The organism is Ruegeria sp. D3 (genome assembly GCF_056534465.1).
Genome location: NZ_JBQFPK010000007.1, coordinates 1 through 57,114, shown reverse-complemented (window position 1 = coordinate 57,114; position 57,114 = coordinate 1). Strand labels below are relative to the sequence as shown.

The 57,114-nt window shown below is 55.4% G+C and carries 54 protein-coding genes and 3 tRNA genes (1 of these 57 only partly in view); 26 read left to right on the top strand and 31 right to left on the bottom strand.

What is annotated here, in order from left to right:
* The 6 genes from ACR0DX_RS11600 to purC form a co-directional block, all read right to left on the bottom strand.
* Positions 1-341 carry the 5' end (the start) of a sigma-54-dependent transcriptional regulator gene (locus tag ACR0DX_RS11600; protein ID WP_170354101.1) on the bottom strand. It extends 994 nt beyond the left edge of the window, so only the first 341 of its 1,335 coding nucleotides appear in the window; the start codon lies at positions 339-341; the stop codon falls past the left edge of the window.
* Positions 342-353: 12 nt separating this feature from the next.
* Entirely contained in the window at positions 354-2,132 is a 1,779-nt protein-coding gene (locus ACR0DX_RS11595; protein WP_170354100.1) for a sensor histidine kinase, read from the bottom strand.
* 36 nt (positions 2,133-2,168) lie between these two features.
* Positions 2,169-2,837 (bottom strand): phosphoribosylformylglycinamidine synthase subunit PurQ, encoded by a 669-nt coding sequence (purQ, locus tag ACR0DX_RS11590; protein WP_170354099.1) that lies wholly within the window; start codon positions 2,835-2,837, stop codon positions 2,169-2,171.
* Positions 2,838-2,860: 23 nt separating this feature from the next.
* The gene (gene purS / locus ACR0DX_RS11585) at positions 2,861-3,091 is read right to left on the bottom strand and encodes a phosphoribosylformylglycinamidine synthase subunit PurS (RefSeq protein WP_170354098.1); all 231 of its coding nucleotides are present in this window, start codon (positions 3,089-3,091) and stop codon (positions 2,861-2,863) included.
* A 113-nt stretch (positions 3,092-3,204) separates the two neighbouring features.
* Positions 3,205-3,864 (bottom strand): MarC family protein, encoded by a 660-nt coding sequence (locus ACR0DX_RS11580; RefSeq protein ID WP_170354097.1) that lies wholly within the window; start codon positions 3,862-3,864, stop codon positions 3,205-3,207.
* Positions 3,865-3,992: 128 nt separating this feature from the next.
* The gene (gene purC / locus ACR0DX_RS11575) at positions 3,993-4,748 is read right to left on the bottom strand and encodes a phosphoribosylaminoimidazolesuccinocarboxamide synthase (protein ID WP_170354096.1); all 756 of its coding nucleotides are present in this window, start codon (positions 4,746-4,748) and stop codon (positions 3,993-3,995) included.
* 185 nt (positions 4,749-4,933) lie between these two features.
* Between purC and ACR0DX_RS11570 the strand changes: the two genes are divergently transcribed.
* Together ACR0DX_RS11570 and bmt are read left to right on the top strand one after the other, a co-directional pair.
* Positions 4,934-5,251 (top strand): DUF1476 domain-containing protein, encoded by a 318-nt coding sequence (locus tag ACR0DX_RS11570; protein ID WP_170354095.1) that lies wholly within the window; start codon positions 4,934-4,936, stop codon positions 5,249-5,251.
* Between the two features lie 117 nt (positions 5,252-5,368).
* The gene (gene bmt / locus ACR0DX_RS11565; RefSeq protein ID WP_170354094.1) at positions 5,369-6,382 is read left to right on the top strand and encodes a betaine--homocysteine S-methyltransferase; all 1,014 of its coding nucleotides are present in this window, start codon (positions 5,369-5,371) and stop codon (positions 6,380-6,382) included.
* Positions 6,383-6,385: 3 nt separating this feature from the next.
* On the opposite strand, the gene ACR0DX_RS11560 is transcribed toward bmt, so the two are convergent.
* From ACR0DX_RS11560 to ACR0DX_RS11515, 10 genes are all read right to left on the bottom strand, one after another.
* Positions 6,386-7,162, bottom strand: coding sequence for an enoyl-CoA hydratase-related protein (locus ACR0DX_RS11560; protein ID WP_170354093.1), 777 nt, complete (start codon positions 7,160-7,162; stop codon positions 6,386-6,388).
* A 75-nt stretch (positions 7,163-7,237) separates the two neighbouring features.
* Complete coding sequence (locus tag ACR0DX_RS11555) at positions 7,238-7,693, bottom strand: cytochrome c-type biogenesis protein (protein ID WP_170354092.1); 456 nt, start codon at positions 7,691-7,693, stop codon at positions 7,238-7,240.
* Entirely contained in the window at positions 7,690-9,654 is a 1,965-nt protein-coding gene (locus tag ACR0DX_RS11550; RefSeq protein WP_170354091.1) for a heme lyase CcmF/NrfE family subunit, read from the bottom strand. The genes ACR0DX_RS11555 and ACR0DX_RS11550 overlap by 4 nt, the downstream gene beginning before the upstream one ends.
* A gap of 75 nt (positions 9,655-9,729) precedes the next feature.
* Positions 9,730-10,308, bottom strand: coding sequence for a holin family protein (locus tag ACR0DX_RS11545; RefSeq protein ID WP_170354090.1), 579 nt, complete (start codon positions 10,306-10,308; stop codon positions 9,730-9,732).
* Positions 10,299-10,910, bottom strand: coding sequence for a holin-associated N-acetylmuramidase (locus ACR0DX_RS11540; protein WP_170354089.1), 612 nt, complete (start codon positions 10,908-10,910; stop codon positions 10,299-10,301). Before ACR0DX_RS11540 ends, ACR0DX_RS11545 begins: the two co-directional genes overlap by 10 nt.
* Positions 10,911-11,022: 112 nt before the next feature.
* Entirely contained in the window at positions 11,023-11,469 is a 447-nt protein-coding gene (gene ccmE / locus ACR0DX_RS11535) for a cytochrome c maturation protein CcmE (RefSeq protein WP_170354088.1), read from the bottom strand.
* 7 nt (positions 11,470-11,476) lie between these two features.
* Positions 11,477-12,505 (bottom strand): N-acetyl-gamma-glutamyl-phosphate reductase, encoded by a 1,029-nt coding sequence (gene argC / locus ACR0DX_RS11530; protein WP_170354087.1) that lies wholly within the window; start codon positions 12,503-12,505, stop codon positions 11,477-11,479.
* A gap of 95 nt (positions 12,506-12,600) precedes the next feature.
* Complete coding sequence (murI, locus tag ACR0DX_RS11525; RefSeq protein WP_170724313.1) at positions 12,601-13,410, bottom strand: glutamate racemase; 810 nt, start codon at positions 13,408-13,410, stop codon at positions 12,601-12,603.
* Positions 13,411-13,418: 8 nt separating this feature from the next.
* A complete protein-coding gene (locus ACR0DX_RS11520; RefSeq protein ID WP_170354085.1) occupies positions 13,419-14,297 on the bottom strand; it encodes a lysophospholipid acyltransferase family protein in 879 nt (292 codons plus the stop codon).
* Between the two features lie 80 nt (positions 14,298-14,377).
* Positions 14,378-17,797: an indolepyruvate ferredoxin oxidoreductase family protein gene (locus ACR0DX_RS11515; protein ID WP_170354084.1), complete on the bottom strand. Its 3,420-nt coding sequence runs from the start codon at positions 17,795-17,797 to the stop codon at positions 14,378-14,380.
* Positions 17,798-17,966: 169 nt separating this feature from the next.
* On the opposite strand from ACR0DX_RS11515, the gene ACR0DX_RS11510 reads away from it, so the two are divergent.
* The 5 genes from ACR0DX_RS11510 to grxD all read left to right on the top strand — a co-directional run bounded on the left by ACR0DX_RS11510 (position 17,967) and on the right by grxD (position 24,687).
* A complete protein-coding gene (locus ACR0DX_RS11510; RefSeq protein ID WP_170354083.1) occupies positions 17,967-18,872 on the top strand; it encodes a LysR family transcriptional regulator in 906 nt (301 codons plus the stop codon).
* A 278-nt stretch (positions 18,873-19,150) separates the two neighbouring features.
* Positions 19,151-21,400, top strand: coding sequence for a mechanosensitive ion channel family protein (locus ACR0DX_RS11505; protein WP_170354082.1), 2,250 nt, complete (start codon positions 19,151-19,153; stop codon positions 21,398-21,400).
* A 153-nt stretch (positions 21,401-21,553) separates the two neighbouring features.
* Entirely contained in the window at positions 21,554-23,713 is a 2,160-nt protein-coding gene (purL, locus tag ACR0DX_RS11500) for a phosphoribosylformylglycinamidine synthase subunit PurL (protein ID WP_170724314.1), read from the top strand.
* 125 nt (positions 23,714-23,838) lie between these two features.
* On the top strand, positions 23,839-24,075 hold the full coding sequence (locus ACR0DX_RS11495; protein ID WP_170354080.1) for a BolA/IbaG family iron-sulfur metabolism protein: 237 nt from the start codon (positions 23,839-23,841) through the stop codon (positions 24,073-24,075).
* Between the two features lie 249 nt (positions 24,076-24,324).
* Positions 24,325-24,687, top strand: coding sequence for a Grx4 family monothiol glutaredoxin (gene grxD / locus ACR0DX_RS11490; RefSeq protein WP_170354079.1), 363 nt, complete (start codon positions 24,325-24,327; stop codon positions 24,685-24,687).
* Here the strand turns inward: grxD and ACR0DX_RS11485 are convergent, their stop codons facing one another.
* The 3 genes from ACR0DX_RS11485 to ACR0DX_RS11475 are packed head-to-tail and all read right to left on the bottom strand — an operon-like array spanning position 24,688 to position 26,224.
* Positions 24,688-25,032 carry an MliC family protein gene (locus ACR0DX_RS11485; protein WP_480846200.1) on the bottom strand — a complete coding sequence of 115 codons (345 nt, stop codon included), beginning with the start codon at positions 25,030-25,032 and terminating at the stop codon, positions 24,688-24,690.
* The gene (locus ACR0DX_RS11480) at positions 25,032-25,427 is read right to left on the bottom strand and encodes a cell division protein ZapA (RefSeq protein WP_480846198.1); all 396 of its coding nucleotides are present in this window, start codon (positions 25,425-25,427) and stop codon (positions 25,032-25,034) included. Before ACR0DX_RS11480 ends, ACR0DX_RS11485 begins: the two co-directional genes overlap by 1 nt.
* The gene (locus ACR0DX_RS11475) at positions 25,427-26,224 is read right to left on the bottom strand and encodes a hypothetical protein (RefSeq protein WP_170354076.1); all 798 of its coding nucleotides are present in this window, start codon (positions 26,222-26,224) and stop codon (positions 25,427-25,429) included. Before ACR0DX_RS11475 ends, ACR0DX_RS11480 begins: the two co-directional genes overlap by 1 nt.
* Positions 26,225-26,458: 234 nt before the next feature.
* Here ACR0DX_RS11475 and tkt point away from each other — a divergent pair, with 234 nt between their 5' ends.
* Together tkt and ACR0DX_RS11465 are read left to right on the top strand one after the other, a co-directional pair.
* Entirely contained in the window at positions 26,459-28,480 is a 2,022-nt protein-coding gene (gene tkt, locus ACR0DX_RS11470) for a transketolase (RefSeq protein WP_170354075.1), read from the top strand.
* A 162-nt stretch (positions 28,481-28,642) separates the two neighbouring features.
* The gene (locus ACR0DX_RS11465; protein WP_170354074.1) at positions 28,643-28,993 is read left to right on the top strand and encodes a hypothetical protein; all 351 of its coding nucleotides are present in this window, start codon (positions 28,643-28,645) and stop codon (positions 28,991-28,993) included.
* Between the two features lie 42 nt (positions 28,994-29,035).
* Here ACR0DX_RS11465 and ACR0DX_RS11460 read toward each other — a convergent pair whose 3' ends face one another.
* Positions 29,036-29,974 carry a DUF808 domain-containing protein gene (locus ACR0DX_RS11460; protein ID WP_170354073.1) on the bottom strand — a complete coding sequence of 313 codons (939 nt, stop codon included), beginning with the start codon at positions 29,972-29,974 and terminating at the stop codon, positions 29,036-29,038.
* 182 nt (positions 29,975-30,156) lie between these two features.
* On the opposite strand from ACR0DX_RS11460, the gene gap (ACR0DX_RS11455) reads away from it, so the two are divergent.
* The 3 genes from gap (ACR0DX_RS11455) (at position 30,157) to gap (ACR0DX_RS11445) (ending at position 32,459) form a co-directional block, all read left to right on the top strand.
* Positions 30,157-31,158 carry a type I glyceraldehyde-3-phosphate dehydrogenase gene (gene gap, locus ACR0DX_RS11455; protein ID WP_170354072.1) on the top strand — a complete coding sequence of 334 codons (1,002 nt, stop codon included), beginning with the start codon at positions 30,157-30,159 and terminating at the stop codon, positions 31,156-31,158.
* Between the two features lie 71 nt (positions 31,159-31,229).
* Positions 31,230-31,373 (top strand): hypothetical protein, encoded by a 144-nt coding sequence (locus ACR0DX_RS11450; RefSeq protein WP_170354071.1) that lies wholly within the window; start codon positions 31,230-31,232, stop codon positions 31,371-31,373.
* Between the two features lie 81 nt (positions 31,374-31,454).
* Complete coding sequence (gene gap, locus ACR0DX_RS11445) at positions 31,455-32,459, top strand: type I glyceraldehyde-3-phosphate dehydrogenase (protein ID WP_170354070.1); 1,005 nt, start codon at positions 31,455-31,457, stop codon at positions 32,457-32,459.
* On the opposite strand, the gene coaD is transcribed toward gap (ACR0DX_RS11445), so the two are convergent.
* The 3 genes from coaD to ACR0DX_RS11430 form a co-directional block, all read right to left on the bottom strand.
* A complete protein-coding gene (gene coaD / locus ACR0DX_RS11440; protein WP_170354069.1) occupies positions 32,451-32,942 on the bottom strand; it encodes a pantetheine-phosphate adenylyltransferase in 492 nt (163 codons plus the stop codon). The genes gap (ACR0DX_RS11445) and coaD overlap by 9 nt on opposite strands.
* Before the next feature lie 85 nt (positions 32,943-33,027).
* Positions 33,028-33,465, bottom strand: a complete 438-nt coding sequence (locus ACR0DX_RS11435; protein ID WP_480846193.1) for a CBS domain-containing protein — start codon at positions 33,463-33,465, stop codon at positions 33,028-33,030.
* Positions 33,466-33,525: 60 nt separating this feature from the next.
* Complete coding sequence (locus ACR0DX_RS11430) at positions 33,526-34,407, bottom strand: LysR family transcriptional regulator (protein ID WP_174821799.1); 882 nt, start codon at positions 34,405-34,407, stop codon at positions 33,526-33,528.
* A 125-nt stretch (positions 34,408-34,532) separates the two neighbouring features.
* Here ACR0DX_RS11430 and ACR0DX_RS11425 point away from each other — a divergent pair, with 125 nt between their 5' ends.
* Positions 34,533-36,032: a CoA-acylating methylmalonate-semialdehyde dehydrogenase gene (locus ACR0DX_RS11425; RefSeq protein WP_170354066.1), complete on the top strand. Its 1,500-nt coding sequence runs from the start codon at positions 34,533-34,535 to the stop codon at positions 36,030-36,032.
* Between the two features lie 162 nt (positions 36,033-36,194).
* Entirely contained in the window at positions 36,195-36,779 is a 585-nt protein-coding gene (locus tag ACR0DX_RS11420; RefSeq protein ID WP_480846190.1) for a L,D-transpeptidase, read from the top strand.
* Positions 36,780-36,832: 53 nt separating this feature from the next.
* On the opposite strand, the gene ACR0DX_RS11415 is transcribed toward ACR0DX_RS11420, so the two are convergent.
* On the bottom strand, positions 36,833-37,309 hold the full coding sequence (locus tag ACR0DX_RS11415) for a fasciclin domain-containing protein (protein WP_170354064.1): 477 nt from the start codon (positions 37,307-37,309) through the stop codon (positions 36,833-36,835).
* Between the two features lie 70 nt (positions 37,310-37,379).
* Entirely contained in the window at positions 37,380-38,231 is an 852-nt protein-coding gene (locus ACR0DX_RS11410) for a class I SAM-dependent methyltransferase (RefSeq protein ID WP_170354063.1), read from the bottom strand.
* A gap of 130 nt (positions 38,232-38,361) precedes the next feature.
* Between ACR0DX_RS11410 and ACR0DX_RS11405 the strand changes: the two genes are divergently transcribed.
* The 6 genes from ACR0DX_RS11405 (at position 38,362) to ACR0DX_RS11380 (ending at position 43,873) form a co-directional block, all read left to right on the top strand.
* Complete coding sequence (locus ACR0DX_RS11405; RefSeq protein WP_170354062.1) at positions 38,362-39,477, top strand: carboxylate-amine ligase; 1,116 nt, start codon at positions 38,362-38,364, stop codon at positions 39,475-39,477.
* 103 nt (positions 39,478-39,580) lie between these two features.
* Positions 39,581-40,723, top strand: coding sequence for an acyl-CoA dehydrogenase family protein (locus ACR0DX_RS11400; protein WP_170354061.1), 1,143 nt, complete (start codon positions 39,581-39,583; stop codon positions 40,721-40,723).
* A gap of 7 nt (positions 40,724-40,730) precedes the next feature.
* Positions 40,731-41,762, top strand: a complete 1,032-nt coding sequence (locus ACR0DX_RS11395) for an enoyl-CoA hydratase/isomerase family protein (RefSeq protein ID WP_170354060.1) — start codon at positions 40,731-40,733, stop codon at positions 41,760-41,762.
* 12 nt (positions 41,763-41,774) lie between these two features.
* A complete protein-coding gene (mmsB, locus tag ACR0DX_RS11390) occupies positions 41,775-42,647 on the top strand; it encodes a 3-hydroxyisobutyrate dehydrogenase (RefSeq protein ID WP_480846187.1) in 873 nt (290 codons plus the stop codon).
* A 96-nt stretch (positions 42,648-42,743) separates the two neighbouring features.
* A complete protein-coding gene (locus tag ACR0DX_RS11385; protein ID WP_170354058.1) occupies positions 42,744-43,136 on the top strand; it encodes a hypothetical protein in 393 nt (130 codons plus the stop codon).
* Positions 43,137-43,357: 221 nt separating this feature from the next.
* Positions 43,358-43,873, top strand: coding sequence for a site-2 protease family protein (locus ACR0DX_RS11380; protein ID WP_170354057.1), 516 nt, complete (start codon positions 43,358-43,360; stop codon positions 43,871-43,873).
* A gap of 1 nt (position 43,874) precedes the next feature.
* On the opposite strand, the gene uvrA is transcribed toward ACR0DX_RS11380, so the two are convergent.
* The 3 genes from uvrA to ACR0DX_RS11365 form a co-directional block, all read right to left on the bottom strand.
* Positions 43,875-46,733: an excinuclease ABC subunit UvrA gene (gene uvrA, locus ACR0DX_RS11375; RefSeq protein WP_170354056.1), complete on the bottom strand. Its 2,859-nt coding sequence runs from the start codon at positions 46,731-46,733 to the stop codon at positions 43,875-43,877.
* Positions 46,734-46,912: 179 nt separating this feature from the next.
* Positions 46,913-46,989: transfer RNA gene (locus ACR0DX_RS11370), tRNA-Asp, on the bottom strand.
* Positions 46,990-47,034: 45 nt separating this feature from the next.
* Positions 47,035-47,111: transfer RNA gene (locus ACR0DX_RS11365), tRNA-Asp, on the bottom strand.
* A gap of 340 nt (positions 47,112-47,451) precedes the next feature.
* On the opposite strand from ACR0DX_RS11365, the gene ACR0DX_RS11360 reads away from it, so the two are divergent.
* Both ACR0DX_RS11360 and ACR0DX_RS11355 read left to right on the top strand, forming a co-directional pair.
* The gene (locus ACR0DX_RS11360; protein WP_170354055.1) at positions 47,452-48,189 is read left to right on the top strand and encodes a porin; all 738 of its coding nucleotides are present in this window, start codon (positions 47,452-47,454) and stop codon (positions 48,187-48,189) included.
* An 88-nt stretch (positions 48,190-48,277) separates the two neighbouring features.
* Positions 48,278-48,352 (top strand) — tRNA-Val (locus ACR0DX_RS11355).
* 101 nt (positions 48,353-48,453) lie between these two features.
* Here the strand turns inward: ACR0DX_RS11355 and ACR0DX_RS11350 are convergent.
* The 3 genes from ACR0DX_RS11350 to ACR0DX_RS11340 form a co-directional block, all read right to left on the bottom strand.
* The gene (locus tag ACR0DX_RS11350) at positions 48,454-49,227 is read right to left on the bottom strand and encodes a site-specific integrase (protein WP_170527124.1); all 774 of its coding nucleotides are present in this window, start codon (positions 49,225-49,227) and stop codon (positions 48,454-48,456) included.
* A gap of 137 nt (positions 49,228-49,364) precedes the next feature.
* The gene (locus ACR0DX_RS11345) at positions 49,365-49,874 is read right to left on the bottom strand and encodes a hypothetical protein (RefSeq protein WP_170354053.1); all 510 of its coding nucleotides are present in this window, start codon (positions 49,872-49,874) and stop codon (positions 49,365-49,367) included.
* Positions 49,875-50,058: 184 nt separating this feature from the next.
* Positions 50,059-51,354, bottom strand: a complete 1,296-nt coding sequence (locus ACR0DX_RS11340; protein ID WP_170354052.1) for an MFS transporter — start codon at positions 51,352-51,354, stop codon at positions 50,059-50,061.
* Positions 51,355-51,821: 467 nt separating this feature from the next.
* Between ACR0DX_RS11340 and ACR0DX_RS11335 the strand changes: the two genes are divergently transcribed.
* The 4 genes from ACR0DX_RS11335 to ACR0DX_RS11320 all read left to right on the top strand — a co-directional run bounded on the left by ACR0DX_RS11335 (position 51,822) and on the right by ACR0DX_RS11320 (position 56,620).
* Positions 51,822-52,853 (top strand): AraC family transcriptional regulator, encoded by a 1,032-nt coding sequence (locus ACR0DX_RS11335; RefSeq protein WP_480846182.1) that lies wholly within the window; start codon positions 51,822-51,824, stop codon positions 52,851-52,853.
* Between the two features lie 78 nt (positions 52,854-52,931).
* The gene (locus tag ACR0DX_RS11330) at positions 52,932-54,032 is read left to right on the top strand and encodes an alpha/beta hydrolase (protein ID WP_170354050.1); all 1,101 of its coding nucleotides are present in this window, start codon (positions 52,932-52,934) and stop codon (positions 54,030-54,032) included.
* A 283-nt stretch (positions 54,033-54,315) separates the two neighbouring features.
* Entirely contained in the window at positions 54,316-55,137 is an 822-nt protein-coding gene (locus ACR0DX_RS11325) for a hypothetical protein (RefSeq protein WP_170354049.1), read from the top strand.
* A 43-nt stretch (positions 55,138-55,180) separates the two neighbouring features.
* Positions 55,181-56,620 (top strand): arylsulfatase, encoded by a 1,440-nt coding sequence (locus ACR0DX_RS11320; protein WP_480846180.1) that lies wholly within the window; start codon positions 55,181-55,183, stop codon positions 56,618-56,620.
* The last annotated feature ends 494 nt before the right edge of the window (positions 56,621-57,114 follow it).

Here is a 57,114-nt window from a genome sequence, read left to right as displayed (position 1 = left end):
TCCGACATCCGGTCTGGATTGAAGGGCTTTTCCAGAAAATCGAACGCGCCCACGCGCATGGCTTCCACAGCCATCGGCACATCCCCGTGCCCGGTAATCATGATCACCGGCAGTGTACTGTCCGCTCCCATGAGTTTTTTCAGCAACTGGATACCGTCCATTCCCGGCATCTTGATATCCGAAATAACGATCCCTGGATAATCCGGCCCCAGAACTTTGAGCGCATCTTCGGCGCTGGCAAATGTTTCCGTGTCATATCCTGACAGTGCCAGCCATTGACTGATTGACTGCCGCATATCCTGTTCGTCGTCCACAATGGCGATTTTCATGGCCTGTGCCATAGTCTTTCCCCGTTATTCCGCGGCCTCTAGGCCATCGCTTCCAAGTATAGGCAGCTGCATCTCGAACACCGCGCCCCCGTTGGGGCTGTTGCGGGCAGTCAGCCGTCCCCCATGGTCGTTCACGATCCCGGAAGAGATGGCAAGCCCCAGCCCGACGCCATCGCCCGGCTGCTTGGTGGTATAGAAAGGTTCGAACAGGTTTTCGATATCCTCGATTCCATGGCCATTGTCCCGCACCGTCAGCACCGCCATATCCCCTGCGGCAAGAATGATTTCTACATCCGGTTCAGATACTGATTTGGTGGCGTCCAGTGCATTACGCAAGAGGTTGACCATTACCTGCTCAATCCGCATTCGGTCCCCCAGTGCAAACACCGGTTCTTCAGGCAGAATTTGGGTGATCTTGACGTGTCGCTGACGCAATTGCGGCTCCATCATCGACAAGGCCGAAGCCAGCGCTTCGCCAAGATTTACAGGGGAAAACGCATCCGCGCCCTTCCGAGCATAGGATTTGAGCTGACGGGTTATCGCACCCATCCGCTCGATCAGTCCATCGATACGACCAAAGCTGGCCAGCGCTTCTTCGGGGCGGTTCCTGCGCAGCAGCAGGCGCGCGCCTGCCAGATAAGTTTTCATTGCAGCCAGAGGTTGATTGAGCTCGTGACTGACAGCGGCCGACATCTCGCCCAACGCGGCCAGTTTCGAGCTTTGCGCCAGCGTCTGTTCGGCAACTTCCAGCGTCTTTTCAACCCGTTCTCTCTCAGCGATTTCCCGCTGCAGGCGTGCATTCAATGCGCGAAGCTCTGCCGACTCGCGCTGAAACAGCGCCATGCGGAACGTCGCCCGGCGGCTGAGAGCATAGAAAGCCAGGGCAAGAAGAATCGCAAACCCCATGATTTCCAGCGCAATTACACTGTTCACCTTTTCCCGGATGGACGAGTAAGTTGTGAAAGACGTGATCGTCCAACCACGGAACGGTATGCGGGAGTCCATACGCATAACAGCTTCGCCCTGCAGATAAGCATCCGGCGGCAGCGCGGTCCAATCAGCGGTTGCGCGGATCGCCCGCTCAATGGCGTTTTCGGGCGGTTGCCGCTGAATGGCAGTGCTTTCCTCCAATCCGCGCCACCGCGGTTCGGTCGACAGAATGACCGTACCCGTACTATCTGCAACCATCACAGCATCAGAAATACCCGCCCAAGCGCGTTCGAATTTCTGCAGATCGACTTCAACGACGATGACGCCCAGAATATCTGCTCCAGAGTCCATGCGGCGCGAATAGACAAAACTGTATCCCCCCGCCTCATTCTCAATGACCGAAAAAATCGTGGCATTGGAACGAACAGCATCCACATAGTAAGGCGAGTTTCGATGCGCTTCGCCTAGGCGGTTCCTGTCGGTAGCAGCCACGGTCCGCCCGTCGCTGTCCAACAACATCAACGATGCGGCGCCGATCTCCTCGACAAACGAGATAAGGCGCTGAGTGGATAGGGTATAGTCGCTGGACTGAAGCGCCGATATCAGTGTCGGATCACGAGCCAGTAGTTGCGGAACAATCGCGTTCCGCCGCAGTTCGCTCAGCAAGTTTCCCGAATACAGCGCAAGGCGTACTTCGGCTCTGTTTCGGGTCGATTCAGTAAAACGGTCCGTCAGCAAACGGTTGGTCACCCAAATCGTTCCAACGGTTGCAATCAGAAGGATCGAAACCGCGACTCGTAGGCGCCACCCCAAAGGAGCGCCCCGGAACGGATTTTTAATAGAAGACCAGCCAGATTGGGTGTCGGAGCTCATGCCCGGAAACTACGCGGGCTTGAGTGCAACCTCAAGTCACGCCGGCGCCAATACACCCGACAATGCGCGGAACAATGCCGTGCCGTCTGTGCCGCCGTGACCTTCGTCTGCAGCGCGCTCGGGGTGTGGCATCATGCCAAGAACGCGACGGTTTTCCGACAAGATGCCCGCGATATCGCCAACCGACCCATTGGGATTCTCGGTATAGGTGAACGCGATCCTGTCTTGATCACGAAGTGTGGACAGTGTTGCGTCATCGGCGAAATAGTTTCCATCATGGTGCGCAATCGGAATACCAATGACATCGCCGGCATTATAAGCGTTGGTGAAAGCACTGTCGCTGGTCTCTACCTTCAAGCCTACAGTCCGACAGATATATTTGAGCCCGGCATTGCGCAGCAAAGCGCCCGGAAGGATGCCGGTCTCGGTCAGGATTTGGAAGCCGTTGCAAACACCAACCGCATAGCCACCGCGTTCAGTGTGTTCCACAACTGCCTTGCAGATCGGCGATTGCGCCGCGATAGCGCCACATCGCAGGTAGTCGCCGTACGAGAAACCGCCGGGGACTCCGACGATATCGACGCCCTCGGGCAGAGACGCGTCTTTGTGCCAGACCATGTCGACCTGAAAACCGGCTTGTTCAAAAGCGACGGCCAAATCCCGGTCACAGTTGGAACCGGGGAATACAATGACTGCAGCGCGCATGGCGGGGCCTCCGGAGGTAAGGGTCAGACCAGTTCGATCTCGTAGCGTTCGATGACCGTATTGGCCAACAGCTTTTCGCACATCTCGGTTATGTCTGCCTCGGTTGCACCATCGGCCAATTCAAGGTCAATCACCTTGCCCTGACGTACGCCTTCGACCTGGTCAAAGCCCATGGCACCCAATGCGTGGCGCACGGCCTCGCCCTGTGGGTCGAGAACCCCATTCTTGAGCATCACATGCACACGTGCTTTCATTCCTGCAACTCCAGCTAAGGGCCAGCGGATACGGCCCGTTCCGTTGCGCGGGGGATAGCGCGCCTTTTGCCATTCGACAACCCTTGTCCGCACGCAGTTTGCCGCAGGCCGCGTCAGCTCTTGCCTGAAAGCCCCGGATAATGCGCGTCAATCGCGTTGAATGTCCCTGTCAGCACCATTTCAACGGCAACCGCGACAAGAATAATAGCCATGACCCGAGTGACCACATTTATCATCGTCGGCCCAAGGACCCGCGAAATCGGATCGGCGAACAACAAACCAAGCCCCACAATTGCGCAGGCTATAAGGACCGCTGAACCCAATGTTACAATCTCGGCCCCGTCTGGTAGGCTATGCGCGAACACGATAGTGGTTGCGATTGTACCGGGGCCAATAGTCAGGGGGATCGCCAAAGGCACAACGGCGATGTTGCTTTTCTTCGTCCCATCTTGCACGGCCTGCTGATCCCCCTTTGGCCGGTCCGATGCATTCAGCATAGACATGCCGACCCCGAGTATGATCAACCCGCCCGCAATTCGAAATGACGGGATGTCGATCCCGAAAACGGCCAGAATTTCTTCGCCAATCAAAACAGCAATCAATGCGACAGCGACAACCGTGGCAGTCACGATCAGCGCGACCCGTTTGCGCTCGGGTGCCGTGTAGCCATCGGTCATGCCCAGGAAAATCGGGATACCGTACAACGGGTTGAAAATTGCGAGCAAAGCCGCAAGAAATTTCAGAAAAACTGCCTGGTCAAATAGTTCAGCCATTTCACGCCTTGCTTAGAATTGCCTCGGCAGACAATGCGAGACAATCCATGGCACTGTCAAACGCCACCAAAAAAAGAAAAAACGCCGCTTTACGAAGCGGCGTTTCGTCTTGCCCTGAGGGCAGAGACTCAGTTGATCAGCGTCGGCTTGGTTACATTGCTTTTTGGCAAAACACCCAAACGACGGGCAACTTCGGAATAGGCATCTGTCAGATTGCCCAAATCTCTCCGAAACACGTCTTTATCCAGCTTTTGGCCACTTTCGATATCCCAAAGGCGACAGCTGTCAGGGCTGATTTCATCTGCAACGATCAAACGTTGATAATCGCCTTCGAAAACACGCCCAATCTCGATCTTGAAGTCGACCAGACGAATGCCAACGGCCAACATAACGCCGCTCATGAAATCATTTACGCGCAGCGCAAGGCTTAGAATATCGTCCATATCCTGCTGGCTGGCCCAGCCAAAAGCAGCGATGTGCTCTTCGGTCACCAGCGGATCACCCAGCGAGTCATCCTTGTAGCAGTACTCGACGATGGGGCGCGGCAATTGAGTACCTTCGGCAATACCCAAACGTTTGGACATCGACCCTGCAGCGTAGTTGCGCACGATGACTTCCAGCGGCACGATTTCACAGCTGCGCACCAATTGCTCACGCATATTCAGGCGGCGAATGAAATGTGTGGGCACGCCGATCTGATTCAGGCCGTTCATGAAATATTCGCTCAGGCGGTTGTTCAGCACGCCTTTACCGTCGATCACGTCCTTCTTTTCCGCATTGAATGCGGTCGCGTCGTCCTTGAAGTACTGAACGATCGTACCCGGTTCGGGACCTTCATACAGAATTTTGGCCTTGCCTTCGTAGATTTTCTTGCGACGCGCCATAAGCGACCCTTCCAGACTGTGAAGCGAGAGATTTCCCGCTTTGTTGCGCCCTCATAGTCCAAGCCCCCCTTTCCCGCAAGTTCAGTAAGCCGAGGGCCTTTGACGCAGCGCAAATCCCTTGCGTCGAAGCCTTGCTATGGTCATATCTGCAAAAGACAAGATGTAATCCAAGGGGTCCCCAACCAATGACCACATTTGACGAACGCGAAAACGCCTTTGAAGCGAAGTTTGCCCATGACGAAGAAATGCAGTTCAAAGCACAAGCACGCTGCAACAAACTGCTGGGTCTTTGGGCCGCAGAAAAGTTGGGAAAATCCGGCGAAGAGGCTGAAGCTTATGCCAAAACTGTCGTGATCGCCGATATGGAAGAGGCAGGCCACGAAGACGTCGTCCGCAAAGTGTCGGGTGACTTGGGATCACTGTCGTCTGACGATGAAATCCGCGCGAAAATGACTGAACTTCTACCCGAAGCCAAATCGCAAATCCTGAGCGAGGCGAATTAACCCTCTGCCCTTGAACTCATGATCTTCATGAGTTTTATGAATTTGATTTGAAGCCCCGGTCATGAGACACGGGGCTTCTTATTTTTTTCGGCTCCGCCGACTTTTCGGGAACGCCCAATGACAAACGCGCTGACTGATCTTCTTGACGCAAATGATGCCATCCTTGCCGACGGTGCAACCGGCACAAACTTGTTCAATATGGGATTGCAGTCCGGGGACGCGCCAGAATTGTGGAATGTGGACGCGCCAGACAAGATACGGGCTTTGTATCAGGGATCAGTTGATGCGGGCAGCGACCTGTTTCTGACCAACACGTTCGGTGGTACGTCAGCACGGCTTAAATTGCACGACGCCCAGAACCGTGTGGGTGAATTGAACCGTATTGGCGCCGAGCTTGGTCGCGAAGTTGCTGACAAGGCGGGCCGGACGGTCGTTGTGGCTGGTTCGGTCGGTCCGACCGGTGAGATAATGGAACCTGTCGGAGCTCTGTCCCATGCCGGGGCGGTCGAAATGTTCCACGAACAAGCTGAAGCGTTGAAAGCGGGCGGCGCGGACGTCCTGTGGCTGGAAACGATCAGCGCCCCCGAGGAATTCCGCGCGGCGGCCGAGGCGTTTGCTCTAGCCGATATGCCTTGGTGTGGCACCATGAGCTTTGACACCGCCGGTCGCACCATGATGGGCGTCACGTCGGCCGACCTGGCGCAGCTGGTTGAGACCCTGCCAAACCCGCCCGTCGCCTTTGGTGCAAATTGCGGAACCGGCGCATCGGACATCCTGCGCACGGTTCTGGGTTTTGCCGCGCAAGGCACCGAACGTCCCGTGATCTCGAAAGGGAATGCGGGCATTCCTAAATATGTGAATGGGCATATCCATTACGACGGTACACCCGAACTGATGGCGCAATACGCCGCAATGGCGCGTGATGCGGGTGCGACGATTGTTGGCGGTTGTTGCGGTACGATGCCCGACCACCTGCGCAAAATGCGCGAGGCGTTGGATAGCACGCCCCGTGGAGCGCGCCCAACACTGGATCAGATCACTAATGCGCTGGGGCCGTTTTCGTCCGCCTCTGATGGCACCGGAGACGACGCGGTGCCAGAGCGCCGGACCCGCCGCCGCCGCCGCGCGTAAAGCTCAACGCCCTTCGAATTTCGGGGGGCGTTTTTGCATGAAGGCTACGACGCCCTCGGCAAAATCCCGAGACCGCCCGCATTCACCCTGAAGGTGGGCTTCGATCTCAAGCTGTTCACCCAGCGTCTTTTCGTAAGTCCCGCGGATCGCCTTTTTGATCGCGCCAAACCCAGCGGTCGGACCGCTGGCCAGATAGGCGGCTCGGCGTCGCCAATGGGCGTCGAAATCGGCATCCGGGACGGCCTCCCAGATCATGCCCCACTCATCGGCTTGCCGCGCGCTGATCTTGTCCGCAAACAGAGCGGCCCCCATCGCTTTGGCAAAGCCCATTTGGCGCGGGGTAAACCATGTCCCGCCAGCATCCGGCAACAAGCCGATCCGGGCAAAAGCCTGCAGGAAATAGGCGCTTTCCGTTGCAATCACTACATCCGCGCACAAGGCCATATTGCAACCAGCCCCCGCAGCCGGGCCGTTCACAGCGGCAATGGTGGGAACCGGACAGTTGTAGATCGTTTCGAGCATCGGCTCGTATTCATCCCGCAACGTGCGTTCGAGGTCGATTTTTCCTGTGGTCGAGGAATCGCCCAAGTCCTGTCCGGAACAGAACGCGGCCCCTGCCCCAGTAAGCACTACGGCGCGTGCATTGGCTGCCGCCTCTTTCATGGCATATGCAACTTCGGCCCGCATCTGGGCGGTCATCGCATTCATCTTGTCCGGTCGATTCAGGGTCACTACCGCCAAATCGTCCGAGATGTTCAGCAGCACGGTTTCATAATCCATCAGGTTCCCCCCCAAGCACTATTCTTGAGGACAAGCCTGACTTAATTCACAATCAAGGGAAAGACCGACCAAGGGTCAGTCCTTCAGAATTTGCTCCAACCGCTTCTTTTCAGCGTCGCTAAGCCCGTCAATATCCGCGGTCGCATGCGCATCTGCGCGCTTTCGAAGGAAACTCCAACCCACCGCTGCAGCAATCAACAGCATGATCGGTCCCGCAAGCCACAGCAGCAGGTTTGAACCAGTTATGGTAGGCTTCAACAGCACGTATTCCCCATAACGGTCTACAATGAAGCTGATTGCTTCTTCGTCGCTATCGCCCGCAACAAGCCGTTCCCGCAACAACAGGCGCAAATCCCGCGCCAGCCCGGCATTGCTTTCGTCAATACTTTCATTGCGACAGACCAAACAGCGCAAACCGGTACTCAGGTCACGTGCACGTTGCTCCAAGACCGGATCGTCCAGTACCTCGTCTGGCTGCACGGCGTATAAAGGCGACGCGATAATCGCCAGGATCAGGATCAGGCGTTTCATTCTGCTGGCACTCCGCCTGTTGGGGCCTTGCGTGCGCCTGCAGCCACGCGGAACCTTCTGTCGGACAGGCTAAGGAACCCACCCAAAGCCATCAGGATACAACCACCCCAGATCCAGTTTGCCAGAGGCTTGATGTAGGTTCGCATCACCCAGCCTCCGTCAGCCTGCTGATCGCCGATCACAACGTACAGGTCCCCTAAGAACCGGTAGTCGATCGCCGCTTCGGTCGTTGGCATTCTGGCAACAGGATAGTCCCGTTTTTCCGGGTGCAACATACCCATGGGGCGGCCGTTCTTTTCCACCCGAACATCGGCGGTGGTCGAGAAGTAGTTGGGCCCTTGCACGCGGCGGACATCGTCCAATGTCAGGGTGAATTGACCAACCTCAAAAGGCTGACCAGGCTGCGCCACTCGGATATCCTCAACCTCCCACGCGGTCAGACCGGCAATGGCAAACATGGTCACGCCAAGCCCGGTATGCGCAACGGCTTTGCCCCAATCGGCTCCGGGCAGCCGGAACAGGCGACTTAGGCTTCCGTTGCGGCCTGTACGGCTCCACAAATCAACCGCAGCGCCAAAAGTGACCCACGCCCCAAGGAACAGACCAATAGGGCCAAGCGCGCTACGCCCCGTTTGCATGACCCAGACCAGTATCGCCAAAGCCACGGCCAATACAAAGGCGTAGCGAAGCGAATACGCCGCCTTGCCAATCTTGCCGCGTTTCCACGGCATCATTGCGCCCACAGGTAGAACGATCCCCAAAACGATCATGAAGGGTGTAAAGGCCGCATTGAAAAACGGTGCCCCGACCGAGAGTTTCCGGTCAAAAGCCATCTCGGCCACCATCGGCCACATGGTCCCGAAGAACACCACAAAGCAACTGACAGCCAACAAAATATTATTCAGTACCAGTGCGCTTTCACGGCTGACCATGCCAAAGACGCCCTTGGCCTCCATCGCTTGTGCGCGCGCAGCAAACAGCGTCAGCGCACCACCGATGAAGATGACCAAAATGAACAGGATAAAAACGCCGCGTTCCGGGTCGTTGGCGAATGCATGAACCGAGGTCAGCAAACCCGAGCGCACGATGAACGTGCCAATCAACGAGAACCCGAACGCGATGATCGCCAACAGGATCGTCCAGCTTTTCAGCGCCTCGCGTTTTTCGACAACGATGGCGGAATGCAGCAACGCAGCAGCCAGAAGCCATGGCATGAACGACGCATTCTCGACGGGATCCCAGAACCAGAAACCACCCCAACCCAGTTCATAGTAGGCCCACCAAGACCCAAGCGCGATCCCAATAGTCAGAAAAACCCACGCGGCCAGTGTCCACGGGCGCACCCACCGACCCCACGCCGCGTCGACACGGCCTTCGATCAAGGCAGCAACGGCAAAGCTGAACGCCATGCTGAGACCCACGTAACCCAAGTACAAGAACGGCGGGTGGAACGCCAAACCGGGATCCTGAAGCAAAGGGTTCAGGTCCCGCCCATCAAAGGGTGCAACGACAAGCCGGTCAAAGGGGTTCGATGTGAACAGGATAAAGGCATAGAACGCCACGCCAATCGCGGCTTGTACAGCCAGCACGCGCGCCTTCAGTGTAGGTGGCAAACCCGCCCCGAAAATCGCAGCCATCCCACCGAATATGGCCACGATATAAACCCACAACAACATGGATCCTTCATGGTTTCCCCATGTCCCGCTGATCTTGTAAAGCATTGGCTTAGCCGAATGACTGTTCTCGACCACGATGCGCAGCGAGAAATCCGATGTGGCAAAGGCCCAAACCAGCGCACTGAAAGAAAACGTCATGAGCACCAGTTGGGCCACCGCGGCGGTTTCGCCAAAAGTCATCCAACCCGTCCACCTTTTGGACGCGCCAACCAGCGGAATGACGGACTGCACGATCGCCACGAGAAAGGCGAGGATGAGGGCGTAGTGACCAAGCTCTGTAATCATGGCCCTGCATATAATCCTGTTGCAAAGGAAGCACCAATAACTTTCGCGTCCTGAAGGCGCACATAGTGTCGCGGCTCATGCCGTGCGGGCGCGCCTCCAATCGTCCAGTGCCCGGTTTTCGTCAGGGTTCAACGCGTGCTCGGCTAGGGTTACATCGGTCCCCGGATCAGCCGCGCCAACGGACTTCGCCCGCATATGTCTGAGTTCCGCGATATTCCGCGCAACTACGGGCGCGCGCCGCACTGTCGCCGAAAGCTCGCGTTGCCAGTCCTGCATTTTGGCTTGGTGCCGCGCGCCGAAATAGAACGAAACAATAACCCCCAAAAGCCACCACAGCGGCTCAGGCACAAGAGCGATGCCCTGCATCCGCGCCGCAAACCAAAGGGGGTCCACCATTGCCGCCACGAATAGCGCAAGCGTACCAAGCGCCAGAGCAGGACGCGGCAATCGGTTCAGGCCGTCCATAAAACGGTCGAACCCCCCCTTGCGCGGCACGGCATATTCAGAACCGAACTGAACGATTGCCTGCTGTTGAAGCGACACGTCCCGTTCGGCACCTTTTTCCGCATTTTCACGAAACACTTCGGCAGTTTCACGAACGACATTCCTTCCATCACCAAAAAGGAACGACAAAAAACCCGAGATCAATCCCATCCCGCAACCCTCTGCTGAAATTCCGCATCGCTCAGGTGGTACCCCAGAGAGACAAATTCCTCTGCTCTTCGAATCCACCCACCCTTGTGTCCAGTTTGCGTACGCGCGTATTTCCGCGAAGCAACGCGCCCATCGGCAATCCGGAAATAATAATTCCGACGCGCCACTCCATACGCGTCTCGCAAGGCAATCGGGTCCGGCAGCGCGGCAGTCTTGCTGGCCTTCGCAGTCTGCGGTCCGACAACACCGTCCACTGTGATCTTAAAATCCATTTTCCTCAGAAGATATTGAAGTATTTTAACCGCTTGCGCGCCAGCGTTGACATACATGTCAAATACAGAAGGTTGCAGTACCTCTGGCAACATGCTCAGTCTTGGGCCCTTGAAATAGTGAGACACAAAGATATCGACAGCCTGTGTTTTGGAGAGACGCTTAACGTCTTGGCGTGTAATGAATCCATCGCTGGTCAAGTCCAGCCCCAAGCGCCGCATTGTGTGGATCGTGACACCCCATTTTGTCGCGCCGCCCGGATCATCCGGGTCGTCTACAAAGCCACCCTCGCGCGATACGATATCAGTCGCGATCTCTTGAACCGTCTGCATTGCATCCTCCGCTTTAATTCGCACAAAGGCTGCAGTCTCTGGGTTAAGAGCGATCTACGAAAAAGGGCGCTGCTACCGCAACGCCCTGTAACAATTCTATCTATTCGAAGGTTCAGCCTTCGCTTGGCTCCACATACACGCCTTGTTCCTTCAGCGCGTCCACAACCTCTTTGGGCATGTAGGTTTCATCGTGTTTGGCAAGAATCTCGGTCGCCTCGAATACGCCATTCACATAAGAACCAGTCCCAATCATTCCCTGGTTTTCTTCGAACAAATCCGGCAATACGCCTGTGAAAGCGACTGGTACACTTTCCCCGCCATCGGTTACGACAAACGTCACCGTTTCACCCTGCCCGCGAACGATCGAGCCCTCTTCGACCAAACCACCAATCCGGAACACTTCGGTGGACTTTGGCGGCTCTGCGATTACCTCGCTAGGCGAGCGGAAAAAGTTTATACCGTCCTGCAAAGCCCAGCCGATCAATGCTGTAGATGACACAAGGGCCACGACTGCCAGCAGTATGATCTGTACGCGACGGCGTTTCTTGAGCGACTTCATGATATCCTCATGGGAACAGAGGGGCCATCATCAGGCCCGTTGTTTCAGCTTCACCTAACATCAGGTTGGCGTTCTGCAAGGCTTGGCCACTGCTACCTTTTGTCAGGTTATCCAGAGCACCGATCACGATCGCGCGACGTTCGATCCGGTCGCCAACTACACCGATATGGCAAAAATTCGAGCCCCGCACGTGGTGGGTCGACGGCGTCTCGCCAAAGGGTAGCATCTCAATAAAGGGTTCGTTTTCATAGGTCTTGGTCAACGCCTCGTACACGCTGGCCGGATCGCCTTTGACATAGGTAGTGGCCAGAATCCCCCGGTTCGCGGGCACCAGATGCGGCGTGAACTGAACCTTGACCGGACGGCCTGCCAGTGCCGAGAATTCTTGATCGAACTCTCCCAAATGCCGGTGCGTTCCGCCGACGGCATAGGCGTTGTACCCCTCGCTAAGTTCGGCGTGCAGCAGGTTTTCCTTGAGCGACCGCCCCGCGCCGGACACTGCGCACTTAAGATCCAGAATGATGTCATCCAGATCAATCACATTGGCCGAGATCAGCGGGCGCAGCACATATTGCCCCGTCGCCGCGTTACAGCCAGTGCCCGCCACCAGACGGGCGCTGCGGATGTCTTCGCGGTAGAACTCGGTCAGGCCGTAGACGGCCTCATCCTGCTGCGCCAGAGCGGCATGTGGGTTGCCGTACCATTTTTCATATTCCGCCGGATCACGCAGACGGAAATCGGCGGACAAGTCGATGATCTTGAGGGTCTTGGGCAGATCGCGGATCACTTCCTGACTGGTCTTGTGCGGTAAGGCACAGAAACACAGGTCGATCTGCGAAAAGTCGATTTCGGAAATCTTGCACAGGTCCGGCAGGTCCATGTGGCGCAGATGCGGAAAGACCTGCGCCATGGTCATCCCGGCCTTCCGCTCGGCGGCCAACGCGGCGATCTCCATGTTGGGGTGTTCGGCAATCAGCCGTACCAGTTCAGCGCCTGTATAGCCCGAAGCTCCTAGAATTGCGATTTTATGGGTCATGTCAGACCTCTTGTTTGCGTGGTGTCACATGTCAAGACCGCCGATGCGACGGTCTGGGAATAAATCAGCACAAGGCTGGGCGTCCTTGACCTAAGTCAGACAGCCTCGAACGTGATTTGTCGTCGCAGGAATTGTGTTGCGCGGTCGCTGACCGTGTCGGGCTTGCCGGTTGTCAGGAATCCGCCCTGCCCCCCACCCCGCATGTTTGGATGACGTTCCAGATAATCCGCAAGGCTTTCGGCGACCAATGCGCCCTGGCTGAATACCTGCACATCCTCACCCAGCGCGGCCTGAAACTCGTCAGCCATCAGCGGATAATGGGTGCAGCCCAGAATGGCCGCCTGCGGTTCGGGCATTTTACGTTTGAGCGCGTCCACATGGCTGCGCACCAGCGCCTCGGCCAGGATCATATCGCCGTCTTCGATGGCATCGACCACACCGCCACAGGCTTGCGCCTCGACATCCACACCGATGGCGCGGAAAGCCAGTTCGCGTTGGAACGCTCGGCTAGAGACCGTCGCAGGCGTTGCAAACAGCGCCACATGCTTGACCGCAACCTCGCGCGGAGGGCTGTTGTCTCCCCATTGCCGTTCGGTCAACGCCTCGATCAGAGGCACAAACACACCCAGCACTCGCTTGCCCTCGGGCACGCCTTCTTCCTGCATCCGGCGCAGCGCGGCAGCACTTGCGGTGTTGCAGGCCAGAATCACCAGATCACAGCCGCGGTCCCATAAATCATTCACCGCCGCGCGTGTAAGCTCATAGATGTTCTGTGCATCCCGCACGCCGTACGGCGCATGCGCACTGTCCGCGTAGTACAGGAAATCCAAGTCCGGCAGACGTTTCTGCGCGGCGTCCAGAACGGTCAGACCGCCCAAACCAGAATCAAAAATACCTACTGCCATTAGCCCCTTCAGGCGCGATGCCGTTCCTCAAACTCATAGCCGTAGTCATAGGACTCTAACGGCGTTGGAGACAGCTCATACGTGGCTTTGCGCAGGAAATCCATCATCTTGCGCGTGTCCTTGGCCAGAGGGTCCAAAACGTCGCGGCCGATGGGCTCTCCGATCACCACTTTAACCGGAGTGTCGACGCGCTTTTTGAACTCTTTGATCAGCAAGCCCATGCGCAAAGTGTTGTGCAGATGGCTGGCGACCTGAAACAGGCGCGAGGTATGGCCGTCAAAAAACACCGGTACGACGGTTGCGTTCGACTTGGCGACCATGCGCGCCGTAAACCCGCGCCAACCCGGATCCATGGGATATGAGAACGGTTTGACCCCGGTGCTAACCGTGCCGCCGGGGAAAATCCCGATAGCTCCACCCTCATCCAAATAATTCAGCGCGGTTTTGCGGGTATCCAGATTCAGCTTCATCGCCTCTTTCGTCTCATCGAACGAGATCGGCAGGATGATGCGGTTCAAATCTTCGGCTTTGCGGAATACGCGATGGGCCAGTATGCGGAAATCGCCCCGAGCCTGAGACAGGATGTGGCCCATCATCATCCCATCCAGAATGCCGTAAGGATGGTTGGCGATCAGGATCAGCGGACCGGTCTGAGGGATGTTGGATAACGCGCCACCGACTACATCCAGCGACAAACCATACCGGTCCACCATAACCGACCAGAAATCGCGCCCCTGCGCGACCTCGTGCTCGTACCCATCCGCACGCTTGATCAGGCGCATGCGGCCTGTGGTATTCTCCATCAGTTTGATCACCATCCGTCCGCCTTTCGATTCGGCGGAATGGGCATAAGAAATGTCACGAGCGACGTGGCGGCGCGAGGGCATGGTTGTCTCCGAAACTTGCTGCCTGCAATCTATGTGCGGCTAACAATCTTGCCTAGTGATCGTGACAGTGTTGTGACGATTTACTCGGCCGCTGCGCGCAAATTGGGCCCTCCGCTACGGATCGTTGACAAAAGTTCCTCTCGGCGTTTCGCTGCCTTGGCTTCGTTTTCCTGAAGCACCGGCCCGAAGCCGCGAATATCTAGTGGCAGTTCGGCCAAAGAGATGACGGCATCGCGGGTCTCAGAACTGATCAGCGGAGTGATCTCTTTGAGATCACGCTCGTATTGCTTGATCAGAGCTCGTTCCATTCGGCGTTCTGCGCTGTACCCGAATATATCCAGGGGCGTCCCACGCAAGGCTTTCAACCGGGTCATCAGCTTCAATGGCCCCAGCATCCACTCGCCATAAGTTCTTTTGCGCGGCCGACCATCCGGGCCTGTACCACCAAGGATCGGCGGCGCGAGGTGGAACGTCATCTTGAAGTCACCATCAAATTCGGTCTCCGCTTTTTCGCGGCTGGACAACAAAAGACGCGCGACCTCGTATTCATCCTTATAAGACAGCAGCTTATGATACCCTTTTGCAACGGCTTCACGGATACCCTTATCTTCGAATGCTTCGACCAGTCTGCGGTACCGTTTCGCGAGCCGCGCACTTTGATAAGCGGTCAGGTGATCGGCGCGAAAACTGATCATTTGATCCAGCGTCTTGGGTAGTTCAGCCACACTGGGCCGCAGAATCTCCGCGACTTTTTCCGGATACAGAACCGCCCAGCGACCGATATCAAAAGCCCGCTTGTTTCGCTCTACAGCAGTTCCGTTCAGTTCGATCGCCTGAAGGACAGCCGAATGGTTGATCGGAAGCAAACCACGCTGCCAAGCGGCCCCGAACACCATCATGTTGGAATAGATCGAGTCGCCCATCACTGCCCGCGCCAGATCAGTTGCGTCGAACAGCGAGACATCCTCTTTCAACCGCGCCTGTAAAGCCAGCTCGAGACGATCGCCCGGAATCCGGAACTTGGTATCGCGCGTGAAATCACCGGTGACCGTTTCGTGGCTGTTGACGACGGCACCAGTTTGCCCCGACCGGGTCAATCCCAGTGTCTTGGCCCCGGCAGAGACCACCAGATCACCCCCTATCAGCGCATCGGCTTCTCCTGTGGCGACGCGGATCGCGCTGATATCTTCAGGCCGGTTGGCCAGACGGCAATGGATGTGTACGGCACCTCCTTTTTGCGCCAGCCCGGCCATCTCCATCATCCCGGCTCCTTTGCCGTCGATCTGAGCGGCCTGAGCCAAAACAGCACCGAGCGTGACAACACCTGTGCCGCCGATACCCGTGATGACCACGTTATGCGTGCCTATGATCTTCGGCAGTGTCGGCATCGGAAGGTCTGGCAGGTCGATCTCGGTCGTTGCTTCCTTGCGGATTTTCGCACCTTCCAGCGTCACGAAGGACGGGCAGAACCCCTTGAGGCAGGAAAAGTCTTTGTTGCAACTGGACTGGTCGATCGCGCGCTTCCGGCCGAGTTCAGTCTCTTTGGGCACAATCGACACACAGTTCGACTGAACGCCGCAATCGCCGCAACCTTCGCAGATATCGGTGTTGATAAATACCCGCTTGTCGGGGTCAGGAAAGGTACCGCGCTTGCGACGGCGGCGCTTTTCGGCCGCACAGGTCTGTACATAAACCAGGACCGAGACACCTTCGACACCGCGCAATTTTTCCTGGACCCGCATCAGCTCGGCGCGTTCGTGTGTTTCGACACCTGCAGGCAAGGCTTTGAAGTTCACATCTTCCTTTTCATCATAGACCAGCGCGACGTCTTTGACGCCCATAGCCTTAACCTCTGCCACGATCCGTTCCGCGGTCAAATCGCCTTCATTTCCCTGACCACCAGTCATCGCGACGGCATCGTTGAACAGAATTTTGAACGTGATGTTTGTGCCAGCGGACAGGGCCGCGCGGATCGCTTGAACGCCCGAGTGGTTATAAGTTCCGTCACCAAGGTTCTGGAAAACGTGATCCGTGGTCGAGAACGGCTCTTCCCCGATCCAGTTGGCCCCTTCTCCACCCATCTGCGTAAAGCCCGAGGTGCTGCGGTCCATCCACTGGACCATGTAGTGGCAACCGATCCCGGCATAGGCCCGGCTTCCATCCGGCACCTTGGTCGAACTGTTATGCGGGCATCCCGAACAGAAATACGGCAGACGTGTTGCGATCTCCTCCGCGTTGTCGGCACGCCGGGCCTCGGACAACTTGGCCAATCCGACGCGAACTCCATCGGTGTCACGGCCTTCCTCAATCAGAATTTCGCCAAGCTTTTCAGCGATCATGTTGGGGTCCAATGCCCCTCTGGTTGGGAACAGTTCTTCGCGATGCAGAGTACCCGCACCGCCCTTGTACCAGCCATAAACACGACGCCCCCGACGGTCGTCAAAGATTGCCTCTTTAACCTGAACCTCGATCAGCTTGCGCTTTTCCTCGACGATTACGATCAGATCCAGACCTTCTGCCCAGTCGTGAAACCCAGCCATGTCCAATGGGAATGTCTGGCCCACCTTGTATGTCGTGATGCCCAAACGCTCGGCCTCGGCTTCATCGATGTTCAGAAGAGACAGCGCATGGGCCAAATCCAACCAGTTCTTGCCTGCGGCAACAAACCCGATTTTTGCGCCGGGTTTGCCCCAGACACGTTTGTCCATCTTGTTGGCGTGCGAGAACGTCTCGGCCGCGAAGCGTTTGAAGTCTATCAGTCGCGCCTCTTGCAGGTGCGGCGTGTCCACCAGCCTGATGTTCAACCCGTCCTGAGGCATATCAAAGTCAGGGACGACAACGGACATCCGATCTGCGCTGCCATCCACGACCGAGGTGACCTCAATCGTGTCCTTCATGGTCTTTAGACCGACCCAAACCCCGGCAAACCGGCTAAGGGCAAAGCCATAAACACCATAATCCAGAATTTCCTGTACGCCTGCGGGGCTGACGATCGGCATATACATGTCAACTAGCGACCATTCTGACTGATGCAGCACCGTCGAGCTTTCACCGGTATGGTCATCCCCCATAGCCATCAATACGCCGCCATGCGTCGCGGTGCCCGCCATGTTGGCGTGGCGCATCACGTCGCCGGAACGGTCTACTCCGGGCCCTTTTCCGTACCAAAGACCGAAAACCCCATCAAACTTGCCATCCCCTCGAAGGCCCGCCTGCTGACTGCCCCACAAAGCAGTTGCAGCCAAATCTTCGTTTAGACCGTATTGAAAGGTAACATCGCTTTCGGCCAATTGCTTTTGGGCGCGCATCATCTGTTGATCAACCGCCCCAAGCGGAGAACCACGGTAGCCGGTTACAAGCCCGGCAGTATTCAGCCCGGCCTGACGATCCCGCGCCTTTTGCATAAGCATCAGACGCACCAGCGCTTGGGTGCCATTCAACAAAACCTGGTTCTTTTCCAGATCGAACCGGTCATTCAAAGTTACTTGTGGCTTACTCATCAAACGCCTCCCCACGTCAGATCAGTGTGCTATCTTTAATTGCATATTAGGTCATAATCTATGACCTGTATAGGGATTTTCCCATAAAACATAAGGATTTCACCGTTTGAATGTAGAAGTTGTTACCTATTTCATATAGGCGTTCCGAAGGATAACGAAAGTTGCGGCGATGGATTGGGATAAGCTTAGGATATTTCACGCGGTTGCAGATGCGGGCAGCCTGACCCATGCGGGCGATAGGCTGAACTTGTCGCAATCCGCCGTCAGTCGACAAATCCGAGCGCTGGAAGAGTCTCTTGATTCGACTCTTTTTCATCGCCACGCGCGTGGCCTGATCCTGACCGAACAGGGTGAGTTGTTGTTTGACGCCACCTCGGCCATGTCTAAACGCCTGGACGCAGCGGCAGCGCGCATTCGCGACAGCGAAGAAGAGGTCTTTGGTGTTCTTCGCGTCACCACAACTTTCGGTTTTGGAACCCTGTGGTTGGCCCCGCGTCTGCCAAAGCTGTACGAACAGTATCCCGACCTCAACATTGACCTGATGTTGGAAGAGCGGGTTCTGGATCTTCCCATGCGCGAAGCCGACGTGGCCATTCGGATGAAAGAACCCAGCCAGGCAGATCTGGTGCGCAAAAGACTGATGACAGTTCAGATGCAGCTATACGCGACACAGGAGTACATTGAGGAAAACGGCACCCCTCAAACGTTGGAAGACATTTCCAACCATCGACTGATCTGCCAGACCCCCGCTGCCCCACAAGCTGGGGCAAGCGCTGCCATGGTGCGGCATCTTATGACTTATAATCCGGGGTCCTTGCTAACGGTGAACAACTATTTCGGTGTTCTACAAGGCGTACTGCACAATTTGGGCATCGGCGTGTTGCCAGACTACGTGACACAAGATTTCCCCCACCTCGTTCCGCTTCTGGCAGATATCGAAACTGCGGATGTCCCCGTTTATCTCGCCTACCCAGAAGAACTGCGGCACTCCAAGCGCGTGGCCGCGTTCCGCGATTTCGTTCAGGACGAAATTATTGCGCAACGTAAACAGTTGAAGCAGTTGGGAAAGCTGTAGCTATGCGCCTTAAGCATAGCGGGCATGATCACTCAACAGCATGAAACATCTTGATCGTTCATAAACTGATCCCTAAATGAGCACTCGAAGACGGTGATGCTGAAACGCTCATCATCTTCATACCTCCCTGTTGGACTACGGCCGAGCTTAGTGCTCGGCCTTTTTTTTGTTCGAACTTCAGATTTTCGCACACCACAGGGGAAACATCTGGGAAAATCTGACACTTATCCCTATTATCACGAAAAAATCATCAAGACGTGAGTTCGAGGACAGATTCGATGTTTCACCCCATTCGCCTCATTTTGGCGATCATTTCCGTCATTTGCCTGTCGGGGCCAGTGCTGTCACAAGAAAGCAGCACAACCAGTCCGACTACGCCTATCGCTATTCCCGAAGACCTGACACCTGAACAGGTGGATGATCTGGTCGCGCGGATGTCTGACGACCAGGTTCGCGCCATTTTGCTGGACCGGCTAGACGCCGTAGCAGAGGAACGCGCCGCCGAGGCCGCCGACCGCGAAGACCCCATCAAGGAATTAAATGCCATCTGGGAGGCAATGGTTGCCTCGTGGACGCATGTGTTGACGACCATTCCGAACCTCATCAGCGCTCAGGTTCATGCTACCGAGAACTTTATCGGCACATTTGGTTCAACAGGCGCCCTGACCCTGATGGGTATTGTTCTTAGCGTATTGGTCGTTGGTTTCATTGCTGAGAAGTTGTTCTACCTCTTGACGCGAAAATGGCACGAAAATTCAGGCATGCACCAAGACAACGACCTGCGGGGAGCTGTTCGTTTTCTGTTCCGCCGCTTTTGCCGAGAAATCGCCGGACTGGTAGTGTTTTACGTAATCATCCGAGCAGTTGGGCGTGGATTGATGACGCCAGAACAGATCACTTATGCCGCACCTTTCGTCTTCTATCTGATCTGGGTTCCCCGTCTAGGTGCTGCTGCGTCGCGTTTCGTACTGGCACCCAACCAGCCGCATTACCGACTGGTCAACATTGACGATCATTGGGCAAAGTTCCTGCACCGCAACCTGATTGGGTTGCTGATCCTGATCGGTTTGACGCTGTTTACAGTGCACTTCAACGCGCTCAACGGCATCACTCCTGGCGAAACCCGTATCGGTTTCTGGCTGAACGCAGGCATTCACATCTATATTGGTGTCATCGCCTGGAAAGCTCGCGAAGGCCTGACGCAGATGATGCTGGGCACTGACCCGGATCACACCAAGTTTGACGAGGAAGTTGCCTACTATTACCCCTATTTCGCCATTGGCGTTTCAGCGGTGATCTGGCTGCTGGTTGAATTCCTAGCCGCACAGCGAGATCCAGTTCTTCGATCGCTGTTGCTGCAAGGTGCGCATTTCACCACTATGTTCTGGCTGCTGATAGCGCCCGCACTGGATACGCTGATCCGCGGTCTGGTGCGTCACTTGCAACCTCCGATGCTAGGTGAAGGTCCGGTAGCCGAACGCGCGTATAAATCGACCAAGCGCAGCTACATCCGTATCGGGCGCGTTTTGGCCGGTGTTCTGGTCATTTTGATGATTTCACGCGCGTGGGATCTGAACCTTCAGGAAATCGCTGGTGGCGGTGATGAGTCCGGCAGCAAACTGGTGCAGTTTTTCATTATTATCGCCATCGGCTATATACTTAATGAGGTCATATCGCTGTGGATCAACCGCCGTCTGGCCAAAGAACACACCGCCAATGGCCAAAGTCCTGATGAAGAGGCTGGCGAAGGTGGCGGTGCCGGTGGCTCGCGTCTGGCGACGGTGCTGCCGCTGCTACGAGTCACCGCGCAGGTCGCGATTGCAGTGATCTTTGTGTTATTGGCGCTGGGCGCGTTGGGCATCAACATCACACCACTGCTGGCCGGTGCTGGTGTTCTGGGTCTGGCCATCGGCTTTGGGGCACAGAAGCTGGTAGCAGATATCGTTGGTGGGATTTTCTTCCTGGTCGATGACGCTTTCCGCGTGGGCGAATACGTCGATGTGGGCGGCACCACCGGCACGGTCGAAAAGATCTCGATCCGGTCCATGCAGCTGCGTCACCACCGGGGCCCAGTCCACACCATCCCCTATGGTGAGATCCAGAAGCTGACCAACTACAGCCGTGACTGGGTCATCATGAAGCTGAAATTCACCGTGCCTTTCGATACTGATCCCAACAAGGTCAAGAAGATCTTCAAGAAGATCGGAGCCGAGATGATGGCCGACGAAACCCATAAAGACGGGTTCCTACAGCCCTTCAAATCACAAGGCGTATTCGATTTCGACGATGTGGGCATGATCATCAGGGGCAAGTTTATGGCCAAACCCGGCAAGCAGTTCACGCTGCGCAAAGAGATATTCAACCGGGTGAAAGCCTCGTTCAAGGAAAACGGCATCGACTTTGCCCGCCGTGAGGTGCGTGTTGCTATTCCGGGCCTGGAAGACGCCGACCACCTGACTGAAGAGCAGAAGGCCGCCGTTGGCGCTGCGGCTGCCGACGCAGCGAACCAACAGCAGAACCCGGCCTAAGCCAAAACCTGACTGCAAAATAGGCGGAACCGGCCTCTGGTCGGTTCCGTTTTACTTTGGCGCGGATCGCCTGCGCTGACTTGACCCTTCCCACAGGCGCATCCTTGCCCTACAAGGCGCGCAATCTCGGCCCACTTGGACACAGGACAGAAGATGCAAGAGCCCGCAATCACCCCCGATCTGATCGCCGCACACGGGCTGAAGCCCGACGAATATGACATGATCCTTGAGATCATCGGGCGCGAGCCGACTTTCACCGAACTGGGCATCTTCTCGGCCATGTGGAACGAGCATTGCTCGTACAAGTCGTCCAAGAAATGGCTGCGCACCCTACCCACCTCTGGTCCGCAGGTGATCTGCGGTCCGGGTGAGAATGCGGGTGTGGTCGATATCGGCGACGGTCAGGCCGTGGTGTTTAAGATGGAAAGCCACAATCACCCGTCTTATATCGAACCCTACCAAGGTGCAGCGACCGGCGTGGGCGGCATCCTGCGCGACGTCTTCACCATGGGCGCGCGGCCCATCGCGTCGATGAACGCCCTGTCCTTTGGCGAACCTGCCCACCACAAGACCCGCCAGCTTGTGAATGGCGTGGTTGAAGGTATCGGCGGTTATGGCAACTGCTTCGGTGTGCCCTGCGTGGGCGGTGAAGTTCGCTTTCACCCGGCCTATAACGGCAATTGCCTTGTGAACGCCTTTGCTGCCGGTCTCGCCGATAGCGACAAGATTTTCTACTCGGCCGCCTCGGGCGTCGGTATGCCCGTCGTTTATCTGGGTGCTAAAACCGGCCGCGATGGCGTGGGCGGCGCGACGATGGCTTCGGCCGAGTTTGACGACACAATCGAGGAAAAACGCCCCACCGTTCAGGTCGGCGACCCCTTCACCGAGAAACGCCTGATGGAGGCGACGCTGGAGCTGATGCAGACCGGCGCGGTGATCTCGATTCAGGATATGGGCGCTGCGGGCTTGACCTGTTCCGCCGTTGAGATGGGCGACAAGGGCGGCCTTGGCGTGCGTCTGGACCTTGAGAACGTGCCCCAGCGCGAAGAGAACATGACCGCCTACGAGATGATGTTGTCTGAGTCTCAGGAAAGGATGCTGATGGTCCTAAAGCCCGAACTTGAAGCCGAAGCCCGTGCCGTGTTCGAGAAATGGGATCTGGACTTTGCCATCGTCGGCGAAACGATTGCCGAAGACCGTTTCCTCATCATCCACAATGGTGAGGTCAAAGCCGATCTGGTGCTGTCTAAACTCTCTTCGACCGCACCGGAATATGACCGCCCATGGGTTGAAACACCTGCCGCTGATGAACTGGCCGAAGTGCCGCAGATCGATCCGATTGACGGTCTGCGCGCCCTGCTCGCCTCGCCCAACTATTCAGGCAAGCAATGGGTCTACGAACAGTACGACACAATGGTGATGGCCGACACCGCCCGCACCCCCGGCCTCGGCGCGGGCATGGTTCGCGTGCATGGAACTGACAAGGCACTAGCCTTCACCAGCGACGTGACGCCGCGTTACGTGCGCGCCAACCCGATTGAGGGCGGCAAGCAGGCAGTGGCCGAAGCCTATCGCAATCTGACGTCCGTCGGTGCCACTCCGCTGGCGACCACCGACAACCTGAATTTCGGCAACCCCGAAAAGCCCGAGATCATGGGCCAGTTCGTCGGCGCGATTAAAGGCATTGGCGAGGCTGTCGCCGCGCTGGATATGCCGATCGTATCGGGCAACGTCTCGCTCTATAACGAGACCGACGGTCAGGCGATCCTGCCTACCCCCACCATCGGCGCAGTTGGCCTGCTAAACCACACTGATGAGATCATCGGCAATGAGGTTCGCGAAGGCCATGTTGCGCTGGTCATCGGCGAAACCAAAGGCCATCTGGGTCAATCCGCCCTGCTGGCTGAGGTGTTCAACCGCGAAGACGGTGACGCGCCCCATGTCGATCTGGACGCCGAAAAACGCAACGGCGACTTTATCCGCGCCAACCGCGAGATGATCAAAGCCTGCACCGATCTGAGCGACGGCGGCCTTGCACTGGCGGCGTTCGAGCTGGCCGAGGCGGCTGGCGTGGGCGTCTGCCTCGACGATGCCTCGACCGAGTTCCTGTTCGGCGAGGATCAAGCGCGCTATCTGGTCGCCTGCAACTTTGATCAGGCCGAGGCACTGATGATCGCCGCCGGTCAAGCAGGTGTTCCGCTGGTCTCGGTTGGTCGTTTCACTGGCGAGACAGTCAAGATCGGAGGATCTGAGGCCGCTCTGAACGAATTGACCGCCACCTTCCGCAGCAGCTTTGCCGAAGCCGTGGCCTGATATCGCCTTCGCAAACCAAGATGAAACCCGCGCTTGGACCGGCGCGGGTTTTGTCGTTTCAGGACCACTTGCGCGCCCCGCTTTGGCGCTCTACATCTTGGGAAAGACCTTCAGGAGTGACCTACATGCCGATGAGCGCCCACGAAATCGAACACCTGCTGCGCGAAGCCTTTCCCGATGCGGAAATTCAGGTCGGCGGCAGCGACGGCGTGCATATGTCCGCCATGGTCGTGGACGAAAGCTTTCGCGGCAAAAACCGGGTTCAACAACAGCGAGCGGTCTATGCGGCCTTGAAAGGTAAGATGGACGGCCCAGATGGAGAGTTGCACGCGCTGGCGCTGACTACAAAAGTGCCGGAGTAACATGGAGCATTTGATCGCACTCACAATTGCGATTTCTGTCTTTGTCCTGCTAATCGGACTGTTAGCGTGGAACCACACAAAGACCGGCCGCAAAACAGGACGAGGATCTCTGCCTGCGCAGGACAAACACATTCTGCACTCGTCTTACAATTCGCATGACGGTGCAATTCGTTCAACGCAGACCCATATTCCAAAAGACCCACAAGACTTCGCCAAAGCGATGATGCCGAAGAGCAAAGGAAACGCGAAATGACTGACGTGAAAACCCAGATCGACGAAACCGTCAAAGCCAACGATGTGGTGCTTTATATGAAGGGCACCAAGGAAATGCCTCAATGTGGGTTTTCGTCCCGCGTGGCTGGTGTGCTGAACTATATGGGCGTCGACTATGCCGACGTGAACGTTCTAGCGGATGAAGAGGTCCGTCAAGGCATCAAGGATTATTCCGACTGGCCGACCGTGCCGCAGCTTTACGTCAAAGGCGAATTTGTCGGCGGTTGCGACATCATCACCGAGATGACTCTGTCAGGCGAGTTGGACACGCTGTTTGATGACAACGGCGTCGGTTACAACAAAGAAGCCGCCGACAAGATCCGCGAAGCAAACGCCTGATCACCGGCTGGAGCAATTCTCTAGTATAACCTGCTCGCTGGCGGCGTCCCCTGTCGCCAGAAAGCTGACCGTTGCATCCCAACCTTTGGACCGCAGAATATAGGTGCCACCGTTGCCTTCGGATCTGTATTGGATTCCCGATCCACTGATACTTTGCTCTAGCGCGATCAGTTGATTGTCGACCAGCATGGCTGCAGCGCTCGAGCCGTCCGAGGCGTTAAAGAACACCACCTCAAGCGGAACGGCATTGTCGCAGGTGAAGGTAACAGGGAGAACGTCGAGTTCCGCCCAAGCGGTGCTTCCCAACACCGTCGCCATGAAAACAGCAGATATCCGACGCAACATCATCCCGCAGTCTTTTCTTCCAAAACCGAGGCAAGCGCTTCGGCGCGCGCCGCCAATTCAGCTAGCGTGTCTGTCACGGAAGGCGGCACAACCGCTACCTCGACCCTTTCGGGTTCAGGCTGTGGCTTGTTGCGCAAAGCCAGAATTTCGGCCTCGGCCTCGGCCAATTTTGCTTGCAGGGAACTAATCTGATCTTCCGACGCGGCCGTTTTGTCAGCAAGCATGAGGCCGGCCATCAGCAGCATTCTGGACTCGGGCATTCGTCCTATTTGATCAGAAAGAACCTGTGCTTCGTCGTCCAACATCTTAGCGGCGGCTTGCAGGAACACTTCTTCCCCGTCCTGACATGAGACGTCAAAACCCCGCCCACCGATTTGAATGGTTACCTCGGGCATTACTCCACCTCTCCTTCAGCCAGCTTGGCTTGCGACAAAAGCGGCTCTAGTCGCGCCAGCACAGCATGCGCTTCGGCCGCGTCCGTGGCCTGAGCGGCTCGGGTCGCTTCCAGTTCGGCTACTGTTGCGCGGTTTAGAAGTTCGGCATCCGGCAAACCGCCCTCGGACGCAGCGCGCAGTTCATCGACCGAATTGCGCAACTGTTCATTAGCCTTGCGCATACGCTGCAGATCGTCATCCAATCGGGACATAGCCGCGCCATGACTACTGCGTTCGGCGCGCAACATCTCAAGCTCGGCACTTAACTCAGCGACCCGCTCGCTATCAGCCAGTTCCGATTTCAAACGCGCATTCTCGGCCTTCAAGCCCTCTGCCACGCTTGCAGTCGCCTTCAACCGATCGTTCTCCGCCTTCAAAACTGCAAGCTCGTCCTGATCTTCTAAAGCCGCCTTTGCGTCCGCAAGCTCTGCGCGGGCGGCTTCCACTGCGGCCAGTTTCGCGGTTGCTTCAGCCAATTGCTCGCGCAAAGCTCCATTTTCTGGGTGTTCAGCAGGCACCGAACGCAAGCTCTCCATATCGGCGCGCATTGCGTCGACTTCCTGTTCATGACGTTGCTTGAGGGCTCTAAGACGCTCTTCCAATTGCGCATTTGCTACACGTTCGTCATCCAGCGCGGCACGCAACGTTTCATCTTGCGCGCGCGGAGGTTCTGACATTGCACCCATGGCGTCCACGCTTGCACCGATACGTTCCATCGCGACAACAATACGGCGCTGTAATTCTTCGATCTGGCTCATGCCCCTGCCACCTCTTTATCAAGGTTCCGTGTGCTGCGGTTCATCCGAATCAACTTAATTCACGAATTGGTCTAGTCTAACCGAATGGCGCGGAAAATACCCACTGTTTGCTTTCAAATACTTGAGCCACGTTCTTGAAGCAGTTCACCCTTGTAACCCCCGGTTCTGCTTGCACTTTGAGGACTGAGTGGTATTCAGCGCGCAATCTGCCTGTAATCCAAAGGAATAACGCCCGTGGACCTGACTGCGCTGCGCAATGCAAACCCCGAACATTGGGACAAGGCTGCGGCCATCCGCACATTGACCCTTGATGCCGTCGCCGCCGCCAATTCCGGCCATTCCGGCATGCCGATGGGCATGGCCGACGTCGCGACCGTGCTGTTCGAAAAGCACCTGAAATTTGACGCCTCGGCGCCGAACTGGCCCGATCGTGACCGGTTTGTCCTGTCTGCAGGTCACGGCTCGATGCTGATCTATTCGCTGCTCTATCTTACAGGCCACGCTGACGTCACTCTGGACGAGATCAAGAACTTCCGCCAGCTGGGCGCAAAAACTGCGGGCCACCCCGAGAACTTCTTGGTCAATGGCATCGAGACCACCACCGGCCCACTGGGTCAGGGCATCTCGAACGCTGTAGGCTTTGCAATGGCCGAGGAAATCCAGCGCGCGCAATACGGTAAGAAGGTCGTTGACCACTATACCTATGTGATCGCGGGCGACGGCTGCCTGATGGAAGGGGTCAGCCAAGAAGCCATCACCCTTGCCGGACGTCACGAGCTGAGCAAGCTGATTGTTTTCTGGGACAACAACAACATCACCATCGACGGCACCGTGGACATCGCAGACCGCACCGATCAGGTGCGCCGTTTCGCGGCCTCAGGCTGGCATGTGATCGAGATTGACGGACACGATCCGCAGGCCATCGACGCGGCCATCGTGCAGGCGAAAAAGTCGAACAAGCCGACCATGATTGCCTGCGAAAGCCACATCGCATTGGGTCACGCAGCGCAGGACACTTCGAAAGGACACGGTGCGCTGACCGATCAGGATCAGTTGAAAGCCGCCAAAGACGGCTATGGCTGGCCGCATGGCGCGTTTGAAATCCCCGCCGATGTGAAATCCGCATGGGAAGCCATCGGTGCACGCGGTGCCGCAGAGCGCGCGGCATGGGAAGAACGTTTCGCACAAATCTCGGAGCGCAAGCAGGCAGAGTTCAACCGCGCCTACGCATTTGAAGCGCCCAAGAAACTGGCCGGCGCGATCCGCGCGTTCAAGAAACAAGCCTCAGATGACCAACCGAAACTGGCCACCCGCGCCTCGTCGGAGAAGGTTTTGAACGTCGTCAACCCGATCATGACCGAGACTGTGGGCGGTTCGGCCGACCTGACGGGCTCGAACAACACCAAATCTGCTGATATGGGCGTGTTCCTGCCGGAAAACCGCAAGGGTCGTTACATCCACTACGGTATCCGCGAACACGGCATGGCCGCTGCGATGAACGGCATGGCGCTGCACGGTGGCATCCGCCCGTATGGCGGCACGTTCATGGCCTTCACCGACTATGCGCGTCCATCGATGCGTCTGGCCGCGTTGATGAAAATCCCGTCGGTCTTCGTGATGACCCACGATTCGATCGGTCTGGGCGAAGACGGCCCGACCCACCAGCCGGTCGAGCATCTGGCCATCAGCCGCGCAACGCCCAACACCTATGTGTTCCGCCCCGCCGACACGGTTGAAACAGCAGAAGCCTGGGAACTGGCGCTGACCTTCAAGGAAAGCCCCTCGGTCCTGTCGCTGACTCGTCAGGGCGTGCCGACCGTGCGCAAGGATCACAAAGCCAAGAACCTGACCGCTCAGGGTGCTTACGTTCTGGCCGAAGCCGAGAGCAAGCGTCAGGCGATCCTGATCGCCACCGGCTCTGAGGTTTCGCTGGCAATGGAAGCCAAAGCAATGCTTGAAGCCGAAGGCATCGGCACACGCGTCGTCTCCATGCCCTGTATGGAGTTGTTCGCCGAGCAGGACGAAGCCTATCGCAAGCGCGTGCTGCCCGCTGGTGCCGTCCGCGTCGGCATCGAGGCCGCCGTGCGCGCCGGTGGCTGGGACCGCTGGCTGCTGGGCGAGCGTGGCCGTGAAGCCAAAGCCGGGTTCATCGGCATGTCGGGCTTTGGTGCGTCGGCCCCTGCGGGTGAGCTGTATAAGCATTTCGGCATCACTGCCGAGGCCACAGTCGCCAAAGTCAAGGAACTGCTGGGTTAATTCCCGACGTCAGTCCAAAGGAAACAGGCGGTCCGCATGGGCCGCCTTTTTTTTTCGGCCCACCCTCACAGACTGGTGAGGCGTCGTGATCCCACCTGCCCTATTTCGTAGGCAATAACGCCTTAAGTGCTGAAGGCAATCCAGTCACAGGGAAGTTTAGAAATGAGGAAACACGCCGTCCTGAGCGCCGTAGCAGTGATCCTGGCTGCCCCAGCATTCGCGGGGGATTTCGCCAGCAAGGAAGAAATTCAAAAAACGATGGCCGACCACACCTATGCAGGCGGCATGCTGTCAGGCGCGTTTACCGAGTATTATGCAGCCGACGGTACCATCAAAGGCGAAGGCTATTCGGGCAAGTGGGAAGCAACAGATGATGGGATGTGCTTTCAGTATGGCGATGATCCCAAAAACTGCTGGGACCTGAAAATTGACGGAGCCGCCGTTACCCTGGTCAAAGATGGCAAGGTTGACGGGTCTGGCGTCGTGGTCAAAGGCAACACTAACGGGTTCTAACGCCAATCCGCGCCGCCGAAACTGCGGCGCGGATTTTATTGTTCAGTGGGATTTTAACAGTTTCGTCGCCGGTGGGATTAGTACCATCCCCCAAGCCAGTCCGAATACTCCGTCCATGGCGGCCTTGGCGATCCACTCCACGGCGCCCTCGTATTGAGCAGAAACCATATGGCCCACCGCATAGGCCCAGTCGTGAATGTGGTGGCCCAGCCAGCCAAAGCCCAAAACCTCGAGCCCGTGGATGATGATCGACCCGCCGACCCACAGCATCGCGGCGGTTCCGACGATAGAAAGCACCTTCATCACAATCGGCATGGCTTTGACCAAGCCTCGCCCGGTTCCGCGTCCGATCGGGGTCGGTGCGTTCTGCGCCAGAAACAGGCCCACATCGTCCATCTTCACGATCAACGCCACCGAGCCATAGACCGCCACCGTCACACCGATCCCGACAACAGCCAGCGTCGCCGCCTGCATCCAGATGTTCGGCGCTTCGATGGCAGCAAGCGCGATGGTCATGATCTCGGCCGACAGAATGAAATCGGTCTTTATTGCGCCTTTGACTTTTTGCTCTTCCAGATGGCCCGGATCGCGGATTTTCATATCATCGTCGATGACGTGGCTGCCATGGGGGAAGAGGACATGGAAAATCTTCTCAGCCCCCTCGAAACATAAATAAGACCCGCCCAGCATCAGCAAAGGCGTGATCAGCCAAGGCGCGAAATTAGCCAGCAACAGCGCAACGGGCAGCAGCAGCACGATCTTGTTAAAAACCGACCCGCGCGCGATGCGCCAGATGATCGGCAACTCGCGCGCCGGGGCGAAACCTTGCACGTATTTCGGCGTCACGGCGGCATCGTCAATGATTACACCCGCCGTTTTAGCCCCGGCCTTGCCCGCCGCTGCAACAACATCATCAACCGACGATGCCGCAACTTTTGCAATTCCGGCAACATCGTCCAGCAATGCCAAAAGACCGCTCATGCCTAGTTCCTTCCTGTAACCAGCCGCAGGTGGACCCTACCTGATCTTTCAGCTAGCGCAAGCGTTAGCGATACCGGAGAAGGTTTGCGCTAACACGTTAAAAATATGTCACTTTTACTCTTTTGAGAACGCGTTAGGGCCGCTATATCGCCTGCAACGCAAGCGCATTTTGGAGACGTCATATGACCATCAAGGTCGGCATCAATGGTTTTGGCCGTATCGGCCGCTGCACCCTGTCGCATATCGCGGCATCGGCCCGCAACGACATCGAAGTGATCAAGGTCAACGCAACCGGCCCGCTGGAAACCACGGCGCATCTGCTGAAATATGACAGCGTCCACGGGCGCTTCCCCCGCGACGTCTCGATCGAGGGCAATACCATGGATCTGGGCCGCGGCCCGATGGAGATGTTCTCGACCTACGACATGAACGAGCTGGACTGGGAGGGTTGCGACGTCGTTCTGGAGTGCACCGGCAAGTTCAATGACGGCCTGAAGGCCAAGACTCACCTTGAGCGTGGGGCGCAAAAGGTTCTGCTGTCGGCTCCGGGCAAGAATGTCGATAAAACCATCGTCTATGGCGTGAACCACAACAGCCTTGCTGCTGATGACAAAATGGTTTCGAACGGCTCCTGCACCACAAACTGCCTTGCTCCGCTTGCCAAGGTTCTGGACGAAGGCGTCGGGATCGAACATGGCATCATGACCACGATCCACGCCTATACTGGCGACCAGCCTACGCTGGACCGTCGCCACAGCGACCTGTACCGCGCTCGCGCTGCCGCTATGTCGATGATCCCGACTTCGACCGGTGCTGCCAAGGCGCTGGGTGAGGTTCTGCCGAACCTCAAAGGTCGTCTGGATGGCTCGGCAATCCGGGTTCCGACCCCGAATGTATCCGCTGTTGACCTAACATTCCGCGCCGGTCGCGATGTGACAGTGGATGAGGTGAACGCGATTGTCCGTGAAGCCTCGCAAGGTCATATGCAGCGCGTTCTGGGCTACGAGCCTGCTCCACTGGTCTCGACAGATTTCAACCATACCGAGGAAAGTTCGATCTTCGCTCCGGACCAGACCCGCGTCGTCAATGACCGCATGGTGCGCGTTCTGGCATGGTACGACAACGAATGGGCCTTCTCAGTTCGCATGGCCGATGTTGCTGTGGCAATGGGCCGCCTTAACTAAGACCCGTTTGAATTCTTGAACCTTTTTCCCCGCTCAGGTTATCTGGGCGGGCATTTCTGTTCGGGGCCTTGATGACCAATCAAATCGCTATCTGGCTGGGTTTTTTGATTCTGGGCATCATGATTGCCGATGTCGCCGTCTATGGAACCGAGCATCTGCTTTTCCTGGGCAAAAAACTCTACGACTTTCTGGATTGGATCGCATTCTGGCGATGAGATAGGTTTTGCTTGACTTTTTGACTGTTTTAGCTTTGTTAGCGCTAACCTTTTATTGGACGACACGCGACGGAGCGGATCATGACACTCAAGCTTGCAATCAATGGATTTGGACGGATCGGACGTGGCGTCTTGCGCGCCGTGATGGAAAGTGGCCGGACAGACGTTGAAATCGTCGCGATCAATGATCTGGCCAAACCCGAGATGAACGCCCACATGTTTGAATTCGACAGCGTCCATGGCCGGTATTTCAAACCTGTGAAGCTCACCGAAGCTGGCTTGGATGTGGGCGCTGGCCCTATTCGCCTGACAAGCGAGCGAGAGCCTGAAAAACTGGACTGGTCAGATATTGATGTCGTGTTGGAGTGCACTGGAGTGTTTCGCACGCGCGAAGCCGCAGCTCGTCATCTTGAAAACGGGGCAAGCAAGGTTCTGATTTCAGCCCCCGCACGCGGGGATGGCGGCGTCAAAACCGTAGTTTACGGAGTGAATGATCACGAACTGACAGCCGATGATATTATCGTGTCAAATGCATCATGCACGACCAACTGCCTGTCGCCAGTTGCAGCCGCGTTGGACGATGGCCTGGGAATTGTGCATGGCAACATGACAACCGTCCATGCTTATACCGCCAGCCAACCCGTCCATGATACCGCCGGCAAAGACCCCTACCTTTCCCGCGCTGCGGCATTATCGATGATTCCTACGACAACCGGCGCAGCCGCCGCAGTGGGCTTGGTGCTTCCACAACTTCAGGGGAAACTGACGGGACAAGCCATTAGGGTTCCAACCCCGAATGTTTCGGTTGTTGATCTTGTTGCCGAGGTTTCGCGCCCGACGACCGAGGATGAGGTAAATGCCTTGTTCGTCGCTGCTGCCGAGAAGATCCCGGGTGTTCTGGCGGCTGAGAAACGCCCCTTGATATCGGTCGACTTCAATCACGATTCCCACAGCTCGACCGTGTCACTTGCAGAAACAAAGGTAACCGACGGGACATTGGTCCGGGTTCTGGCCTGGTATGATAACGAATGGGGTTTCTCGAACCGCATGCTGGATACTGCAATGGCAATGGGTGCGTCAGCTTAAGCGGTTCTGTAAGGCTGTAACAACGCGGGGCGTAACGAATTTGGAGACGTCCCCGCCCAGCCGCGCAATTTCCTTGACCAGCTTGGACGCGATCGCCTGATGGCGCGCCTCGGCCATCAGAAAGACCGTTTCGATTGAATCATCCAGCGCGCGATTCATTCCAACCATTTGAAATTCGTACTCAAAATCAGCCACGGCCCGCAATCCGCGTACTATGGTTTGCGCTCCAACGTCGCGTGCGCAATCGATCAGCAGGTTTTCGAAGGGATGCGCGACAATCACTGTACCGGTCTGCTCGGATAGTTGGGCGCACTCGGCTTCGATCATAGCGACGCGCTCTTCCAAAGAAAACAACGGGCCCTTGTCTCGGTTGATTGCTACACCGATCACAAGCTTGTCGACCATCGCAGCAGCCCGGCGAATAATGTCGATATGGCCCAGTGTGATCGGATCAAAAGTTCCGGGATATAATGCGACCCGCATCGCGCCCTCCTGCGCAATAAAATTTCGGCGCAAGCAAACACAACTCTGCCGTGGGTGCAATAGGGCGCTTTGGCCCTGTCTGAAATTAGTGGCCCATGATCATTGTCTGGAGCGCCTCTTTCTCCATCGCCAATTCCGAAAGCTGTGCTTTGACCACATCCCCAAGTGTTACGATACCTATCAGCTTGCCATCTTCGACGACAGGCATATGGCGGAAACGCCCTTCGGTCATGCGGCTGAGGACATCCTGAACCGAGTCCTGACGCGTCGCAGTTACAAGATCGCTGGTCATGTAAGCGCTGACCGATTTCGCCAGACAACCACTTCCACTTGCAGCCAACTCTCGCACAATATCACGTTCCGACAAAATTCCAGATGCCGTTTCCCCCCCGTCTTCAGAGACCACAACCGTCCCGATCCGCTTTTCTGCCAGGATTTTTGCCGCATCGGACACAGTGAGATCGGGCGTAACCGTTTCGACCCCTTCCGTAGCCTTTGATTTCAGAATGGCCTGAACCAGCATGTGCGAAACCTCCGAAATAACTCGCTGTTTTACAAAGCGTTGCCGGAATGCCCATATGTGTCAAGGTGAAGCTTCAGCTTCCAGACGCACGACTTCCTCGCGGATTCCGGCAGTCAAAGCCTGTGCGAACCGGTTCAAGCGTTCATTTCGTTGATCACCCTGATGTCGGATTAGAAAATACCTGCGGGTCAGACTAAGCTGATCCGTCAGGATTTTCCGCAGGTTTGGATGGAATGGCAGCGCAAAATCGTGCCCCACACAAACCCCTGACCCGAGCGATGCTTGCCCCAGCTGAACCGATATCGAATTCGATGCAAGAGCAACTCGTTCAACCCCGATATCGACCAGATAGTCGAGTTCCCGGTCAAAAATCATATCCGGGATATAGCCAATAAATCGATGCCTTCTAAGAGCTTCCAGGTTCTCAATTTTCGCTTGCGCATTCAGGTATTCCTGACTGGCAACCAGATGTAGCCGGTAGTCCGTGATCTTTTGCACCAGAAACCGGCCAGCCGTGGGCGCGCTGACCGTTATGGCCATATCCGCCTCACGGCGGGACAGGTTAATCACACGGGGCAAAGACAGAATCTGAATATCCAATTCGGGATTCGCGTCGCAGATTTTCGCGCAGACTTGTGGCAAAAGATACGTGGCGCAGCCATCCGGAGCACCGATCCTGATTTGGCCACTCAGTGTCTTGGATGATCCCGAGACAGAACCGGATGCGGCCCGCATGGCTTCTTCGGCCTTCAAGCCGTGATCAAGCAAGCGTTCCCCGATTGGCGTCAGAACATAGCCTTGCTGCGACTTGGTAAACAAAGGCGCATCCAGCGATGCCTCAAGCCGTGCGACCCTGCGCCCTACTGTCGCCGGGTCGATCTTAAGACGCCGACCTGCGGCTGATAGGCTTTCCTCACGCGCGACGGCCAAAAACACCCGCATGTCATCCCAGTTTGGAACCACCCCACCTCCTTTTGCATTTTTGCAAAATATTTTTGAATTATTGCCTCTGTTCACGCGATTTATGCAAGCCTATTCTGCGCCGAAACAACCCGGAGGAATTCGCAATGACCGAACTGTCCCATTTCATCAACGGTGAGAATGTCGCCGGCACATCCGGTCGCTTTGACGATGTGTTCAACCCGGCCACGGGTGAAGTGCAATACAAATGCCCGATGGCCAGCGCTGCCGAAACCACAGCCGCCATCGAAAGCGCAGCTGCAGCGCAACCCGCTTGGGGCGCAACCAACCCGCAAAAACGCGCGCGCGTGATGATGGCCATGGTTGGGCTGATCAACCGTGACATGGACAAGCTGGCCGAAGTCCTAAGCCGCGAGCACGGCAAGACCATTCCGGACGCCAAGGGCGACCTGCAACGCGGTTTGGAAGTGATCGAATACTGTGTCGGTGCCCCACATATGCTGAAGGGTGAGTACACAGACAGCGCCGGCCCCGGCATTGACATCTATTCGATGCGTCAGCCCCTTGGCGTCGTGGCATCGATCATGCCGTTCAATTTCCCGGCCATGATGCCTTTGTGGCACGTAGGCCCCGCGCTGGCCTGCGGCAACGCCATTGTTCTGAAACCTTCAGAACGTGATCCGTCGGTCCCGTTGATGCTGGCCGAGCTGTTCATCGAAGCGGGTCTTCCGAAAGGTGTGTTCCAGGTTGTGAATGGCGACAAGGAAGCAGTCGACACCCTTCTGGACAGCGAGATCATCCAAGGTGTTTCGTTTGTGGGTTCGACTCCGATTGCGCAGTATATCTACAGCCGCGCCTCTGCGAATGGTAAGCGGGCGCAGTGTTTCGGTGGGGCCAAGAACCACATGATCGTCATGCCCGATGCCGATATGGATAAAGCTGCCGACGCGCTTGTTGGCGCCGGTTTCGGTGCCGCTGGCGAACGCTGCATGGCCGTTTCGGTTGCTGTTCCGGTCGGTGACGACACTGCAGACGCGCTTGTCGAAAAGCTAATCCCGCGCATCGAGAAACTGAAGGTCGGTCCATATACGGCAGGTGACGACGTGGATATGGGCCCCGTCGTGACGGCCGCCGCAAAAGAACGCATTCTGGGTCTGATCAACTCTGGCGTGGAACAAGGTGCCAAGTTGGTCGTCGACAACCGTGATTTCAGCCTGCAAGGCTATGAAGATGGCTTTTTTGTTGGCCCGCACCTGTTCGATCACGTGACGCCGGAAATGGATATCTACAAGCAAGAGATCTTCGGCCCGGTTTTGTCCACCGTGCGTGCAGGTTCGTACGAAGAGGCGATTGGTCTGGCAATGGACCACGAATACGGCAACGGTACTGCGATATTCACACGTGATGGTGACACTGCACGTGACTTTGCCAGCCGGATCAACATCGGCATGGTCGGCGTCAACGTTCCGATCCCGGTGCCGTTGGCCTACCACACCTTTGGCGGCTGGAAGAAATCCATGTTCGGTGATCTGAACCAGCACGGCCCTGACAGCTTCAAATTCTACACCCGCACCAAAACCGTCACGGCCCGCTGGCCGTCGGGCATCAAAGAAGGTGGCGAGTTTAACTTCAAAGCGATGGACTAAGTCACCTGCCTACGAAACCGGCCCTAAGCGGGCCGGTTTTTTAACGCTTCACGATAAATTCAGACCTCTATATCTGGAAAAAACCGATCAACAGGAATATTTTCTACACAAACTATTTTTTGAGCAGTTCCTGATCCGGAGGCAAAATTGTCGAAATCCAGAATGACCCGTCGCTCTGCGGTGCTGGGCGTAGCGTCCCTAGTGGCCACACCTGCTTTGGTGCGCGCGCAAAGTTTGGATGCGTTCCCGCAAAACGAAGATGCAATCAGCACTCAGCTTCCGGTTCGCAGAAACGTCTCATCTTTCTCACAACAAAACTGGCAGGATCACTTCGATGAACTCGGTGTGGGTGCGTTGTTGGCAGATATCACAAGCCGCGCGGTGCACTACTGGGGGCTTGATGGGACTTACAAACTGTACCCCAGTTCGGTTCCCATGAGCGAAGAATTGACCAAGCGCGGCTATACCGAAGTCGTACGCAAGCGCGAAAATCCAAGCTGGACGCCCACCGCTTCGATGCGCGAGCGTGATCCTGATCTGCCTATTCGAATGGAAGGCGGAGAACCGGGGAACCCACTTGGAACGCGCGCTATGTATTTGGGTTGGCCCGCCTATCTGGTGCATGGCACCCATGATACGCGAAAGATTGGTCGACAAAGTTCTTCTGGTTGTATTGGCCTATACAATCAGCATGTCGAAGAATTGTACCCTCTGGTCCAGGTCGGAACCCAAGTCCGTCTGGTCTGACAAAAAGCCCCGGGCCTTCAAGGACCGGGGCTTTTTGTTAATGCTTGGTTTTATTATTCAGGCAGGATCACAGCGTCGACGACGTGGATCACACCGTTGCTGGTTTCGATGTCTGCCTGGATGACTTCGGCATCATTCACCTTGACGCCACGCTTGGCATTCACGCTCAGACGGTCACCCTGTACGGTTAGAACCTTGGCGCGTTTTCCGGCAATGTCACCAGACATGACCTTGGCAGGAACAACGTGGTAAGTGAGAATTTCAACCAGTTGGTCCTTATTCTCGGGCAGAAGCAGTGTTTCGACCGTACCCTCAGGCAAAGCTGCGAAAGCTTCGTCAGTCGGAGCGAAGACAGTAAACGGACCGTCACCTTTCAACGTTTCAACAAGACCTGCGGCCTGAACGGCGGCAACGAGGGTTTCGAACGACCCGGCCGAAACGGCGGTATCCACAATGTCAGCGGCTTGTGCCTTGACGGGCAAAGTCAGTGCAAGTGCGGCGGCAGCGCCCATCAGTGTTTGGCGGAACATGGCTGTATCTCCTCTCCAGCGTGTTATGGAAAGGGGTACGGGGCCTCAGCCACAGCGGATCACTTTGAGTTCAATTTTCTTTGATCTGCACCCAGATACTTTGCGCACGACCATCGCCCAGGAACGGCAAAGCTTCGACCGCATCGGGGCGATCCTGTTGCAGGTAATACCCCGGCCAAAGCATTGAAAACGAACCAGATTGTAGCAATGCGTGCAACATGTACTGCTCGCCCCAACCAGGGCAGTCATAGAAGAATCGCTTGGGATATTCATAAGGTAGAAAAACATCATGCACGTGAATCACCACACCGGGTTTCAGTGCAGGGATGATGCGGCAAAACAAATGCGCGACGTCATTGCTCATGCGGACTACATGGCTGGAATCGATGAACAGAACGTCGCCCGCCTCCAACTGATCGAACAGCGCGGGATCCACTTCTTCCAGCCGTCTCTGCTCGAAATGATCTACCACATGGGCGATATCAGCACGCGGATAGGGATCAATCGCGGTGATCTGCGTCTCAAGCCCGCCGTCGATGATTGCCTGCCGGGTAACGCGCGTGGAGTTTCCGCAGCCAACCTCGATCACACGCCGGGGTTTGAATCGGCGGATCATCAAATACAGCGCCTCGGCATCGGGACTATCGTAGTAACCGTTACCGATCCGATACCCCGTCTGATTGCGCTCGGGGTCCTTGAGGGCCGCAAGCGCATCCGCATGTTCGGTGTATTCTGCGATGAGGGGCGCGATATCAAACCCCTCCATTCCAGGTGACAACGCATAAGCAGGACGGGTCAAGCCACCTGCCTGTTCAAATGCCTCAAGCCGGGCGCGCTCGTCGTCTTCTGGTCCTTTGTCGACCAATTTAACTCCAAGCTCCGAAAGCGTGTCGTTGATCTTTGGGAATTTCCTGGGTTTCACGCGAACGCTCCGGGGTTTGGACAGTTGACTGAAGGGTTCTTATCGCCGGCGCCGGGGGCTTCGCAAGCCAAACACTTGGCAAGGCGGTCATTTCCGTATTCACTGTTTGGAATAACCGACGAGGGCGACCATGCAGCAGGAATACACGCTGGGCATTGAAGAAGAGTATCTTCTGGTCAATCGGGACACGTTCGAGCTTTCCGAAGCGCCCGAAGCTTTGATGGAGGCCTGTCAGTCCGATTTCCAAGGTCAGGTCAGCCCCGAATTCCTGCAATGTCAGATCGAGGTCGGCACCCGCCCCCATGCGACCATTGCCGGCGCGCGTGAGGACCTGAAACGCTTACGGTCTTGCGTGGCCAAACGTGCAGCGGACTACAACCTCGCCCCAGTGGCGGTATCGTGTCATCCGTTTGCCGATTGGAAAAAGCAAAGCCATACGCGAAAAGATCGCTATGACGCCCTGCACCATGCACTTGGCGGCGTAGCGCGACGAATGCTGATCTGTGGAATGCATGTCCATATCGGAATTGATGACCCTGCCCTGCGCGCCGACCTTATGCCGCAGCTTTCGTATTTTCTGCCCCACCTTTTGGCCCTTTCGACCTCATCCCCCTATTGGAACGGCGAGGATACGGGGCTGTCGTCCTACCGCCTGACAGTCTTCGACAACCTACCCCGAACTGGCTTGCCCCCGACCTTGGCCAGTTGGGCCGACTATGAGCGCACCACGGGCATTTTGGTCGAACTAGGTGTGATCGAGGACACGTCGAAAATCTGGTGGGACTTGCGCCCATCACACCGCTTCCCAACGCTTGAGACGCGCATAATGGACGTGCAGCCCCGGCTGGAACACGCCTTGTCTTTGGCTGCGATGGTCCAGGCGCTGACCCGGATGCTATGCCGGTTGAAAGCCAGAAACTTACGCTGGCGCAACTATGACCAGTTCCTGATCGGAGAAAACCGTTGGCGCGCACAGCGCTATGGCGTCGGCGAGGGCATGATCGACTTTGGCGACCGCTCGATCAAGCCCATGCCCGAATTGATGGGCGAACTGATGGGACTACTGGCCGAAGACACCGAGGCACTTGGTACAATGACCGAACTGGCGCGGTTGCAACAAATCGCGCAGAACGGAACATCGGCCACACGTCAGCGACGCGTTTATGCCGAGGCATCCGCCCGTGGCGAAGATCCTGGAAAAGCGGTTGTCCAACACCTGATCGAGGAATTTCACCACGACCTTTAATCCCCAAGAGACAGATGCTGGGAATTGCTGGCCGTGAAAAATTTCTGTAAGGATTAGGAAATAAACACTCGTTCAATTCATCCGTCGGCGTGGGAGGGAAGCCATGGATTTCGCTTTGACCGAAGAGCAGACTGCGATCTTCGACATGGCCTATGAGTTCGGGCAGGAGAACATCGCCCCCTATGCTCGACAGTGGGAGGCCGAAGGCACCATCCCCAAAGACCTGTGGCCCCGTGTCGGAGAGCTTGGGTTCGGCGGCCTCTACGTCTCTGAAGACAGCGGTGGTTCTGGTCTGTCGCGTCTGGATGCCACCATGGTTTTCGAGGCGTTGTCGATGGCCTGCCCGTCCGTTGCAGCGTTTTTGTCGATTCACAACATGTGCGCCAAGATGCTGGACAGTTTCGCCGGGGATGCGCTGAAAGCGCGCATTATGCCCGATGTTCTCAGCCTGAATACCGTTCTCAGCTATTGTCTGACCGAACCGGGCTCGGGCTCGGATGCTGCTGCGTTGAAAACCCGCGCGGACCGCAGCAATGAAGGATACACCCTGAACGGGACCAAGGCATTTATCTCGGGCGGCGGGTATTCCGATGCTTATGTCTGCATGGTGCGCACCGGACAGGACGGCCCCAAGGGAATCTCAACGGTCTATGTCGAAGACGGTGCGCCCGGCCTGTCCTTCGGCGCCTTGGAGCAGAAGATGGGATGGAAAAGCCAACCCACAGCACAAGTGCAGTTCGATGATTGCAAAATCCCGGCCGAGAACCTTGTCGGCGTCGAAGGCGATGGATTCAAATACGCGATGATGGGGCTGGATGGTGGACGGCTGAACATCGCCTCATGCTCGTTAGGGGCCGCGCAAGCGGGGCTGAATATGACGTTGCAATATATGTCCGAGCGGCAAGCGTTCGGTCAGTCCATCGACCAGTTTCAGGCGCTGCAATTCCGTCTGGCCGATATGGAGATCGAGTTGCAGGCAGCCCGAACGTTCTTACGGCAGGCGGCCTGGAAACTGGATCAGGGCGCGCCGGATGCCACCAAGTTCTGCGCCATGGCCAAGAAATTCGTGACCGAGACTGGATCGAAAGTGGTGGATCAATGCCTGCAACTGCATGGCGGCTATGGCTATCTGGCAGATTACGGGATCGAGAAACTGGTCCGCGACTTGCGCGTGCATCAGATCCTGGAAGGCACGAACGAAATCATGCGCGTGATCGTGTCGCGCCAGATGCTCGCCAATCGCTGAGGGGGCCATGGCTGATATCGACATTCGCACCACTGGTCGCGCCGGACGGATCACACTGACCCGGACCAAAGCCCTGAACGCGCTCAGCTATGACATGTGCATGGCCATAGACACTGCTTTGCGCAACTGGCGTGAAGATGACTCGGTTGATCTTATTGTTATGGACGCCGAGGGCGACAAGGCATTCTGCGCTGGCGGCGACATTGCGGAACTGTACGAGACCGGCAAGAACGGTGACTATGCTTACGGCCAGACGTTTTGGCGCGATGAGTACCGCCTGAACGCGCTGATATTTGAATTCCCAAAGCCCGTCGTCAGCTTTCTGCAAGGGTTCACCATGGGCGGTGGCGTTGGCATTGGCTGTCACGGCAGCCACAGGATTGTAGGCGAAAGTAGCCAGATCGCCCTGCCCGAATGCGGGATCGGATTGGTTCCGGATGTCGGTAGCTCGCTGATGCTGGCGCTCGCACCGGGACGGGTCGGCGAATACCTTGGCATGACCGGTCATCGGATGGGCCCGGATGATGCCATTTTCGCAGGTTTCGCGGATCACTTCATCCCCATGGCTCAATGGTCGGACTTGATCGAACTGTTGGAAGCATCCGGAGACGCCAGCCTTCTGACCACCCACGCCCAAACACCCCCGGAGGGCGTGTTGACCGGATTGCAAACCAAGATCGACGCGCATTTTGACGGCGAAAGGCTGCAAGACATCCTCAATAGCCTCAAAGGCAGCGAAACGGACTTCGCAACCGCCGCGCTTAAATTGATCAACCGGGGTTCGCCGCTGGCTATGGCCTGCTGTATCGAGATCCTGCATCGCTTGCGCACCCCCAGCCTCACCATCCAGAAGGCGCTGGAACACGAGTTCCGCTTTACAAGTCGTGCGATGGAACACGGTGACTTTCTGGAAGGTATTCGCGCACAGATTATCGACAAAGACCGCACTCCGCGTTGGAGGCACCCTGACCAGAACGTACCCATTGTCGAGGTATCGAGGATGCTTCAACCGATGGACGCTAAAGCACTGACATTCTAGGAGGATTGAGGAATGAAGATCGGATTTATCGGGCTTGGGAACATGGGGAATCCGATGGCTGCCAATCTGGCGAAAGCCGGTCATGACGTGGTCGGGTTTGATATGGCGGATGTGGATGTTGCAGGCGTGACCCTTTCCTCATCGGGCGCTGAGGCTGCAGGCGGTGCCGACATTGTTATCACCATGCTTCCGAACGGCCAGATCCTGCGGGCCGTGGCGGATGATATTTTGCCTGCGATGAATTCCGGTTCGGTTTGGATTGATTGCTCGACCGTGGATGTCGACAGCGCCCGCGCCGTGGCCGATCAGGCTGCACAAACCGGTGTCTTGGCAGTGGACGCACCCGTATCCGGCGGGATCGGTGGGGCTGCGGCCGGTACCTTGACCTTTATGGCAGGCGGCAGTGATGTCGCTTTTGGCAAGGCAGCCCCCCTGTTCGAAATCATGGGACAAAAGGCCGTGCATTGCGGCGGATCAGGCGCAGGTCAAGCCGCCAAAATATGCAATAACATGATTCTGGGCGTGACCATGATTGCCACCTGTGAGGCGTTTGCATTAGCAGACAAGCTGGGTCTGGACCGACAGAAAATGTTTGACGTAGTCAGCACATCCTCGGGATATAGCTGGACAATGAACGCTTATTGCCCCGCACCGGGGGTCGGCCCCTCCAGCCCTTCGGACAATGACTACCAGCCCGGCTTTGCCGCCGAACTGATGCTCAAAGACTTGCGCCTCAGCCAACAGGCCGCGGAAAGTTCAGATGCGGATACGCCTCTTGGTCAGGCGGCTACGGCTCTCTACGAGCAATTCGTGGAATCCGAAGACGGTTTGGGCAAGGATTTCTCTGCCATGCTGCCCCGTTTTGAAAAACGAGGAAGAAGTTAACTTTCGCCCGTGGGCGACAAACTGCCCACGGGGTTGACCCGCTCTGATCGGACCGCCATCTATCGGCGTAGATCAGTTCTTGTGCCGGAGGTTTCTATGTCCCGTGTTTTGAAAGTAATATTGGTTGCTTCCATGTTTGTCGCAGCGCCCGCAGCGGTGATGGCAGGCAATGGTAAAGGCAACGGTAAAAACGCCGACAAAGTCTTTCGCGTGCCCTCGCAACCTGTGATTCAAACCAAAGGCAAGGCTGGGCATTGCCCTCCGGGGTTGGCCAAGAAAAATGTACCCTGTGTTCCACCTGGACAGGCAAAAAAGCTGTATCGCAACGGTGACTTCATCAACAACGATTACCGCTGGATCAATGATCCGTACCGCTATGGCTTGAACCGAGGGTCATATGTCCGCGCCGGGGATTATGTCTACCGGGTCGATCCCGAGACCCGCAAAGTACTGAACTTAATCGGCGCCGTTGCGGATATCCTTAACTAAGCCACACAACCTCTGCGTTAGCTCCCTACTTTTGACGCAATTCAACGTCATTTCAATTCTCATTATTGCGAGGATTGAATATGCATAGTGACAATTCGATTTTTGAGTTCCGCGGACCGTGGAACGTACCCATTCAGTTAAACCAAAGTCTAATTTTTCTAGTTTTGCTCATAGTGGGGTTCAGTTTTGATCCCGAATCCCTGCCCTATGCGCTTGGTTTTGTGGCCATTTTATTGACCTCAATCCTGTTGCATGAGCTCGGACACGCCTGGGGGTGCTTGATACAGGGTATCCCCGTCAATCGCGTGGTCCTGTATGGCGGTGGCGGGTTTTGCGAACATCGCCGCTCGACATCATCCTACGAAGACGAATTGATCGTCGCTATGGGGCCGATCGTCAACCTGACGCTGTGGGCATTGTGTTCACTGCTGGAACCCTTTGTCACCTCTCCCGAACTGAGCTGGGTTCTGGTCGTGACCGCCCAATTGAACCTGTTTTTGGCGGTATTCAACATGTTGCCCCTGATGCCGTTGGACGGTGGCCGTCTGTTTCACGCTGTCCTTAGCCGCATGGTCAAACCTGTGACTGCGACACGAATTGCCGGGCTTGTCGGACTGATCGGGGTCGCGCTTTGGTTACCTATGATAGTATTCGCCTACGTAAACTTCGGCTTTGTGTTCCTTTTCTTTCCACCCTTGCTGCGTCATTGGCACATGCTCAGACACGCACAATACTAGCCTATTCAGCCGCAACCTGTTCCGGGTTCAACATCTGTTTTAGGTACCGACCGGTATGGCTGCGCTCGACAGCGGCCACATCTTCGGGCGTGCCAGTGGCCACGATCTCACCGCCGCCATCACCGCCTTCAGGGCCAATGTCGATAATATGATCGGCGGTTTTCACCACGTCCAGATTATGTTCGATCACTATAACTGTATTGCCCTGATCGACCAGTTCATGCAGCACTTCCAACAGCTTGCGCACGTCTTCGAAATGAAGACCCGTGGTCGGCTCGTCCAGAATATACAGCGTCCGCCCGGTCGAGCGTTTGGACAATTCTTTTGACAGCTTCACCCGCTGCGCCTCGCCCCCTGACAGGGTCGTGGCCTGCTGGCCCACCTTGATATAACCCAGCCCAACACGCGCCAGCGCATCCATCTTGTCGCGGATTGAAGGCACGGCCTTAAAGAACTCCTGCGCGTCTTCCACCGTCATATCAAGGACATCGGCAATGGACTTGCCCTTGAACTTGATCTCAAGCGTCTCACGATTGTACCGCGCACCCTTGCAGGTTTCGCAGGTCACGTAGACGTCGGGCAGGAAGTGCATCTCAATCTTGATAACGCCGTCGCCCTGACACGCCTCACACCGGCCACCCTTGACGTTAAAGCTGAACCGACCGGGCTTGTACCCCCGCGCCTTAGCCTCGGGAAGACCGGCGAACCAGTCACGGATCGGGGTGAAAGCCCCGGTGTAAGTCGCTGGATTTGAACGCGGAGTTCGCCCGATGGGGCGCTGGTCAATGTCGATGACTTTGTCCAGATGCTCCAGCCCTTTGATCGTCTCGCAGGGCGCAGGCGTCTGGCGCGCGCCGTTCAACCGCATCGAAGCCGTCTTGAACAGCGTCTCAATCGTCAGGGTCGATTTACCGCCGCCGGACACGCCAGTCACGCAGACGAACTTGCCCAACGGAAATTCTGCCGTGACGTTTTTCAAGTTATTCCCGGTGGCTTTGACGACCTTGAGCTTTTTCTTGTTACCCTTGCGTCGGTCACCCGGCACAGCAATCTCGCGCGTGCCCGACAGGTACTGCCCGGTCATCGAGGCCGCATCCGCCGCGATATGTTCCGGCGTACCGTGGCTGACCACCTGCCCGCCATGCACACCCGCGCCGGGGCCGATATCGAACACATAATCGGCCTCGCGGATGGCCTCTTCGTCATGCTCAACGACGATCACCGTATTACCCTGATCGCGCAGGTTCTTGAGCGTCCCCAGCAGCCTGTCATTGTCGCGTTGGTGCAGACCAATCGAAGGTTCGTCCAATACGTAAAGCACCCCGGTCAGGCCCGAGCCGATCTGGCTGGCTAGACGAATACGCTGGCTTTCGCCGCCCGACAGCGTACCACTTGAGCGCGAAAGCGTAAGATATTCCAAACCCACATTATTCAGGAATCCAAGACGTTCACGGATCTCTTTCAGAATCGCCCGCGCGATCTCATTCTTCTGCACGCTCAGATGGTTCGGCGCGTCCTCGACCCAAGCTAAGGCCTCACGGATCGACATCTGCACGACCTGCCCCACATGCAGACCCGCGATCTTGACGGCGAGCGCTTCGGGCCGCAGGCGGTAGCCTTCGCAAGCCCCGCAAGGACGGTTGTTCTGATAGCGTTCGAACTCTTCACGGATCCACGCGCTGTCGGTTTCGCGATAGCGGCGTTCCATGTTTGGAATCACGCCCTCAAAGCTGCGCGTCACCTGATAGACACGGCCGCCCTCGTCATAACGGAACTGGATTTCCTCATCACCAGAGCCTCGCAGGAACACCTGTTGCACCTTGGCGGGAAGGTCTTTCCACGGGGTGTTCTTGTCGAACTCAAAATGCCGCGCAATGGCTTCGATGGTTTGCAAGAAATAGGGCGACTTACCCTTGCGCCACGGGGCCAAGGCACCGTCATACAGCTTGAGCGTCTGGTCCGGCACCACGAGGCGTTCATCAAAGAACAGCTCGACCCCTAACCCGTCGCAATCTGGGCACGCCCCGAAGGGTGCGTTGAAGGAAAACAGGCGTGGCTCGATCTCGGGGATGGTGAAACCGCTGACCGGACACGCAAAATTCTCACTGAAGGTGATGCGCTCGGCGTCGCCTTCCTTCGGCGCAGTTTCCAGAATCGCGATGCCATCCGCCAAATCCAATGCGGTGCGCAGGCTGTCGGCCAGCCGAGTCTCCATCCCTTCGCGCACAACAAGGCGGTCCACCACCACATCGATGTCATGGCGGAATTTCTTGTCCAGCGTCGGTGGCGTGTCCAGCTCATAGAACTCCCCATCCACTTTCACACGCTGAAAGCCCTGTTTGCGTAGTTCCAGAAACTCTTTCTTATATTCACCCTTCCGGTCGCGCACGATGGGGGCCAGCAGATAACCGCGCGTGCCCTCCTCCATCGTCATGATGCGGTCAACCATATCCTGTACCTGCTGCGCTTCGATCGGCTGGCCTGTGGCGGGGCTATACGGCGTGCCTGCGCGGGCAAACAAAAGGCGCAGATAGTCGTAGATTTCGGTCACGGTACCGACGGTCGAGCGTGGGTTCTTCGAGGTCGTCTTCTGTTCGATCGAGATCGCCGGGGACAGCCCGCTGATGTGATCCACATCCGGCTTTTCCATCATGTCCAGAAACTGCCGCGCATAAGCCGACAGGCTTTCGACATAGCGACGCTGACCCTCAGCATAGATCGTATCAAAGGCCAGCGACGACTTGCCCGAACCAGACAGCCCCGTGATCACCACAAGCTGATCCCGCGGAATATCCACATCAATGCTTTTGAGGTTATGTTCGCGCGCGCCGCGCACCTCGATATTCTTCAGCTCAGCCATTTTGGCCCCCAAAACGTAAGTGTCCTAGAAATAGGCGAGCGGCGCTGAGTCTCCAACACAAAAGTTAGAACAAAGTGAGAACGAACGAATTATTGCCGAACTCTCCTGACAGAACGCACGCGCGGTTTGTAGTGGATGGTTGTTATCTTACTCATCGGGGAAGATTTCGATGAAATAAATGGCGCGGTTGACGGGGCTCGAACCCGCGACCCCCGGCGTGACAGGCCGGTACTCTAACCAACTGAGCTACAACCGCGCATCTATTTTCGTGGCCTTTACCCTGGACCAAGGATGGCAGCAATGGCGCGGTTGACGGGGCTCGAACCCGCGACCCCCGGCGTGACAGGCCGGTACTCTAACCAACTGAGCTACAACCGCCCGCTGCCCGTTCGTTGCTGAACGTTTGGGTGTATTATGGCTACGCTCGGGCAGCGTCAAGCGGCGTTTTGAAGTTTTTTCTGAATTGCGAAATTTTACTGCAAAACCCTGTCGACCTTACTCTGCCTGTTTCAAAGAAAACTGCCGCTTTTTGATCACTGGCGACACACCAACGGCAGACTCATCAATTCCACAACCTGAACCTGTGTCACACTCGCCACACAGGCTGAAATTCAGTCTGTTTAGATACACATTCAGGCACCACCTAGATAAAGCGACGACTGCTCATCAGGTCATAGTGTGACCTTTAGCAAACAAAACAAACAAACGGAGCAGAAACGTGAAAAAACGTATTTTTTTCAGCATTTTGGCAGCATCTACAACAATCGGAGCCGCACAGGCCGCGGAATTTTCCGGTGGTTACCTGAATTTGGACTACTCGACATTTACAGACACCGACTTTGGTGATGCCTACAACCTAAACGGCGCTGCAGAATTGGCGTTTAACCGCGCCTTCAGCGCACAACTCGACCTTGGTGTACAGCGATTCCAAGACCTGAGTGAAACCGCAACCAACTGGACTTTGCACGGCAACTTGCACACCGCCAACAACGCATCCTTCGGCCTGTTCTACGGCCAGGAAGACCTAGATGATGCGGATTTCGAGTTCTACGGGATCGAAGCTGGATTTGATGCTGGCCCTGCCGAAATCGAAGGGTACCTGGGACGCCAGGATCTGACCAATGCTTCGGACCTAGATGGCACCTTGTTCGGAATCTCGGCCAAGACCGAGCTGACCGACGCTTGGGAACTGAGCACCAGCTTCGACATCGTCGACAACTTTGGAGGCGCGCTGGACTTCAACCTGTTCGCGATTGGCGCGTCTTACGCGGCGGCTGACAATGCCGAAGTTTATGGCAACCTGGGCGTGGCTCATATCTCGTCCCCGCTTGTTTCAGGCAGCTCAAACGAAGCCTATGTGACCGTCGGCGTTCGCGTAAACTTTGGCAACGACCGCGGTACCACATTCGGTCGTCGCGGAGTGTTGACCCAACTTCCGGGTTTGCCGGGACTGTAAAGCCAAAAGCCCCGATTCTACCTCGGGGCTTTTGCCTCCAAAATGGCACTTGCAGCAGTTTCAAAGTCGCTGTAATACGCCGCCCTACGGGTGATTAGCTCAGTGGTAGAGCGCTTCGTTCACATCGAAGATGTCAGCGGTTCAAATCCGTTATCACCCACCACTCCATTTTTCCTTTACTTTTCCGTATTTTACATCCTTATTTTCCTGCCTCAGAAGTATTGTCCGCACATACTGTGTGGGTTTTTGTACTAAGATTGCGCGTCAGGCGTCGAGCGCCAAACGCGCCTGAGCAACCACGTCTACCTTTTCAAGTTGAGCGTATTTCATGGTCTGGGAGATATTCGAATGCCCCAGAAGGACCGAGACTTGCTGTATCGAAAGGCCACGTTGGACCATCCGACTGGCATAAGTATCCCTAAGGCTATGCACCGTGGCGCTACCCCGTGTCAGGACAACCCGTTCCGACTTGTTGCAGTTCTCACGGATCACCTTACGCAGAAGTTTGATTGCTTCCTCTACGCTCTCGAAAGGCTGGTCCTGATTATGCAACCGTCGAAAAATGTCATGAACCCTTTGCGAGATAGGCACCAACGATACCGTTCCGGTCTTGGTCCGGTAGACTTCGATTTCCCGTTTGTTCAGGTCGATGAATTCCCATTCCAGAGTTACCGCTTCCATCAGGCGTAAACCCGTGTCAATCAGCACCACGCAAAGCTGTTCCGCCTTACGTGCCGTGATAGTTTCGTTCTGCGCCAGAACATCGAAGATGATCTTTTCCTCACGGTCAGATAGATACCGTGTCTTGGTAAAGCCTTTGATGCTCGGGTACTTCAGCTTCGGGCAGTTGTACCGATACTCAAGCTTGTTGAACGCACGACGGATCGCTCGAATATCACCCTTCAGAGTGTTTTCCTTACGGCCCTGTTGACGACGAAAGTCCAGAAAGTCTTCCAGCATGTCTTGCGTGAAGTCATGGTTTATCGGCAGAGGCCAGCAAGCCTTATTGCGCTGGGCAGTTGGCGAGACAGAATTCATATCCGAATAATGAGGGGGCGGGGGTTTTCAGAAAGCGACTTCAAAAATCGGGGGTTTTAAGTGTTGTTATTGTTGTTGTTTGGAAGTCGACCATCTCACGAAGGACGATTGTAAATATTTGTACTCAAATCCATTTCTCATTCTTCAGGGAATTCAATTAAAAAACTCTGTCCGGCTTCAAGAGAGTAGCGCAATCCCGATTCAACGACTTTAGCAACTAGAGTCACACAGTTAGAATTCACCACTTGTACGTCTTTTCGTTCTATCATCGGCAAGAAGCCACCAGCGACTCCTTCATAGTGTCCAACGAAGTCTTCCAAGGACTGCAGCCCGTATACATCTCCCTTTATTCGTACGGTGCTCGATCCCGTTTCGCCGAACTTCAACCCTCTTACTGTAAACTCAACCTGCTGACCGTTGTTGAGAGTAAGGACGCCTTCTCCCTGTCTAAAAGCGACGAATATTCCTCTCTTTTGGCCTTCCAATGTGAAGGTTCCTGATTTGTCGGGGTTTTCTGGACATTTCCTGCTTGCGGTTTGGGCGAAAGACTGAGCCGTAGGTTGATACACCATCCAACCTACAAATAAACCTACGCACAGATAAAATACAGAAGCTTTTGTTTTATTGCGCATTTTTTCCTCACTCAATGAGTTCCCAACACTTAACATGAATTGCATTTCAAAAATTTTCCTATCGGATTGTGACCGCGTGATGATGCTTGTATCTGCGGGTGTAAGGTCTCATCTTGGCTACTTCGCAATGTGATACCTAGCGGCACCCGACACACTCGCCTATCCGAAACAAAGCTGAAGCTCGCGAAGCTAAAAAGTATCATAGTTCCTCTTCTGCCCCCAAAATCGTGGCAGAAACCGGTACTCGCTTTTGCTCAGGCGTCATCTCAACGCTTGTCGCGGTACCGGGCACATGAGTAGCTCGAGCAGCTTGCGGTACACTATCGCGGCGATTCCTACGCCAAACGACAAACAGTGAGAACGTGAGCGCGATGACCAAGCACATCAAGAATATGTTTCCATCGCCAAATAACTTACTCACAATTGCTGCAAGAACAGGCCCAGTCACACCGCCGAGCGTCCAAACGAAGAGTAGCGTTACTGCTGCAGAAGGAACGTAGACCGGCACAGTTCGATCCATTCCATGCGCGACTAGCAACGAATAGGTTGGGAGAAGCAAGCCACCCAAGAGGAAAACCAAAGCAAACCCAAAAAGCTGCCACCCTATACCATAGTCGCCCTTGGCAGCCGCGGCGTCGCCCTTGCCCAAAACAACGAACAGTAACAGTATCATAGCGGTTAATACAGAGACGCCAGCAATCAAAATCCGACGGTCCATTTCGTCAGAGGCTTTTCCGAGCGGGAACTGGAAAAAAATGCGGCCCGCGTAGGCCAATCCAATTCCAATAGCAATTGTCCTGGGATCGAGCCCCAGCACGCTGGCACGAAACGGAACAACTGTTAACATAACAGTGACTAGAAGACCGTTTATAAAAGCGCCGACGAACGCTGTGGGCGACTCTCTGAAGACTTCGCTAATCCTAATATTCGCTGTTCCTCCGGGACTCGCAGGATTGGTCCGCGTTGTTGCAAGCACGACAATTGCGAAGCAATAGAACATCGAGACAAGAACAAAGGCTTCTGAAAGCTCGGCTGATTGGTTAATGACAATCCCTTGGCTCAGAACCGACACGATGCCGAGAACGATTGCGTAAACTGCGAGTATGCGTCCTCGGTTTTCAGGTCCAGCAGTGTCATTGATCCAAGCATCGCCGATAGCGTATAGACCTGCCGTCGCGAGCCCGGTGATGAACCGAACAAACACCATTATGACTGGTTCTTGGGTACTCGACAGAATTAGAGTGAAAAGCGTGCAAATCGCAGCGGCCGCCGTGAAGGCCCGGATGTGCCCAATCCGAGCTAGCGGCTTAGCGATGTAAAAACAGCCAACCATAAACCCAAGCGAATAAGCTGCAGCGACAATCGAAGCGGCTTCTTGAGTTCCTCCAATCGACGCGATTTGAAGAGCGACTAGCGTTCCCAGGGCTGCTGTTGCTAACTGTATCGCACCAACAGAAACAAATAGTGCGCGTAGTGACAGAATTTGGGCGTTCACTTTTCTTTCCCTAAATACATAACTACTCCAACGTCGCTTGCTTTTGCATTGGCTTGCGAGGAGGCTCACTTGCTGGGATTGCTTTCCAAGCCAGCCACAAGTGTCTCATTCGACCAGTTTCTCTCAAACCGGAGGAAACCTATTGCAATCGCTCGGGCTGGACTGAGTAATCCAACCATTGAGCAAATACGCTTTGTCGCCGTCCACCGCTTCTGGAATGGTAGATCGTAGCCTCATGCCGATGTTAGGATGATCAAGTTTCGCTTGCTCTATCTTTCTGAGGAACGGCGTTACCATTTCACGACAAAATCCCGGCAATGGCTTGATCGATTGTAAAACTTTGCTTTGCAATGGTCATCAAGCCGCGTGTTTTCTCACAGCGCGGCGGCGTTCCGTCTCGAAGCTAGAGGAAAGCGCTGAATCTACGCCAAGTTGACATAAGGCTCCCGCAGCCATGATATTTAGTTATGAGTGAAATGACGTTTGGGCGCGTTAGCGATTTAAATGGGCTACCTGAGTTAATTCTAGCTTGGGGTGGAGAAGAAGCGCTGCGCCGCACGTTAGATCGGCAGATTCTTCCTTACGAAATTTTGGACGACCGTGACGCTGTCATCCCCATGAAAGACATTATCGGGCTGTACCGAAACGCCGCTGAAGTAACAGGCATTCGATCTTTTGGCCTTAAGGCTACTGAAGGAATAGAACTGAGCGAATACGGTGCAATGGCAGATTTTGTCCTTTCCGCAAAAACGCTGAAAGGTGCGATCGCTAAGTTTAAAACCGGGCTACCGTATTACGAAAGTGGGAGTGAAATCTCAGTACAGTACTCAGAAAATGAGTGCACTATAGGTTATCAGAACCTTTTCCAGTCTATTGTTGGTTTTCGCCAAGCAGGTGATATGACCCTGCGTATTCTTGAGGCCGTTATTCGAGCCTATCTTGGTCCTGAATGGTGCCCGAAGAGCATAAAATTAGCGTGTTCAAGTGGACCTTGGGAGCAAGACTATGAAGATACATTCGAAGCGCCTGTGCATTTTTGTTCGGACAGCTTTGCGTTCGTTTTGGACCGGGATCAATTCGAAGAAGCACGGGCCATTCAAGCCTCCAATGGCGATGCACTGGTTTCCCTCGCCGACCTAAAGCATTTGGGTGAAGATTTGCCGCTAGATTTTATTGGGTCGGTCGCTCACCTGATCAAGATACACTTGCCGGATGGAAAGAGCGGTCTTGAGGAAACCGCCCGCGCTTTGGCAATGGGCCCTCGCACCTTGCAACGTAGGCTTGAGGCACACGGTATCGGATTCCGAGATTTATTGGAGCGAGTTCGAATGCAAAGGGCATGTGAGCTTTTACGAGGAAGTGAGGCGACAGTGGCGATCATTGGCAACGAGCTTGGTTACTCCACCACTTCACATTTCACACGCGCGTTTACACGAGTATTCGAAGTTTCACCAAGCAAATACAGATCTGAAATAACCGCGTCAGCACGATTGATGTAGACCCAGCTTGCAAAATCTTGCGGAACTTTCCTGACCGAATGTGGAGGTCTCATTTACTAACAGGGAGCGCGCTTTTTGATGGGCATACTTCGGCAAGCATTGTTCTCCCTAGTTTTGTGCCTTGCACTACTAAGTTGTACGCGTCCGCCGGATCTTATTGGCATTGAAAATCCGGATGTGTCGCCATCCCAGGTGCCGGGTATAACAAGCCATAAAGTTTTCATCATGACATCCAGAGCTCGAAGTGGCGTTGAAGCTGAACTATATTCTCGTCAACGATCAGGGCAACTCGGCCTTTCGTCAGTCGTTGTAACCGTGCCCCCTAACCACACGACCTCAAAGATAGAGAGATCGAAAACAAATCCACCAGACCCGCGCAAGAACTTCACTGTAATTGAGCCTGTGGTGTATGAAACCGACGGTAAGTTCCTATCAAGTATGAATAGAGAATTGGAAAGAAGATCTCCAGAAGATCGAACGATCTTAGGTTTCGTACACGGGTATAATATGACCCTGAGCGACGCGACACTTAGGTTAACCCAATTCGTGCAAGACTCAGGTTTCGAAGGCGTTCCGGTACTTTTTTCCTGGGCATCTTACGCTAGCGCCACACGATATGTTTACGACCTTAACAGTGCACTTCAATCTAGAGTTCAAATGGTGACTGCCGCAGATTTGCTGACGCGCAGCAATGCGAACAGGGTTGATATCTTAGCATGGTCCATGGGCAGCTTTGCCATAATGGAAGGCATTGTCTACGCAACGACAACTGGCCATTTTGATCGTAAGAACCGACTGAAGAACATTATTCTGGCTTCACCGGACATCGATCTCGACCTGTTTCGTGCTCAATTGCAATTGATCCCCGAAGTCGTAGATGACGTATACATCCTTACTTCGAAGGCCGACTACGCGTTGAAGCTTTCAAGCTTAATTGCTGGACGACAAACACGACTTGGGCAAGCAAACATTGAGCAATTGGAAGACCTTGGTGTTTCAGTAATTGATCTCAGCGAAGTCGACGACGTTGGAACGAAGAGCCACGGAAAATTTGCTGAGTCGCCTAAGGTTGTTCAACTTATTGGCCGAGGCTTGAAGGAGACTAATTCTCTCGGAGAGGTCGCAGGCAGCGAGGCTGTGAGCCTTCCGTCTCTGGTTATCCAAGAACCGCGAAGATGATCCCCAATTGCCGCGGTTCAATAAGCTGTTTCGCTAGCTTTCTCATTTTCACTTCTGAGTATGCCTGTAGTCCTTTCCACAGAGTTTGACTCAATATTCAATTTGCGTGGCCAGTTTTCTTCACTTTAGCATGTGAAACCGCGAAAGCTGCATTGGTAGTGCCGCAAATTTTGTCGTGAAATGGCAACGACTTCCTAAGACCAAGGATAGTAGCGTAACCGCTACAAGTCTTCCTGATCGCCACTTCAGAAAGTGGCGAACCCAATGGAATTCGGAGTGTGTCATGAAATATTATTTTTTGTCCCTAGCGTTTTCTGTTTGCCTAACCGCATTGCAGACAATCAATCCTGCTCTGGCACAAGAAGCTTCAGAAGCAGAACAAGCTTCCGACGAAAAATTCCGTTCTAAAGATGACAAAACCGGAACAAACCCGATTAATTTTCAGAAAGACGTCCGCCTTTATCATGAATATCAAGATTTAGGAGGCGGAAACACGGGAAACGTTACTACGTTTGAATACCGAACGCCGTTCGCCAAAGGTAAATGGCAGTTTCGGATAAAAATTCCTCATCGATCAGTTGATGTTACTGGCCCCGGCTTCTTTTTTGATGAGGCGGGCCTTGGAGATATCAACTTTCGCGTCTTGACCGTTCCCTATCTGAATCCCGAGACTCGGCAAGCTTTCGCATACGGATTAGAGGTATGGTTGCCCACCGCGTCAGAGGACATCCTCGGCGACGATGACGTTGTATTGGGTCCGCAGTTATTTTACGCGTTCTTCAATCCGTTCGGCATTAAGAGTTCCGGGCTCTTCCCCGGCATACAGCATGCTTTTAATGTGGGATCAAACGTCGGCGACGATGTCAATGAGACCCGATTTGATGTCTTTTTCCTAAAGCAATGGCCTGAGCAGCAGCTCTATATGCTCTTGAATCCTCAATACATTGTGGATTGGGAAAACGATACCCAGGGCGGTGTTTTCGATGCGGAGGTTGGATACACGTGGAAATCCGGCGTCACTCTTTACGGCCGCCCTGGTGTCGGCTTGGGACCAGACGAACCACTGGATTGGAACTTCGAGGGCGGGGTCAAATATATATTCTGATCCTGAGCCCCTGCATTACTCAAATTTCGTTTTGGAGAGCAAGATGATGGGTCGAACATTCATAGCATTTGCAGTTGCAGTCACGACTCTGTTCGGCACGGCGGCTTACGCGTCCGAGAAACCCAACATTGTTTTGGTGTTCATGGACAACTTCGGTTGGGGCGAGCCTGGATTTAATGGCGGCGGAATAACGCGTGGTGCAGCGACTCCACGTCTAGACCAATTGGCTGCTGAAGGTTTGAGACTCACAAACTTCAACGTCGAGTCTCAATGCACACCATCACGCGCAGCGATAATGACCGGTCGCTACGCTGTTCGGACCGGCAATGGTACAATCCCTTTAGGAGGGGGCGTATATGGCTTGGTGCAGTGGGAAGTTACCATGGCCGAAATGCTGTCTGATGCGGGGTATGCAACTGGCATGTTCGGCAAGTGGCACCTTGGTCATACAGAAGGTCGATTTCCTACTGATCAGGGTTTTGAGGAGTGGTACGGAATCCCAAACTCAAGCGACGAAACACCTTGGTCCATCCTTGATGGGTTTTCCGAAAGCGGTGTTGCCGGAACCCACGTTTATGAAGGCATTCGAGGTTCAACACCGCAGCAGGTTTTGGACTATGATCTTGAGCAGCGGGCATTGATCGACGGTGAGTTAACTAGGCGCGCGATCGACTTTATGGCTCGTCACGCCGCATCTGAAACGCCTTTTTTCCTCTACCTGCCTTACACAATGACACACTACCCCCTCATTCCCCATCCGGATTTTGCGGGCTCTACCGGCAACGGTAGATTTGCAGATGTGCTGGCACAGATCGATGCTTACAATGGTATGCTATTAGACGCGATTGACGATCTCGGAATACGAGACAACACGATCTTTATTTTCACGGCCGACAATGGTCCTGAAATCTTGCCTGAAGGATCAAATACTCCCTCCGTTGAATATTTCATACCGGGCAATGCAGGTCCTTGGCGCGGCTCGCTATTCACCGGGTTCGAGGGCAGCTTGAGAGTGCCGTTCGCAGTGCGTTGGCCAGGCAAAATTCCGGCTGGTGTAACCAGTGACGAAATTATTCATGAAATGGATTTATTCCCCACATTCGCCAATATAGCGAGCGGCTCAGTTCCAGACGACCGGATAATAGATGGTATCGACCAGACCGAGTTTTTCCTTGGAAATAAGGAGAAATCAAATCGGGAAGGCGTAATTGTTTATATGGGTAACGACGTTTGGGGCGTGAAATGGCGGAACTGGAAAGTACACCTCAAAGAGCAGCAGAACATTCTGACAGGTACCGTAAGTTACGGCGTGCCGCGGATCTACAATCTCTATAAAGACCCCGGTGAGACACAGAATGTCTTGTTTCCTGAGACTTGGGTACCGCAGGCAGCTCTGAAACAACTTACTCAGCACGCAATCTCACTTCAAAAAGAGCCTCCAATTAAGCCTGGAACTAAGGATCCATACATCCCCGCTGAATAAGCAAATGTGTTCTGTTGAACTTTCTTCACAAACTCTTCGTTCCCTTGATGCCGCACGATTCTGCTTCGCTTGAAGGTCTGCTAAGCTGTTCGCAATGCGCGGAAATTACTTAATCCGTCGACGTGTCTGGAACAAAGTAGGTCCAAAACGCATATTGCGTCAGACTGCCGACGTTTATTCGGAATCTGACCGAATTCCTGCAACTTTATCTACCAAGGACCAATCTGTTGTTTATGGATTCGGAAAGCAGGCGAGAAAGGTATCCAGCTTCAGTTTGCTAACTTTAAATCCTGTCTATGCAGTTCGGATGAAAACGGGAGGGTGACCCATGCCGAAAACGATAGTTCGTTTGCTGCCATATCTTTTTATCAGTTTCGCTTTCTTGAGTTTCAATGCAGCCTATGCACAGCCCACAGAAACAACAGAGCAGCAAGTAGATTGGCTCCAATTGGGGATGGGACTTTTTGGCGGCTTGGCGCTCTTTTTAGCTGGAT

Bases quoted from the DNA above. Each gene is read 5' to 3' on its own strand.
- ACR0DX_RS11400 (WP_170354061.1), top strand. From the start codon at position 39,581: ATGGATTTCGCTTTGACCGAAGAGCAGACTGCGATCTTCGACATGGCC.
- purL (WP_170724314.1), top strand. From the start codon at position 21,554: ATGCAAGAGCCCGCAATCACCCCCGATCTGATCGCCGCACACGGGCTG.
- ACR0DX_RS11405 (WP_170354062.1), top strand. From the start codon at position 38,362: ATGCAGCAGGAATACACGCTGGGCATTGAAGAAGAGTATCTTCTGGTC.
- ACR0DX_RS11435 (WP_480846193.1), bottom strand. From the start codon at position 33,465: ATGCTGGTTCAGGCCATTCTGAAATCAAAGGCTACGGAAGGGGTCGAA.
- ACR0DX_RS11540 (WP_170354089.1), bottom strand. From the start codon at position 10,910: ATGCAGACGGTTCAAGAGATCGCGACTGATATCGTATCGCGCGAGGGT.
- purC (WP_170354096.1), bottom strand. From the start codon at position 4,748: ATGGCGCGTCGCAAGAAAATCTACGAAGGCAAGGCCAAAATTCTGTAT.
- ACR0DX_RS11350 (WP_170527124.1), bottom strand. From the start codon at position 49,227: ATGAATTCTGTCTCGCCAACTGCCCAGCGCAATAAGGCTTGCTGGCCT.
- grxD (WP_170354079.1), top strand. From the start codon at position 24,325: ATGACTGACGTGAAAACCCAGATCGACGAAACCGTCAAAGCCAACGAT.
- ACR0DX_RS11580 (WP_170354097.1), bottom strand. From the start codon at position 3,864: ATGGCTGAACTATTTGACCAGGCAGTTTTTCTGAAATTTCTTGCGGCT.
- gap (WP_170354070.1), top strand. From the start codon at position 31,455: ATGACACTCAAGCTTGCAATCAATGGATTTGGACGGATCGGACGTGGC.
- ACR0DX_RS11555 (WP_170354092.1), bottom strand. From the start codon at position 7,693: ATGAAACGCCTGATCCTGATCCTGGCGATTATCGCGTCGCCTTTATAC.
- ACR0DX_RS11595 (WP_170354100.1), bottom strand. From the start codon at position 2,132: ATGAGCTCCGACACCCAATCTGGCTGGTCTTCTATTAAAAATCCGTTC.
- ACR0DX_RS11320 (WP_480846180.1), top strand. From the start codon at position 55,181: ATGATGGGTCGAACATTCATAGCATTTGCAGTTGCAGTCACGACTCTG.
- ACR0DX_RS11515 (WP_170354084.1), bottom strand. From the start codon at position 17,797: ATGAGTAAGCCACAAGTAACTTTGAATGACCGGTTCGATCTGGAAAAG.
- gap (WP_170354072.1), top strand. From the start codon at position 30,157: ATGACCATCAAGGTCGGCATCAATGGTTTTGGCCGTATCGGCCGCTGC.
- ACR0DX_RS11325 (WP_170354049.1), top strand. From the start codon at position 54,316: ATGAAATATTATTTTTTGTCCCTAGCGTTTTCTGTTTGCCTAACCGCA.
- ACR0DX_RS11430 (WP_174821799.1), bottom strand. From the start codon at position 34,407: ATGCGGGTGTTTTTGGCCGTCGCGCGTGAGGAAAGCCTATCAGCCGCA.
- ACR0DX_RS11425 (WP_170354066.1), top strand. From the start codon at position 34,533: ATGACCGAACTGTCCCATTTCATCAACGGTGAGAATGTCGCCGGCACA.
- mmsB (WP_480846187.1), top strand. From the start codon at position 41,775: ATGAAGATCGGATTTATCGGGCTTGGGAACATGGGGAATCCGATGGCT.
- ACR0DX_RS11510 (WP_170354083.1), top strand. From the start codon at position 17,967: ATGGATTGGGATAAGCTTAGGATATTTCACGCGGTTGCAGATGCGGGC.
- ACR0DX_RS11520 (WP_170354085.1), bottom strand. From the start codon at position 14,297: ATGCCCTCGCGCCGCCACGTCGCTCGTGACATTTCTTATGCCCATTCC.
- ACR0DX_RS11420 (WP_480846190.1), top strand. From the start codon at position 36,195: ATGACCCGTCGCTCTGCGGTGCTGGGCGTAGCGTCCCTAGTGGCCACA.
- ACR0DX_RS11395 (WP_170354060.1), top strand. From the start codon at position 40,731: ATGGCTGATATCGACATTCGCACCACTGGTCGCGCCGGACGGATCACA.
- ACR0DX_RS11475 (WP_170354076.1), bottom strand. From the start codon at position 26,224: ATGAGCCAGATCGAAGAATTACAGCGCCGTATTGTTGTCGCGATGGAA.
- uvrA (WP_170354056.1), bottom strand. From the start codon at position 46,733: ATGGCTGAGCTGAAGAATATCGAGGTGCGCGGCGCGCGCGAACATAAC.
- ACR0DX_RS11460 (WP_170354073.1), bottom strand. From the start codon at position 29,974: ATGAGCGGTCTTTTGGCATTGCTGGACGATGTTGCCGGAATTGCAAAA.
- ccmE (WP_170354088.1), bottom strand. From the start codon at position 11,469: ATGAAGTCGCTCAAGAAACGCCGTCGCGTACAGATCATACTGCTGGCA.
- ACR0DX_RS11450 (WP_170354071.1), top strand. From the start codon at position 31,230: ATGACCAATCAAATCGCTATCTGGCTGGGTTTTTTGATTCTGGGCATC.
- bmt (WP_170354094.1), top strand. From the start codon at position 5,369: ATGACAAACGCGCTGACTGATCTTCTTGACGCAAATGATGCCATCCTT.
- ACR0DX_RS11480 (WP_480846198.1), bottom strand. From the start codon at position 25,427: ATGCCCGAGGTAACCATTCAAATCGGTGGGCGGGGTTTTGACGTCTCA.
- ACR0DX_RS11545 (WP_170354090.1), bottom strand. From the start codon at position 10,308: ATGGGATTGATCTCGGGTTTTTTGTCGTTCCTTTTTGGTGATGGAAGG.
- ACR0DX_RS11330 (WP_170354050.1), top strand. From the start codon at position 52,932: ATGGGCATACTTCGGCAAGCATTGTTCTCCCTAGTTTTGTGCCTTGCA.
- ACR0DX_RS11495 (WP_170354080.1), top strand. From the start codon at position 23,839: ATGCCGATGAGCGCCCACGAAATCGAACACCTGCTGCGCGAAGCCTTT.
- ACR0DX_RS11505 (WP_170354082.1), top strand. From the start codon at position 19,151: ATGTTTCACCCCATTCGCCTCATTTTGGCGATCATTTCCGTCATTTGC.
- ACR0DX_RS11485 (WP_480846200.1), bottom strand. From the start codon at position 25,032: ATGTTGCGTCGGATATCTGCTGTTTTCATGGCGACGGTGTTGGGAAGC.
- ACR0DX_RS11415 (WP_170354064.1), bottom strand. From the start codon at position 37,309: ATGTTCCGCCAAACACTGATGGGCGCTGCCGCCGCACTTGCACTGACT.
- ACR0DX_RS11550 (WP_170354091.1), bottom strand. From the start codon at position 9,654: ATGATTACAGAGCTTGGTCACTACGCCCTCATCCTCGCCTTTCTCGTG.
- ACR0DX_RS11335 (WP_480846182.1), top strand. From the start codon at position 51,822: ATGAGTGAAATGACGTTTGGGCGCGTTAGCGATTTAAATGGGCTACCT.
- ACR0DX_RS11465 (WP_170354074.1), top strand. From the start codon at position 28,643: ATGAGGAAACACGCCGTCCTGAGCGCCGTAGCAGTGATCCTGGCTGCC.
- ACR0DX_RS11570 (WP_170354095.1), top strand. From the start codon at position 4,934: ATGACCACATTTGACGAACGCGAAAACGCCTTTGAAGCGAAGTTTGCC.
- coaD (WP_170354069.1), bottom strand. From the start codon at position 32,942: ATGCGGGTCGCATTATATCCCGGAACTTTTGATCCGATCACACTGGGC.
- purS (WP_170354098.1), bottom strand. From the start codon at position 3,091: ATGAAAGCACGTGTGCATGTGATGCTCAAGAATGGGGTTCTCGACCCA.
- ACR0DX_RS11385 (WP_170354058.1), top strand. From the start codon at position 42,744: ATGTCCCGTGTTTTGAAAGTAATATTGGTTGCTTCCATGTTTGTCGCA.
- ACR0DX_RS11560 (WP_170354093.1), bottom strand. From the start codon at position 7,162: ATGGATTATGAAACCGTGCTGCTGAACATCTCGGACGATTTGGCGGTA.
- murI (WP_170724313.1), bottom strand. From the start codon at position 13,410: ATGGCAGTAGGTATTTTTGATTCTGGTTTGGGCGGTCTGACCGTTCTG.
- purQ (WP_170354099.1), bottom strand. From the start codon at position 2,837: ATGCGCGCTGCAGTCATTGTATTCCCCGGTTCCAACTGTGACCGGGAT.
- argC (WP_170354087.1), bottom strand. From the start codon at position 12,505: ATGACCCATAAAATCGCAATTCTAGGAGCTTCGGGCTATACAGGCGCT.